The sequence below is a fragment of the Stenotrophomonas maltophilia genome (assembly GCF_003970865.1).
GTDB lineage: Bacteria > Pseudomonadota > Gammaproteobacteria > Xanthomonadales > Xanthomonadaceae > Stenotrophomonas > Stenotrophomonas maltophilia_AR.
On the sequence record NZ_RXLZ01000006.1, the window covers coordinates 57672 to 110278 of the forward strand.

Consider the following 52607-nt stretch of genomic DNA (forward strand, 5'->3'; position numbering starts at 1 on the left):
TACCGGACAGCCTCTGGATTTTCGTCTCCGATCTAGTAATTCACCCGGTCGATTAAATGGATCGGGGTCGAATGCCGTAACGGCGCCCGTATGCAGTCCACTATTGCCTATTCCGATCGTTAAGAACCCGTGATGTATAACTGAATGCGCTTTCGTCATTGGAAGGCGCACGTGCCTGCGTGCGGTACTGACGGCTCCTCCCCCGTTCGGCGTTGTCGCTTCCATGTACCGCACCACCCTGAACCTGCTTGCCGGCGCGATCGCGCTGGGCCTCACCGCCGGCGCTGCCGGCGCCGCTGAATCCGCCGACACCGGCAAGGACAGCACCACCCTCGGCGCCGTGCTGGTGACCGGCTCCAACATCAAGCGCAGCGATACCGCCGGGCCGAATCCGGTGCAGATCGTCAGCCGCGAACAGATCGAGCAGACCGGCCGCTCCACCCTCACCGACGTGCTGCGCAACCTGTCGGCCAACGCCGGCAACAGTTTCGACGAGCAGTACACCGGCAGCTTCGCCGCCGGCTCGGCCTCGATCGGCCTGCGTGGCCTGTCGCCGAAGAACACGCTGGTGCTGGTCAACGGCTACCGTGTGTCCAACTTCGGCTTCGCGCTCAACACCCAGGACACTTTCGTCGACCTCAACGCGCTACCGATCAGCGCGGTCGAACGCATCGAAGTGCTGAAGGACGGCGCCTCGGCGGTGTACGGTTCCGACGCCATTGCTGGCGTCATCAACATCATCCTGCGCAGGAACTTCCAGGGCGTGGAAGTGGGCGGCGGCTTCGGTATCGCCACCCAAGGCGGCCTGGACGAACGCAAGGCCAGCCTGCTGGCCGGCTTCGGTGACCTCGAACAGCAGGGCTGGAACGTGCTGTTCGGGCTGGACCTGCTCAAGCGCGACCGCCTCGACGGCGACGATCGCGCCTATACCCGCAGCGGCGATTTCCGCGACAAGCCCGGTGGCCGCTTGGCCGGCTGGTCCACCGCCGGTGGCAACTGGCTGTCCAACCCACGCGCGCCGCAGCCGTTCGCCAACTGCCCCGACGGCAGCCAGCTGCGCCCGTACAGCGACTTCGGCAGCACCCTGCCCGGCCAGGCCTGCGCCTTCAACGCGCAGCCGTTCAAGACCCTGCAGCCCGGCGCCGAGCGCCTGCAGGCGTCGTTGAGTGCGACCTACCGCTTCAATGACAGCGTCGAAGCCTTCGCCGACGTACTGTACAGCCACAACAAGGCCGACCAGATCTTCAGTGCGCCGCTGACCGTTGGCCCGGGCCTGCGTGCCTACAACCCGGCCACCGGCACCCTGATCGACGTGCCGGCGGTGCTGCCGGTCGGCCACCCGAACAACCCGGGCAGCACGCCGCTGCCGTTCGAGTACACCTTCTTCGACATCGGCCCGCGCCTGAAGGACAACACCCAGGTGTTCTACCGTGCACTGGCCGGCGTGCGCGGCAGTGGCGAGCGCTGGGACTGGGAAGTGGCGGCGCTGACTTCGCAGAGCGCGCAGCGCGAATACGTCGACAACTTCGTCAACCGCTACGCGTTCGAACAGATCCTGCGCGATGGCAGCTACAACTTCCTCAACCCGTCCGCCACGCCAGGCGCGCTGGATGCACTGCGCCTGCAGACCAAGCGACCGGGCTGGTACAAGCTGCACGCGTTGAACGTGAAGGCCTCGACCTCGCTGTGGGAGATGCCGGCCGGTGCGGTCGGCTTCGCCTGGGGTGCCGAGTTCCGCAAGGAATCACTGGACGCGCGCACCAGTGCGCAGGTGCTGTCGGGCACCGAACTGCGCCCGGCCATCAACGTGGTCAACGGCGAGCGCCAGGTCAGCGCCGCCTACGCCGAACTGAGCGTGCCGCTGCACCGCACGCTGGAGCTGCAGGTGGCCGGTCGCGGCGACCACTACGATGATTTCGGCAACGCGTTCTCGCCGAAGGTGGCGCTGCGCTGGCAGCCGCTGGACAGCCTGCTGCTGCGTGGTTCGTTCTCGCGTGGCTTCCGTGCACCGTCGCTGCCGGAGATCGCGCCGGGCCAGACCGTCAGCTATGGCTCGGTGATCGATCCACTGGATCCGCTGCAGCCCGGTGGCAGCCGTGGCGTGACCAACATCCGCACCGGTAACCCGGACCTGAAGGCCGAGCGCTCGCGCAACTTCAACGTGGGCGCGGTGTGGTCGCCCGATGGCGATACCAGCATCGGCCTGGACTGGTACCGCATCGAGCAGGACAACCTGGTCAAGCCGGACAGCGCGCAGTACATCGTCGATCACCCGGAGTTGTTCCCGGGCCGCGTGCAGCGTGAGAACGGGCGCATCCAGTTCATCACCAACCAGTACGCCAACCAGGGCGAGCTGACCACCTCAGGGCTGGACCTGGAAGCCAACCGCACCTTCCGCACCGAGGGCTGGGGCAACTTCACCGTGGCCGGCAGCTGGACCCATCTGCTCAGCTTCAAGCAGCCGCTGGTGGCCGGCCAGGCACCGTATGAAGGGGCCGGCAACAACCGCCACGGCGCACTGCCGCGCACCCGCGGCACCACCTCGTTGAACTGGGCAGTGGGCGACTGGAGCAGCACGCTGAGCCTGCAATACGTGAGTGGCTACGACCAGCGTGTGGCGACGGCGACCAGCAACCCGGGCCTGCGTGACCGCATCAAGCCGTATCACCAGCTGGACCTGTACGTGGCCTACGAAGGTGTTCCCAACACCACGCTGTCGCTGTCGGTGCTGAACCTGACCGACAAGGATCCGCCGTTCGACCCGGCCGGTGGCTCCAACGGCTTCGACATCAGCCAGTACAACCTGCGCGGGCAGTTCGTCTCGCTGGGGGCGCGCTACCGGTTCTGATGCGCGAACGGGGCGGCGGTGATGCGCCGCCCCGTTCGTGTTGCCGGCCAGCGGCCGGCACTACCATCAACGTGCATCACCGGCTCAGGTGCAGGAACTGCAGGTGCCGTTCGTACTGGCTGATGATGTCGTTGATGATCTGCTTGCGGCTGTAGCCCACCAGGTCGTAGTCCTGGCTGCCTTCGTACAGATGCACCTCAGCGCGGTAGTAGCGCTGGTTGCGCAGCTGCTGTGCGGCGAACGACGGAGTGAGGTAGCCGCTGAGGATCACCCGGTACAGGAAGTCCTGCTGCTCGCCGTGATTCACCGTCAGCTCCATGTCGCCGGCCTCGAAGCGCGTGGCCACGTCCCAGCCCTGCCCGCGCAGCTGTTCGGTCACCGCTTCCATCGCCGGCTTCACCGTGTCGTCCATGAAGCGGTAGACCTGGTCGCGCACCGGGAAATGCATGGCCTGGCTCAGGCGCTGGCGCCAGCCCTGGTGGTGGCGGTCGTCACCGATCAGCGGCGATGGCCGGTACTGCAGCGCGCGCTTGCGGTGCGATTCGTCACTGAAGGCGCGGGTCAGGCCCCACATCATCAGCAGCAGTACCGCCGAGAACGGCAACGAGGCCAATACCACCGCCGATTTCAGTGCATCGATGCTGCCGGCCAACAGCAGCCCGGCGGTCAGCACCGCGATCACCGTGCCCCAGAACACGCGCAGCCAACGCGGACCATCATCCTCCGGCGCACCGCCATGCGAGGACAACGTGGACAACACCACCGCCCCCGAGTCGGCCGACGTCACAAAGAAGATGAAGCTGACCAGCACCGTCACCGCGATCACCGTGCGACTCCACGGGTAGCCATCCAGCAGTGCATACAGCACCGTCGGTGGGTCATCCACCGCCAGCTGCGCCAGTTGCTGCTGACCGTGGTGCAACACCTGGTCAAGCGCGCTGTTGCCGAAGATCGACAGCCAGGCCAGGGTGAAGCCCAGCGGGATCAGCAGCACGCCGAACACGAATTCGCGGATGGTGCGGCCACGCGAGATGCGCGCGATGAACAGGCCAACGAACGGTGCCCAGCCGATCCACCAGGCCCAGTAGAACACCGTCCAGCCACCCAGCCATTCCGGTCGGCCGCCATAGGCATACACATCGAAACTCTTGCCAACCACGCTGCCCAGGTAGTCGCCCAGGTTCTGCATCAACGTGCTGAGCAGGTACTGGGTGGGGCCGGCGCACAGCATGAACAGCACCAGCGCGATCGCCAGCAGCATGTTGATGTTGGCCATCCAGCGCACGCCCTTCTCCACCCCGGACACTGCCACGGCCACCGCCGCGCCCATCATGCTGACCACCAGGATGATCTGCACCAGGTTGGAGTGCGGGATGTTGAACAGGTGCGACAGGCCGGCATTGAGGTGCAGCACGCCGAAGCCCATGTCGGCGCCGATGCCGAACACGGTGGCAACGATGCCCAGCGCGTCCACGGTGTAGCCGATCGGGCCATTGATGCGCTTGCCGATCAGCGGGTACAGCGCCGAGCGCAGGGCCAGCGGCAGGTTGTGGCGATAGGCGAAATAGGCCATCGCCATTGCCGCCAGCGCGAACACGCCCCAGCCGTGCAGGCCCCAGTGCAGGAACAGCAGCTGCATGGCCTGGCGCGCGCCGGCCTCGCCCGCGGCCGGATCGCCCTGCGGCGGCTGCAGGTAGTGGGTCAGCGGTTCGGAAACGCAGAAGAAGAAGAGGGTGATGCTGATGCCGGCGGCGAACAGCATGCCGGCCCAGGAGAGGTAGCTGAACTCCGGCTCGTCATGGTCGGCACCCAGCTTGATGCCACCGTACTTGGACAGCGCCACCCCCACCACGAACACCAGGTAGAGGGTCATCGCCAGCAGGTAGTACCAGCCGACATTGAGTGCGGCCCAGTCCTGCGCCTTGACCAGAAGGCGGCCCGCACCGAGCGGGAACAGGCTGACGAACAGCGCGAACGCCACGACAACGATCGCCGCGAAGGCGAACACAGGCCGAAGGGTGCGCACCGGGGATTGTTGCGGCTCCAGTACATCCATGGGGCGGCGTTCTCCGGTAGATCAAAGGGTTAGCCGACCGATTCTGGCTGAACCGCAGTGGACAGAGCATGAAGTTGCGGCCTGCGGTCACAGGCCCATCCTGCGATTCCGTGTTATCACGCGCGCGCTGCTGCGTACCTGCGCCTGATGGCACCGCACGGGCCACGTTGATCGCGGCCCGCGCGTTTCCATCCGATCACGACATCACATGCACCGCGCACAGCTTGTTGCCGTCCGGGTCGCGCAGGTAGGCCAGGAACAACTGGCGCCCGGCCATGCTGCGGATGCCGGCCGGATCTTCGATGGCGGTGCCACCGTGGGCGACACCGGCGTCCTGCCAACCGCGCACGGCCTCGGCGCTGTCGAGGGTGAAACCAATCGTGCCGCCGTTGGCATGGCATGCGGGCTGGCCGTCGATCGGTGCGGTGACGATGAACATGCGGCCGTCCTTGAAGTACACCAGCCGGCCCTTGTCATCGAACACTCCCGGACGTGCACCCAGAGCGGTGAACAGGGCATCGTAGAAGCGATGCGCGACGTCCATGTCGTTCGTTCCAACGGTGATGTGGCTGAACATGCGGGCACTCCATGTGGAAAGCCGCAGTGTCGGCGAGCACGCCGGGCATCGCAAATCCGGCGACCTCCCCCGCTGCGGCATGCCCAGGATTTGTCGTGCGCCGCCCGATCACTCTATAATGGGAATCATTCTCATTAATGACCCATGCCGATGGCCGTGCCCGCCGCCTCCAGCACCGCGCTGGCGGGGTTCTACCGCGAACACCATGGCTGGCTGCTGGGCTGGCTGCGCCGCCGCACCCACAACGCCGACTGCGCCGCCGACCTGACCCAGGACACCTTCCTGCGCCTGCTCAGCCGTCGCGTCGATCCATCCGAACTGCGCTTGCCGCGCGCCTATCTCAGTACCATCGCGCACGCCCTGCTGGTCAATCACTGGCAGCGCGCGGACCTGGAGCGCGCCTATCTGACCGCGCTGGCCGCACAACCGGAGCCGGTGCATCCCTCCGCAGAGGAGCGCACACAGGCGCTGCAGCTGCTGCATGCCATCGCTGACATGCTGTCCGGCCTGGCCGAGCGGCCACGGCGTGCCTTCCTGCTGGCCCGGCTGTCCGGACTGGGCTATGCGGAGATCGGCCAACAGCTTGGCGTGTCCGAGCGTATGGTCAAGAAGTACATGGCGCAGGCGATGCTGCATTGCCTGCGCCTGTCCGGCGACGCGGCGGCATGAGCGCGGCAGTGGCCGGCCCGGCGCTGGAGCAGGCGGCAGAGTGGTTCGCGCTGCGCCAACAGGGCTGGAGCGACGACGACCAGCAACACTGGCGCGCGTGGCTGCACGCCGACGCCGGTCACGCCGACGCCTGGCGCCGGGTCGAGGCGGTCTGGCAGTCGTTCGCCCCGCTGTCGGCACCGGCGGCAGCAACGGCGCTCGATGCCGCCGGCCATCGCCGCCGCCGCGCGCTTCGCAGTCTCGGCGGCGCGCTCGGCATCGGTGCGGTCTCGCTTCTCGGCCTGCACGGGCTGCAAGCGCAGCGCCACCTGCAGACGCAACGCACCGCTGCCGGGCGCACCGGTCATTGGACGCTGGCCGATGGCAGCCAGTTGTGGCTCAACGCCGGCAGCGAAGTGACCGTCGACATCGGCAACGGCAACCGCGCCCTGCATCTGCTGCGCGGCGAACTGCTGCTGCAGACCGGCCACCACCCAGCATTCACCGGGTTGCCCCTGAGCGTGCATGTACCCGGGGCGCGCCTGCAGCCAATCGGCACCCGCTTCGCGGTCGGCCGCGAAGCGCAGGACAGCCGGTTGGACGTGTTCGAGGGCCTGGTGCGGTGCCTGCCGATGTTCGGTGCGGCGCTGGATGTGCCTGCGGGAGGTGCGCTGCAGATCGGACCGATGGGGGGACTCACAACGGTCACTGCCGATCCTCTGCGCGGCGACTGGCAGGACGGACGCCTGCAGGTGCAGGACACGCAGCTGATCCGGGTGATCGACGAACTGGCCCGTCACCATCGGGGCTATCTGGGCTGTGATCCGGCACTGTCCGCATTGAATGTCACCGCGGTATTGCCGCGCCTGGACAGCCTGCAGGCCCTGAAACTGCTGGCGCGCGCCCTGCCGATCCGCGTCGAGCAGCGCTGGCCCTGGTGGACCGTTGTGCGTCCGATTTGAAATGGCGGTTCCCTTTCTGCGCGCTCGGCGGGCACTACAGGGGAACCCATTGCGGATGTCGCCGCCCCCATGAAACTACCCTGCCCTTCTCCTCGCCCGCTTGCCATCGCACTGTGCCTGGCCCTGGCCACGCCATGCCTGTTGCCGGCCGCCGCCCACGCACAGGATGCTGCCGCCGCCGTTCGCTGGCAGATCCCGGCCGGTCCGCTCGACCAGGCCTTGACCGCGTTCGGCCAGCAGTCCGGCCTGTCCATCGCTGCCGATGCGCGCCTGACCCGCGGCCGGCACAGCGGTGGCGTGCAGGCCTCGCTCAACACCGAGGCCGCGCTGGCGGAGGTATTGGCCGGCACTGGCCTTTCGTTCCAGCGTGATGCCAGCGGCGTGGTGCTGCAGGCCGCCCCCGTCACCGACGCCGGCGTGCGCCAGATCGGCACCCTGCGTGTGGCCGGCCAGGCCAGCGAAGGCGCTTCGCCGTGGGGCCTGGCCGATGCCGATGCCGTTTACCGCGACAGCGGCTCGCGCGTGCATCTGGACCACCAGCAGCTGGAACGCTTCCGCGGCCAGTCGATCGGCGATGTGCTGGCCGGCGCAGTCGGCGTGCACACCGGAGACGTACGCAATGGTGGTGCGCTGGACGTCAACATCCGCGGCCTGCAGGGCCAGAACCGGGTGCCGGTGATCATTGATGGTGGCCAGCAGGCCATCGACGTGTACCGCGGCTATGCCGGCGTGCAGCAGCGCAGCTACCTGGACCCGGACCTGATCAGCGCGATCAGCATCGAGAAAGGGCCGAGCCTGGCCGCCAATGCCGCCAGCGCGATCGGTGGCGTGGTCTACATGGAAACGCTGAAGGCCGAGGACATCCTCGACGACGGCCAGGACTGGGGGCTGCGCGTGCGTGGCGGCGTGGCCGACAACAGCATCGACCGCACCCGTACGTTCAAGCAGATCGCGCGTGGCAGCGACAACCGCAACAGCCTGCGCGACCCGCGCGACTGGAACGGCAGCGTGGCCTTCGCCCAGCGCGGCGAAGACTGGCAGCTTGTCGCAGCCTACGCACGGCGCCGCCAGGGCAACTACTTCGCCGGCAGCAACGGCGCCCACCGCTACGACGACCAGCACCTGTCCAGCGGCGGTACCGGCATGTCCAGCCAGGCCGTTTCCAAGCTGTACCACCCGGGCGATGAAGTCCTGAACACCCACACCGACAACGAATCGGCGTTGCTGAAATTCACCTGGACGCCCGACCCGGACCAGCGCCTGGAGCTGAGCCACCGCTTCTTCAACTCCAGCTTCGGCGAAATCATGCCGTCGGCGATCGGCCGCGTGGGCGAGTCCAACGAATGGGTGACCTACGTGGACAAGGCCAACACCATGTTCCAGTTCGAGCCCGGGAAGATGCGGGTCAACGCCACCTCGCTTCGCCATCGTTACCGCCCCGAGGCGCACCCGTGGCTGGACCTGAGCAGCACGCTGTGGTTCACCACCGCCACCAGCCGCATGTTCAACAGCAATATCGCCAACACGCCGCTGTTCAAGGAAATGGCCTCCGACCAGATGCCCGACACGCTGGGCGAGACCTACGGCCCGGGCCTGCAGTCGGACGTGAAGACCCGGCGCTGGGGCCTGGACAGCAGCAACACCACCCGCTTCAGCAATGATCTGGGCGACTGGACGCTGCGCTATGGCGCGTCCTTCCAGCATGAAGACACCGCACCCAACTCGCCGGTGCTGCCGGTGGACTACAACAACAACCGTTACCTGCGCTCGGGCACGCGCCGCGAGGCCAGCGTGGTGGCGTCGCTGCAATGGCAGCCGTGGGACTGGCTGTCGCTGACCGCAGGCGGCCGCTTCATCGACTACCGCACCCGCGACCGCAACCGCGTCGCCTTCGTCAGTGAATCGCGCGACCTGCGCTACACCTTCGCGCGCCTGAGCAAGGGTGGCCAGCTGCTGCCGGGCTGGTATAAGGAGTGGTACCCGGATGCACAGGGCAACTACACGTATGACTCGCTGCGCGCCACGCCCTATGGCGACAGCACTCTGGGCCAGACCTACGACTTCGACGGATTCATCCGTGACCCGCGCGGTGCCAACGGCTTCTATACCAAGCAGATTCCCACCGCCTGGGGCTACAAGCCGGCGATCCGGCGCTCGGGCCACGGCTTCGCGCCGTATGCCGAGGCGCGCTTCAACCTCGACGCGGACATGTTCTTCTACGTGAAGTACGCGCAGGGCTGGAAGATGCCCAGTCTGTTCGAATCGACGCTGGGCAACAGCACCTCGGCCCCGGTGGCCGACCTGAAGCCGGAGAAGAACCGTTCCTGGGACATCGGCTTCAGCCTGCTCAAGCAGGACCTGTGGCGTGACGGTGATCGCCTGGCATTCAAGGTCGCCTGGTTCAAGAACGATATCGACAACGCCATCACCCGCCGCTTTGATTCCAGCAACTGGGCCTTCTACGTCGACAACGTCGACAACTACACGGTGTCCGGCTACGAGCTGCAGTCCGGTTACGACGCCGGCATTGCCTACCTGGACCTGTCGGCCAGCTACTACCAGCGCGCGCGCACCTGCGATGCGGCCACCGCCAAGCGCATGCGCGAAGACCCGTATGCGAAATGGAGCAAGCTGGACACCACGCCGGACTGCGTGGACGGCGGCTTCGGCACCTCGTTCGTCAACGCGCAGAACCCGCCGAAGTACTCGATCCACAGCACGCTGGGCTTCCGCCTGTTCGACAAGCGACTGGATACCGGCATCCGCCGCACCTACAACAGCGGCCCTACCCATGAACTGGACAAGCCCTGGAACACGACCGGCTCGACCGGCCTGCAGAACATCTACCTGCCGACCGCGATCTATGACTTCTATGCGCGCTGGCAGTTCACCCCGAAGGCCGAAGTGGAACTGGTGGTCAGCAACCTGCGCAACACCTACTACATGGACACGCTGGCGATGAGCCTGATGCCGGGCCCGGGCCGCACCACGCGGCTGAACTTCACCGCACGTTTCTAACTGCGGCAGAAACAGCAACGCCCCGGGGAGATCATCCCCGGGGCGATTGCCTGCGGCGGCTCACGCTCTGGCAGGTGCCAACCTTGGTTGGCACAGCGACTCAACACCGGTAGGTGCCAACCTTGGTTGGCACAGCGACGCGTTACTTCGCGGTACTCAGCAGCAGTACCGCGACCGTCACCAATGCGATGCCGATCCAGCCGATCGGACGCAGGCGGTTGCCGAACAGCAGACGGCCGCAGGTGGCGGTACCGATCACGCCGATCGCACCCCACATCGCATACGCGGTGGCCAGGTCCATGTAGCGCACGGCCTGGCCCAGCAGGGCGAAGGCGATCCAGACCATGACGATCGCACCAACGCCCCAGCGCCAGCGACGGAAGCCCTCCGACTTGGCCACCATCATGTTGGCGGCGACGTCGATCAGCGCCGAACAGATCACGAAAAACAGTGCCAGGGTGTTCATCAGTGCGCCTCCCCGAGGGTGACGCAGACGATGCCGACCACTGCCAACACCAGGCCGGCGAGCTGCTGCAGCGACAGGCTCTCACCGAAGACGGTGAGGCCAACCACGGTCAGCAGGGTCAGGCCCAGGCCTTCCCACACTGCGTAGGCCACGCCCACGGCGATGCGGCGCACCGACTGCGCCAGGAAGAAGTAGGACAGCGCCAGCGCGCCGGCCATGATCAGGTAGCCGGTCCAGCCGCCATCGCGGGCGGCATGGGCCATGAACGAGGTGCCGACCACTTCGGCGACGATCGCCACGGTCAGGCAGGCCCAGGCGACCAGCGCGCCACGGGCGGGAACAGTACGGGACATGTGAAACTCCTTGCAGGACGGGGACCGCACCGCCTCATCAATAGATCCACGGCATGCGTGGAGGGTCCGGAACGCCCCGCAGACAGGGGCGACGGCGACCAGTATCATCGTCTTTTACGGTGGAATCAAAATGGATTCCATCGACAGGAGCGATGGATCAATGCCCTACTCCCCTGAATCCCTGCAGGCTTTCGTGGAAGCCGCGGCGCTGGGTTCGTTCTCGGCGGCGGCGCGACGCTTGCGCAAGACCCAGTCGACAGTCAGTACCGCCATTGCCCACCTGGAAACCGACCTGGGCGTGAGCCTGTTCGATCGCAGCGGGCGCTACCCGCAGCTGACCGAGGCCGGGCGACAGGTATTGGGGCACGCGCAGGAAATCCTGGCTGCCGATGCGCGCCTGCAACAGTTGAGCGTGCGCCTGGCCGCACCGGTCGAGCCTCGCCTGACCGTGGTGTTCTCCGATGTCTACCAGCTCGATCCAGAGCAACGGATCCTGCAACGCTTCGCCGAGGCGTTCCCGGAGATCGAACTGGAATGGCTGGATGCCGAGGGTGAGGACGTGCTGGAGCTGGTCGGCAGTGGTCGCGCCGCGCTGGGCCTGCTGCCCAGGCAGGAGCGCTATCCCGGTGAACTGACGGCCCGGCCGCTGGCCCACCACAGCGAACTGTCGGTGTACGTGGCGCGCGAACATCCGCTGGCCAGCGCCGGGCGTCGCGCCGCCGCACAACTGGCGCGGCATCGGCAGGTGCGCCTGAGCGCGGAAGTCGATCAGTCCCGCGTGGTCACCGGCCTGGCCTGGACCGCCACCGACTACCTGATGGTGATGGAGATGGCCGAGGACGGCATCGGCTGGGCTGAACTGCCGCGGGCGCTGGTGCAGCGCTACGACCGTGGGCGACTGGTGGAACTGGTGCTGCCCGGTTGGCCGCGGCGCATCCACAGCGACCTGCTGTGGCGCCGCGACACGCCTCCCGGACCGGCCGCACTGTGGTGGGCCGACGCGTTGGGGTGAGCCGAAAAAGGGGACGGAGGGGATTAAGTCGTTTGTGGCACAAACGACTTAATCCCCTCCGTCCCCTTTCTCAGTTGCCGGCCAGCGGCCGGCACTACCGATCAACGATGGGCGAGCGCGTAATCCAGCGCCGAGCACACCGCCGCCACCTGCGCGTCGTTGCACTGCTGCGGGGTCGCCCGCGGGCTGTCCGGGTAGACCTCGGTGGTGGTGGTGTACTTCGCGCCGGTAATCCCGGCGCACAGGCCCAGCTTCACCAGCGGGTACTCGATCACACCATGGGCCACCACCGGCGAACCGATGATCTCGCCCTTGTCGTCGGCCGGCGCGATGTGGGTGACCTTCTCCACCGCGGCGATCACCGCCTGCTGGAAGGCTGCCTGCGGGGCCTCGCTGTCATCCACCAGATAGAAGCCATCGGGAATCAGGCCCGGCTCGAACGGCTTGCCGTCACGCGCGGCCAGCGCCGGGCGGAACTCGCTTTCGTCGCTGTCGGTGGTCTCGTGCAGGTCGATGTGCAGCACGAACTGGCCCTTGTACGGCGCGATCAGTTCGATGACGGCGGTCGATTCACGGGCCGGGCCGTCGGCGCGGAAGTTGCGGTTCGGGTCGATCGCATCGAAGTTCCAGCGGTTGATGCGCTCGAAGCCCCACGGATTCACGCACGGCGCCACCAGCAGGTTGGCCTTGCCGGCATAGTCGGCGGCGTGCTTCTCGAGGAACTCCAGCGCGCCCATCACGCCGCTGGTCTCATAGCCGTGCACGCCACCGGTGACCAGGGCAGCGGGCAGCGCCGGGTTCCAATCGCAGCTGCGCAGGGCGAACAGGGTGTAGGTCTCGCCAGCGTAGTCGAGCTGGCCATAGGCCACCTTGTCGAAGCGCGGGGCCAGCGCTTCGATGCGCGGCAGCACCTCCTCGTCATAGCGACGCAGGCGCTGCTGGCGGCCACGCCACGCCTCCCGCTCCGCCGCTCCCCACGGCTGGCCAGGGGTTCCGACGGGGTAGAAAGCGGCTTGGGACATGGCGGATCTCAGCGAGTCAGGAAGCAATCGCCCACTCTACCACCGGGGCATCGGCATGAATCGGAGGCGCATTCCATTGGCGAATGGAATCAGCAATAATTCTCATTTACGACCTTCCACAACCCGCACCGATGCCCATTCACGTCCTGCAACCGGCCCGCCTGCCCTTGGCCGCCGCCCTCGCCCTGTGCCTGCTCCCGGCCACCCGCGCCCTCGCCCAGGACAGCGCCACCACGCTGGACAGCATCCAGGTTTCCGGCAGCTGGCTGGGCACCGGCCTGCATGACAGCGTCAAGAGCTTCGCCGGCGCGCGCACGGTGGTCGACCGCCAGCGCATCGAGGCCAGCGGCGCGGCCAGCATCGGCGATGCCATGCGCCGCATCCCCGGCGTGCAGGTCACCGACAACTCCGGCACGGCCGGCAGCTCGGTCTCGTTGAACATCGGCGTGCGCGGCCTGACCGGGCGCTACTCGCCGCGCTCGACCGTACTGCTGGACGGCGTACCGCTGGCGGTGGCGCCGTATGGCCAGCCACAGCTGTCGTTCGCACCGACCAGCCTGTCCAACATCGAATCGATCGACGTGGTGCGCGGCGGCGGCGCGGTGCGCTACGGCCCACAGAACGTGGGCGGCATCATCAACTTCAGCACCCGCGCCATTCCGACCGGTCCGGGCCTGCACGGCGAAGCGGGTGTGCGCTACACCGCCTACGACCATGGCGGCGGTGACAGCACCCAATACAACGCCTTCCTCGGCGGCACCGGCGACAACGGCCTGGGCGCGGCCCTGCTGTACTCCGGCCAGGACGGGCGTGGCTGGCGCCAGGGCAGCGATGACCGCTTCAACGACCTTGCGCTGAAGTTCGCCTATGCCATCGACGAACAGCAGGAACTGCGCGCCAAACTGTCCTACTACGACGTGCGTTCACTGACCCCGGGCGGCCTGACCCGCGCGCAGTACGAAGCCGATCCGTTCCAGAACACCCGCCCCACCGATTTCTGGAAGGGTCACCGCACCGGCATCGACCTGGGCTACACCAACACGCTGTCGGCCAACAGTGAATTCGAGGTGCTGGCCTATTACAACGAAAGCAGCCGTGCCAGTTCGCTGATCAATGCCGCCAATACCCAGTTGACCGTGCAGCCACGCGACTACCGCGTGCTCGGCATCGAACCGCGCTACACCCAGCGGCTGCACTGGGGCAGCACCGTGCATGACATCACCGCCGGCTACCGTTTCCTGCGCGAGCGCGGCAACGACCGCAGCTACACGGTGCTGCGCCGTACCGGTGTGGAAAGTGCCATCACCCGCTTCGACAACGCCACCGACGCCCACGCGTTCTACATCGACGACCGCGTTGCGATCGGCCAGTGGCGGATCACCCCGGGCGTGCGCATGGAGTGGATCGACATGGACCGCCGCCAGGCCGGGGGCACGGCGACCTTCAGCAGCCGCAACAACAAGGCGCTGCCCTCGCTCAACATCGCCTACCTGCTGACCCCGCAGCTGACCGTGTTCGGCAACTACACCACCTCGTTCGGGCCAGTGCAGAACATCCAGCTCAATTCGCAGACCGCCAGCAACCCGCTCAATCCGGAAGTGGCAAAGACCACCGAGCTGGGCGCACGCTGGCAGGACGGTGCACTGCGCGCGGAAGTGACCGTGTTCAAGATGCGCTTCGACAACCAGATCCTGCAGGTGCCGGGCATCACCCCGCCGACCTTCCAGAACATCGGCGCCACCGACCACAAGGGTGTGGAGAGTGCACTGGAGTATCGCTTCGCCGAGGACAGTGCGCTGGCCGGGCTGGAGCTGTACGCCAACTACACCTGGACCAAGGCGATCCAGCAGTCCGGTGACAATCGCGGCCTGGACGTGCCCTTCTACTCGCGCGACACCGACAGCGTCGGCGCCCGCTACGCGCTGGCCGGCTGGACCTTCAATGTCTCCAGCACCCACCAGAGCGGCCAGTACTCCGACGCCGCCAACACCTGGGCCGAGAGCGCCGATGCGCGCGTGGGCCGCGTGCCGGGCGTGCGCCTGTGGAATGCACAGGTGGCCTGGCAGGTGCCGGGACTGGGCGACAGCGAGATCGCGCTGGGCGTGAACAACCTGGCCGACAAGCGCTGGTACACCCGCAACGTCGATGGCAATGCCGGCCGCATGGTGGCCGCGCCGCGCACCTTCTACGTGCAGGGCCGCTACCGCTTCTGAGGCGGTAACCGCCCAATGCAGTGACGGTGGCGATCACGGTGGCGGCGTATCATGCCGCCACCATGTCACTGCCTGTTTCGCCATCGCGCCTGCATTCGGCCTTCCAGGGCCTGCGCCTGCGGCTGCGCGGCAGTGATCTGTGGTTCATCGCGCTTGCCCTGCTGGTCGGCCTGCTTGCCGGCTACCTGACCCTGCTGCAGTCCGGCATCGCTCGCTGGCTGCAGGGCACCCTGTACGGGCTGGATGAAGGCATGCGCCTCAGCTCCCTGCCCTCGCTGACCTGGACTGCGCTGCTGGTGCTGCCGTTGGGTGGCCTGCTGGTGGGCCTGGTCAGCCTGGCCGCGACCCGGCGCAAACGCCCCCTGCTCGATGCGGTGGAAGCCAATGCCCTGCATGGCGGCCGCATGTCGATGCGCGACAACCTGATCGTGCTGACCCAGACCCTGCTGTCCAATGGCTGCGGCGCCTCGGTCGGGCTGGAGGCTTCGTATACGCAGATGGGCGCCGGCAGCGGTTCGCAGCTGGGCCGGGTGATGCGCCTGCGCCGCAACGATGTGCGCATCCTGGTCGGCGCCGGTGCCGCCGGTGCCATCGCCGCCGCCTTCGGTGCGCCCCTGGCCGGTGCGTTCTACGCCTTCGAGATCGTCATCGGCGCCTACACCCCTGCCGCACTGGCGCCGGTGGCGGTGGCTGCACTGGCTGGCGCGTTCGTGGCCGACCAGGCCGGGATCGAGGCCTACCTGCTGCCCGCCGCCTCGACGATTGATGTCCGCGCCGCCGACTACGCCATCTACGGCCTGCTCGGCTGCTGCTGCGCGATGGTCGGCATCGCGGTGATGCGGCTGATCGCCTCGATCGAGGGCACGGTCAAGCGCAGCCCGTTGCCGCTGTGGGGCCGGCCGGTGGTGGGCGGCCTGCTGCTGATTCCGCTGGCCCTGGCCAGCCCGCAGGTGCTGTCGTCCGGCCATGGCGCCCTGCACCTGGACCTGACCACGCACCTGCCACTGATCTGGATCGGCGGCCTGCTGACCCTGAAGTGCCTGGCCTCGGGCATCTCGTTGGGCTTCGGCTTCCGTGGCGGCCTGTTCTTCGCCTCGCTGTTCATGGGCACCCTGGTCGGCGCCCTGTTCGCCGGCCTGTTGGCGATGGCCACCGGCGTGCCGGTGATCGACGCCACCTCCGCCGCACTGGCCGGCATGGCGGCGCTGGCCGCAGCGGTGGTCGGCGCGCCGATGACCATGGCCATGCTGGTGCTGGAAGGCACCCACGACTTCCTGCTGACCAGCGTGGTGATGAGCGCGGTGCTGGTCTCCAGCACGCTGGTACGGCAGTGGTTCGGTTACTCGTTCTCGACCTGGCGCATGCACCTGCGCGGCGAGACCATCAAGAGTGCCCGCGACGTGGGCTGGGTGCAGAACCTCAACGCCGGCCGGCTGATGCGCAAGGGCGTGGCCACCGCTCCGGCCGAACTCGATGCCGCCGCGTTCCGCCAGCGCTTCCCGCTGGGCTCGGGCAGCCGGGTGATCCTGATCGACAGCGAAGGCCACTACGCCGGCATCGTGCAGATTCCGCGCGTCTACGGCGACGGCGTGAAGCCGGAGACCACGATCGGCGAGCTGGCCGAGAACCGGGACGTATCGCTGTTGCCAGCCGCGGACGTGGTCAGCGTGATGCAGCGCTTCGACCAGACCCAGGCCGACGAACTGGCCGTGGTCACCGCCGACGGCCAGGTGCTGGGCGTGGTTTCCGAAGCCTTCGTACGCAAGCGCTACGCCGAGGAACTGGACAAGCGCCAGCGCGAACTGATGGGCGAGCGCGTCGAGGACACCGACTGATCCAGCAAAAAGGGGACGGAGGGGATTAAGTCGTTTCTGGCACCTTCGAAATCCACGCATGGCGTGGATCTACTGTCACCTCGACCGGGTAGACTCCGGCCATGCGCTTCATTGAGACCTTCCAGGCCGGTCCTTTCGCCGACACCGTGGTGAGCCTGCTGGCCGCCTTCGTGCTGGGCACGCTGATCGGCGCCGAGCGCCAGTACCGGCAACGCACCGCCGGCCTGCGCACCAACGTGCTGGTGGCCGTCGGCGCCGCCGCCTTCGTCGACCTGGGCATGCGCATCGCCGGCAGCGCCGAGGCGGTACGGGTGATCTCCTACGTGGTCTCCGGCGTCGGCTTCCTCGGCGCCGGCGTGATCATGAAGGAAGGCATGAACGTGCGCGGCCTCAACACCGCCGCCACCCTGTGGTGCTCGGCGGCGGTGGGCAGCTGCACCGGCGCGGACATGCTGGCCGAAGGCGTGCTGCTGACCGTACTGATCATCGCCGGCAACACCCTGCTGCGGCCGCTGGTGAATGCGATCAACCGCATTCCGATCAATGAGACCGCCACGGAAGCCACCTACGAAGTGCGCCTGAGCGTGGATGCCGAAGCGGTGCCGCGGGTGCGCGAGCGCCTGGTCGATGCGCTGGAAGCCGCGCAGTATCCGGTCGGTGATGTGCAGGTGGTCGAGCATGCCGATGCACCCACCGATGTGATCGCGGTGCTGGTCAGTACCGCCGTGAGTGCCGATGAGCTGGACGTGGTGCTGGCGCGGATGGAGCACGTGCCGGGCGTGCTGCATGCCACCTGGGAAGTCAGTACCCGCGATTGATTCATCCTCGCATGGCGTGGATGCGCTTCTCTCACCCGCCCGCCATGCGCTGCTGTGCCCGCAGCAGCTTGCGGAATGAACCGCACTGCCGCGCGTCCTGCGCTTCCGGGCAGGCCGCCGCGCGCTGCAGATGCCGGCGCACCCGCTGCAGCTGGGTGATCTGCCGCTGCAGCGCATCGGCCTGTGCCAGCAGCGCCTCACGGTCCAGCGAGATGCACCCACGCTGCGGCGGCAGCGATGCCCCGATCTGCTGCAGCGACAACCCGGCCGCCTGGCCAAGACCGATCAGCGCCAGCCGTTCCAGCACCTGCTCGTCGTACTGCCGGCGCAGGCCGCGACGGCCAAGGGCCTGCAGCAGCCCAAGCTGTTCGTAGTAGCGCAGGGTCGAGGCCGGCACGCCACTGCGCTTGACCACCTCGCCGATATCCAGTTCACGCACGGGCTTGACCTCAAGTGACCTTCAAGCGCCAACCTATGGGCGACTTCCCCGCAAGGCAAGACCATGACCAGTACACCCCCCGTTGATCAGAGCGCCCTGTGGAACGGCCCCGGCGGTCAGATCTGGGTTGCGCAGCAGGCCATCCTCGACGGCCTGTTCCAACCCCTGGCCGACCTGCTGGTCGACGAACTGCCCGACACCGTCACGCAACTGCTGGATGTAGGCTGCGGTACCGGTGCCAGCCTGCTGGCATCAGCCGCCGCACGCCCGTCGGCGCACTGCACCGGCCTGGACATCTCCGCGCCGATGCTGGCGCTGGCCCGCCAGCGCGCCGAGGCGGCAGGACTGGACGCAGACTTCATCGTCGCCGACGCACAGCAGCATCCGTTGCCCACCGCGCACTTCGACTGGATCCAATCTCGTTTGGGCGTGATGTTCTTCGAAGATACCGAGGCCGCCTTCGCCAACCTGCACCGCGCCGCGCGGCCAGGTGCCGGCCTGCGTTTCATCGCCTGGCGCAGCGCAGCGGAGAACCCGTTCATGACAACGGCCGAACGCGCCATTGGCGATGAACTCGATCTACCCCCACGCGCGCCAGGAGCACCCGGCCAGTTTGCCTTTGCCGATGGCCAGCGCGTGCAGCGCCTGCTGCAGGCCGCCGGTTGGAAGGATGTGGAGATGGTTGCGGTGGACCTGCCGTGCTCGATCGCCCGCGATGCGCTGCCAACCTACGTTGGCCAGCTGGGCCCTTTGGGCCTGGCGCTGCGCAACCTGCCCGAAGACCGGGCCACCTCGCTCCGGAACAAGGCAGTAGCGGCATTCACCCCGTTCATCGGGGGCGACCGTGTGCGCGTGGACGCAGCCTGCTGGCTGGTACGCGCCCTCGCCTGATACAAAAAAGGGGACGGAGGGGATTAAGTCGTTTCCGGCACAGCCGGGGCAAGAACGACTTAATCCCCTCCGTCCCCTTTTTCTCCTACAGCGCCTCGCCGGCGTCGGCCAGGCGCGATTCAATCAGCGCATACCACTGCTGCAGCACGTCAATCAGCATGTCCAGTTCGGCGTCGGTGCGCTGTGCGCGGCCACTGCGCAGGCAGGCCTGGGCTTCCTGCAACTGGGCAAGGAAGCCGGCTACGGTGTCTGCCTGCAGGATCAACCCCGGCAGGCGCCGCCCGGGAATGCGCACCACCGCATGGTTGCCGAGCTGACCGTACACGCTGAGTGTGGTTTCCGTCTTCATGGAAAGAGGCAGGAATTGAGCGTTCATCGCGTGCACCAGGGAAAACCTGAGCCGCCGGCAGGCGTGGTCAACGGGGGAGACGTAACCACGTCCTGCCGACGGTCAGGGGGGACTCGGGATACCGGGGCATGGCCCCGGTGCGGGACTCTCAGCGCGGCTGGGCCATTCCGGCGATCTGCACGCGACGGTTCGGCGCCAGGCAGGCGATCAGCTCGCGACGGTTGCGCTGCTCGCACTGCACGATCGGCTCGGCTGCGCCCCGCCCTTCGGCGCTGATGCTGGCCGCAGGCACCCCACCCTGCACCAGCGCGCTGCGCACGGCCTCGGCACGTCGCTGCGACAGGGTCTGGTTGTAGCTGGCACTGCCGATACGGTCGGTGTACCCGGTCACCCGGATCGACTGCACCTGGCTGGCTTCGCGCACCTGCGCCAGCACGCCCTGCACCGCCTGCTGGCCTTCGGCGCTGAGCACCGCGCTGTCGAAGCCGAACAGCGCGTCGGCCGACAGGCGCAGCGGCTGCTCCGGCAGCGGCGCCGGTGCGGGCGGGGCCGGCGGCCGCGGCGGGTCCAGCACCGCCGCACATGATTCAGGCTTCCAGTAGCCACCCTGGGCGATGCCCTTGCTGTCGAAGCGCACCTGGAACTGGCAGGTGAAGTATTCGGCCCCCTGCGCGGTGCGGAAGTTGAACAGGTAGTTCCACTCGCGCACGCCCCACATGCCTTCGTTGAAGTGCGGCGTGCCCAGCAAGGTATACAGCTGCCGCTTGCTCATGCCCGGCGCGAAGCGGCGCAGGTCGGCGACGTCGGGATAGATGCCTTCCTTCAACGAGGCCTTCGAGGCCTCCGGGAACTGCACGGCGGTGGTTTCGGCAGGACCGTCGGCGGCCGGCGCATGGCTGCGGCAGGCGGCCAACAGGCCCATTCCCAGGACCAGGCCCAGCACTGCGGCCATCTGGCCGGTGCGGGCGATGCGATGCTGTTTCATGTCATTCCCCCTTTGGACGTTTCCGCGATGCCGGGCCGCGCGTGCGGCCCGGCGGCGGGGATCACCACTGGATGCCGGCACCGACGGCCACACCGGCCTCGCCTCGGCTGTTGGTGGAGCCGCTGAACTTGTAGATCCAGCGCCCTCCCTCGGAGACACCGGAGATACCGACTGCCACGCCCGACTCGCCGTTGTAGCTGCCGGCGGCGACCGAGGCCATGCTGCGGCCCGCTTCGCTGGGCTGCGGCAGCGCTGCGGTGGCCATCGCCGACGCGATACCGGCCGAAGCGCGGTTGTCGGTCTTGCGCAGGTCACGCTCGAAGCCGCCCATGCGCTCGTCGGTGTAGGCCTTCGACCAATCCAGGGTCTGCGCCATGCCCGACTTCAGCTGGTCCACGTTGACCGCGTCGGTACCGGCGGTGCCGGCGGCGACGTTGCGCACCGTGGTCGGGCCGCTGTTGGTGCTGCCCAAGGTGACGCTGTTGTAGTTGGTCGCACCGTTCACCGTGGTGTCGTAGCGGATCGTGCCCTGCTGCGAGGCCTGCAGCTGGCGCACGTTGACCGCATCGGTGGCCTGCGAACCGTCGGCCACGTTGACCACCTGGCGTTCGGCACCGGCGGCACCGACCGAGACCGTGTTGGCCCGATTCGCCACCGAACCCGCACCCAGCGCCACCGAGTTGTCGGCCTGCGCCTGCGAACCATTGCCCAGCGCAGTCGAGTTGGCACCGGCGGCAGTGGAGCCTGCGCCACCTGCGGCCGAGTTGGCACCGCTGGCGGACGGATCGGCCAGGTTGTTGGTGTTGTTGGCGCGGAAGCTGCCGGCCACGTTGGTGATGTTCTGGATCTTCTGGTCGGTGTACTTCTTCGACTCGTCGATGGCGTAGTTCACGCCGTTCTTCAGCTGGCCGACATTGGTTGCGTCGTACGTATCGGAGCCGTCGGCGACATGGGTGATCTTGCGCTCGCTGCCAGTGCTGCCGATGGACACCTCACCGGCCGAGTTGCTGGCGCCGGTCTGCCCGTACGCGCCGGTATAGCCGCTCTGGGCGCCAACGCTGGCCACCGAACCGGCACCCAGCGCCACGCTGTTGCCGGCGCTGGCGCTGGCGCCGTTGCCGACCGCCACGCTGTTGGCACCGGCTGCACTGGCCTGCGGCCCGACCGCCACCGCTTCCGCACCGGCAGCCGTTGCAGCCGCTGCCGTCGAGTTCACCGCCAGGTAGGCACTGCCACCGCCACCGTTGGTGATGCGCTGGTTGAGGACCTTCAGCGAGCCGTCAACGGCAGTGAAGGCGGCGGTGACGTTGTTGTAGTCGCCGCTGGTGAAGGTGCCATCGGTGGCGATGCTGGAGATGCTGAACTTCGGCGCGGTCCACACGTTGGTGGTGCCGTTGTAGGCGGTGGTGCCACCGAAGTAGTTGGCGATGGTGCTGTTCGTGTTGAACAGCTGGTCGCCGGTGATGGCATCGCTGCTGCCGGCCAGGATGCTGCCGGCGGCGACGTTGGTGATCTTCACCGCGCCGGTGCCGGTGCCCGTCAGCGTCACGCTGTTGAGCACGTTGCCGCTGCCGTCGACGTCGTACTTCACGGCAAGCTTGTCGATCTCGCCGGTCTGGTCGGCGACGTTGGCCAGCGAGTTGCTGACCGCATCGAAGGCGGTACCGACGTCGTTGTAGCTGCCCTTGGTCACGGTGCCGTTGGCGGCGACGTTGTTGATCGAGTACGTCGGTGCGGTCAGTACGCCGCTGGCGTTGACCGCCGCGCCACCACCCAGATGAGTGGCCACGGCCTGGTTGGCAGCAAACAGCTGGGCTCCGTTGATGGCCTCACTGCTGGTGGCACTGACCTGGCCCGGGCCGAGGTTGCGCAGCGTGGTGGCGGTGCCGGTCTGGCCGAGCGTGGCACTGGCGTAGTTGACGCTGCCGTCGCCGTTGAGGTCATAGCGCAGGGCGCCCTGCTCCGAGGCCTGCAGCTGACCCAGGTTGACCGCATCGGTCGCTGCGGTACCGGCCGCCATGTTGGTGACTTGGCGTTCTGCACCGGCGGCACCGATGGACACGCTGTTGGCACGGTCGGCCAAGCTGCCGGCGCCAACCGCGATGCTGTTGGCGGCGGTTGCGCGGGCGTTGGTACCGACTGCAATCGAGTCGGCGCCGCTGGCCAGTGCCTCGGTACCGGTCGAGTTCACCCGCAGGTACTTGGTGCCACCGTTGCGGATATCGGTGATCTGCGTATTGAGGTTGACCAGCGAGCCGTCGACCGCCGCGAACGCATCGGTGGCGTTGGTATACAAGCCCTTGGCAATGGCGCCACCGGTGGAGATGGTGCTGATCTCGAACAGCGGCGCGGTGAAGGCGCCACTGGCCGGATCAAACGCTGCACGGCCGCCGAAGAAGCTGGCGATGGCCGCATTGGTCGCCGCCAGCTGGCCGCCATTGACCGCTTCCAGGCTGCCGGCCGTGACTGCACCGCCGGCCAGGTTGCCGATGGTGGTGGTGCCAGTGCCCGCCCCGAGCGTGACACGGCGATAGTTCGGGTTGCCGGCACCGTCCAGGTCATAGGTCACTGCGGCATCGGCCACGCCGTTGATCAGGCTGATCGCGCCCTTCAACTGGGCCACGTTGACCGCATCGGTATTGACACTACCCGCCGCGACGTTGGTGATCTGACGCTCGCCGCCACCGGCGGTACCCACCGACACTTCACCGGCCGAGACCTGCGGCGCAGTGAGGCCATAGGCGCTGTAGCTGGCCTGGGCACCGCGCAGCGCGGCCGAGCGGTAGCCCAGTGCGACCGAGTTGGCCTGGTTCGAGGTGGCCTCGGCACCGAGCAGGGTCTGCCCGTTGGCGGTACCCACCGCGCTGTCACCGACGATCACCGAATGGCCCATGCGCGCAGCGTAGTCGGCGGTCGGCACGCCAGTGGGGTTGCTCGGGTCATTGGTGCCTGCACCCGGGAAGGCCACGTTGGCATCGACCTTCGGCAGTTCGTGCCGTGCATTGGCACCGATCACCACTTCCTTCGAACCGTTGGCGAAGGCGCCGTCGCCCATCAGCACCTGGTAGTCCTGCGCGGCGTTGACGGCCCAGCAGGAAATGTCGGCCAGGGCGATGTCCAGGCACTTGGCGGCCCACGCCGGCGAGTCCTTCGGCAGCAGCAGGCCCAGCAGGCCACCCGGATTGCCGTTGTTGATGTTGTAGATGTAGCTGTCGGAGGTGACACCACCGATCAGGGTCAGGTGCGAGCTGCCGCCGGTGACGGCGCCACCGAGACCATTGAGGGTGCTGCCGACCGGCGACAGGTTGACCAACGGCAGGCCCAGCACATTGACCGTCGAGTAGGTCTGCATCACGTTTGCGTTGCTGAGCTTGAGGTTGCCGTTGCTCAGGTAGCCGTTGCCACCGAACAGGCTGGTGGTGGTCGGGCCGATCAGCTGCCCGACATTGCCGACCAGGCCGCCGGTGCCGATGATCAGGCCCGCGTTCGGATCGGCCGGAGCCGGCGCCTTCGGGCTGGTCGGCGGGATCGCCGAGGGCTTGGTCAGGCCGAGGCCGCCGAGCGTGCCACCGACCAGGCCGCCTACGGCACTGCCGAGATTGCCGATGGTGCCGTTGAGGTTGCCATTGAGCAGGTTGCCGACGGCGCCGCCGACATTGCCAAGCGTATCGCCCAGCAGACCACCGAGGCCGCCGGTGCTGCCACCTGTAGCGCCATTGAGTACACCGCCGACGGTGCTGCCCACCGCACCCACTGTATTGTTGAGCGTGCCGCCCACGGCGCCACCAACTGCACCCACCGTGCCGACCGCGCCGTTGAGTGCGCCGCCGACGGTGCTGCCGACCGAACCGACCGTGCCGTTGAGCGCACCACCCACGGTACCGCCGACTGCACCCACCGTGCCAACCGCACCGTTGAGTGCGCCGCCGACTGCGCTGCCGACCGAACCGACCGTGCCGTTGAGTGCGCCACCCACGGTGCCGCCGACTGCACCCACCGTGCCAACTGCACCATTGAGTGCGCCGCCGACTGCACTGCCGACAGTTCCAACAGTGCCGTTGAGCGCGCCGCCTACAACACCGCCAACCGTGCCAACTGCGCCGTTGAGCGTGCTGCCCACTGCGCCGCCCACCGTTCCAACAGTACCGTGCACGGCGCCGCCGACCGCACCGACCGTGTTGCTGACGGTGCCATCAAGCACGCCACCCACGGCGCCACCTGCCGCGCCGACAACGCCACCCACCAGGCCACCGACGCCCAGCGCGCTGTTCTGCGCTGCCACGGTCGCTTGGCCGGCCAGCTTCAGATTGCGGTCGGCCACGACTTCCTGGCCATCCGGCGCCTGCACGCGCACCTTGCCGGCAACACCGGTATCGAAAGCTGCGGTGATCGCGCGATCATGGGTCTCGCCCGGCAGCTCCTCCTTGGCCGGCAGCGTGACCGCCGCCGTCGCCTTGACCTGCCCCTGACCGTCGATCTGGTGGCCCGCCAGCTTCAGCTGCGAATCCACCTTGCCGTCAACGGACGCCTTCAGGCCGGACAGCGAGCCAGCAACAGCGGCGGCCGCCTTGGCACTGGTGTTGATCGAGGCCACCTGGGCACCGACGATGCCAACCCCGGCCTTCGCCTGCGCATCCGCAGCCACACCGAGCGGCGCATGCGCGGACGGCGCAACGTTGGCCGCCAGCGAGGCATCAATCTTCGCCGCATTGGACGCTGCGTGCCCCAACCCGACATTGGCGCGGACATCGGCGGTCAGCGCAGGAACCGCGACCTGCTTCGGCGCGGCATTTGCCGCCAGCTTCACCTGCACAGTGGCCGGAAGCACGTCGCGCACGATCGGCAGCGCGTTGGTACTCAGCTGCAGGCCAACACGCGCATCAGCGCTGATCGCCGGACTGCTCTGCGCCTGGCGCGATGCGGCGGCCAGCGCTACTTCCGCGTCGACCTTGACCGGCATCGGCTGCGCATACTTCGCGGCCAGTGCCTGCAGGTCACGTAGAGACTGATTGGATTCGGATGCTCCTGCATGCCCGCTGGCCAGCGCGCACAGCAGGGCCAGGGCCAGTGCGGTCGGCATCAGCAGGGCACTGCGCGGATCGCGGGCGGCGCTGCCGCCGCTGTCGCCGGTGGCCAGTTCCGAGGCCACAACCAGAGCATTGAGCTGGCGGTTCCATACACGCCGGTAGATGCGGTTCATGAGCATTTCCCCCGTAGGCGAACAACTGGAATGTCAGTGGACTTGCCGTTAGGCAGGTGACTGACATTTCAGCGTTTGCAACGGCGGCTGCGCACTTCATTCCGGCACGGCAATCGCGCATTCCGGCAAATCCACGGTCGGAATCGGCAGCCGGTTATGCAGAAGCGGCAACCATATCGGCAAGCGGATATGCAATTCCGGCAGGAACTGCCGGGAAACCCTTACGGGGCCTGGATCAGGCGGGCTGGCCGATCTGCGCGGGCGCGCGCATCAGGGTGTCGCGCGGCAGTTCGCCGAAGACCTTGCGGTAGTTGTCGGCGAAACGCGACAGGTCCCACAGGCCGCAACTGAGGGCGATGGCCTTGACCGAACGGCGGCTGGAATCGGCCATCGACAGGCTGCGGCAGGCCGCGCACAGGCGCAGCATCGACAGGTAACGATTGGGCGACGTACCGAACAGATCCTCGAACGCGTAGCGCAGCCCACGCTCGCTGACACCGGCCGCATCGCAGATCTCATTCATGTAGATATTGCGGCGCAGGTTGAGGCGCATGAAATTTTCCGCCCGCTGCGCGATCAGATAATGCGTGCGCCGCGCACGGCTGCAACCCGGGCGATCGGCGGAACCCGCACCCAGCAGTGCCTGCACGTGTTCGTGCAGCAGCCGCTCGGTTTGTTCCGGCTGCAGGCCTGTGCCCTGGCCCAGCTGCAGATGCAGCTGCTGGTAGTGCTGTGCCAGCGGGGCGGCCTCGCTGGCCAGGTTGAACAGTGAAAGCGCCTGTCCAGCCGGCGGCGTGCTGCGCAGGCTCAGTTCGGTCAGCTTGCGCTGCACCCGTGCCACCGGTACCAGCATCAGGGTCATGTGCGTGCCCGGGCTCAGGGTGAACTCGCTGATGCCCTCGGGCATCACGGTCAACGCCATCCCAGGTGCAAGCGGTACGCCATGGCACCAGCTCAGGGTCTCATCGGTCGCATGCAGATACCCCAGCATCGCCCAGTCCGGCGGCAGCATGAAACGTCCACGGCAATGGAATCCACAGCTGATGCTGCAGAACAACGCCTCCTCGTGCACGCGTGAAGCGAAGGCCGCCCGCGGCCCATTGCCATCGAGCAGAAGCAGTTCGACATCACATACACGAAGCACGCCGCTCAGCGTCGCCAGGTCGATCGACCGCAGGCCGCTGTCGTCGCTGTCTCCTACCCCACCATCGACCATGACAGTGTCATCCCCCCGATTATCTGTCGTGCGATACGGCCCCCACTGCCTGACAGGGCACGCACCTCTCATGGAATCTCTTCCATCACCGGGATGCGCGCCGCCAACGTGCACACCCCAAAGAAACGCGAGTACTTGAATACGAGTATGCCCGATAATTCAACGGGGTAAACATCTGCACCGCGTTGAATAAGATGGATACAGAAGTGAAAACCAGGTTGTCGCTTTTGGCACGGTTTTCGCATGCAGCTTAAAGCTCAAATCACATTATCTGCACGTCGATGAATCGTTGTGCGAGCGAACGGATTTCCGTCACAGAACCCGGCTTAAAAATTAAGGAGCGAAGGGATTCTGCCGAATTTGCATATAGGTTCCGGTTGCAGCCGGCCGCCATTCAGGCAAAGTCGATAACACGGTGATCCGGTCTTTGATAATGACCGCACCCAGGGGGACAGCATGACCATGCACGTATCGCTCGACACGTCGACCACCGGCCCCGCGCCGCGCGGTCGCGGTTGTGCGAACGGCGTCCCGCCTGGAAACGATCACCCTGCTTGAGCACAGCGGGTCCATCCCGCCGTGCCTCCTCCGCCAGGACGTGCGGAGGTCCACGGACGATCCCGGCGGAGCCGGGCCACCGCCCAACAGGTGTCCTGTAGCAGACAGGTAGAGGGAGACAAACGTCATGAACGCATCGATCCGCAAGTTCCTGAAGGAAGAAGATGGCGTTACCGCACTCGAGTACGGCCTGCTGGCGGCTGTGATTGCCGGCATCCTGATCGCGGTCGGCAATGCGCAGATCAAGTCCTTCTTCGAGACCTTGTTCACCAATCTCTCCGCACTGGCCACCAAGGCCTCCGGCAGTGCAGCACCGCCTGCCGGCGGGAACTGACCGGGACCGCGCGCAGCCGTCGGCTGCGCTTGCGGCTCATTGCAGAAGGCAGCGGCTGACCGTCCACTGACGGACGATGGGGTGTGTGATGACACTGCTGGGATTGCTGGCCATCGGTGTGTGCCTGCGGATCGCGATCAGCGATCTGTACGCCCGTCGGGTGCCCAACGCCTGGCTGCTGTCCGCATGCGCGATCACCGTTGTCGTGCTCATCGCCGGACAGTTCAACGCGCCGCGCCTGCCGTGGGCTTCCCACGTTGCCGGCGCGGCACTCGGCCTGGTCGCATTGCTGCCTTTCCATGCGGTGCGCTGGATGGGCGCCGGCGACGTCAAGTTCTTTTCGGTACTGGGATTGATGCTGGGCTGGCAGGCACTGCTGCCGATCTGGATCGCGGCCAGCCTCGCAGCAGGCGCACATGCCGCACTGGTGCTGGTGTCACGCCGGTTGGGTCCAGTACTGCCCATCGGTCTTCAAGCCCATATGCATCGGGCAAGTTCGCAATGGCATTCGCACCCGGCGCTGCGCGGGATGCAGGGCGCCCGCCAGGGACGCCAAGGCATTCCCTACGCCGCCTACCTGGCGGTATCCGCCATCGGCTGGGTCCTCATCAGCACGTACGGAGGTGTGGCATGAACATCCACCATCCACGCCGGCAACGTGGCGTGGCCAGCATCGAGTTCGCGCTGATGTTGATGCTAGGCCTGCTGCCACTGCTGCTGTTCACGTTCTCCGGCGTGATGATCATGGCGGCCCAGCAGACGCTGGCAACCGCCTCGGCCGAGGGTGCGCGTGCATCGCTGCGCTATGGCAGCGCCAACGAACGCCGTACGGCCGCCTGCGTTGCGGCACGCAGTTCGATGCAGTGGCTGCTGAACTTCTCGGGTCAGCCGGTCGACTGCAGTAATGGTGGAAGCAACGCCATTCTGGTCTCCGCGCAGGCCCCCTGCGCCGGACTGGCCAGCGCCCAGTGCATGACCGTGACAGTCAGCTACGACTACGCAAGCCATCCCTTCCTGCCCGGCACCGCCACGCTTTACAAGTGGGTGATGCGGGCTCCCATCCGCAGCGTCGCGGTCGCTCAGCTCGACCTCGGCAGCGGCAACTGACATTCGGTACAGGAGACGGTTCCATGCTCAAGTTGACCCGCATTGCTGCCGTCGCCCTGATCGGGCTGGCCGTGCTGCTGGCGGTGATCGCCTTGATGATCGGGCGCAAGCAGGCCGCGCCGGCCACGGTTGCCCCGGTCGCGCAGAGCGAAGCCCAGGCGATCACCGTGGTGGAGGCGGTGGCACGACTGCCGGCCGGCGAACCGATCTCTGCCAATGGACTGCGTCTCGCACAGCGCAGCGCCCCGGTTGCCGGCGCCGCCACCAGCATTTCCGCCGTAGTCGGAAAGGTTCCCGTGCAGGACATCGCCGAAGGCACGGCGATCAGCAGCAATGCACTCGCGCAGGGATTCTCGCTGCAGCTGCGCCCCGGGGAACGCGCACTCGCGGTCCCGGTCGACGAGCTGGTGGGTGCCGGCAACCGCATCCTGCCGGGTGATTTCGTCGACGTGTTCCTCAACCTGCGCACTGCCCAATCCAACCCCAGCGGCCCGGCCGAGGCGGCACAGACGCGTCTGCTGTTGTCGCGCCTGCGCGTGCTCAGCTATGGCCAGCAGGACATCGCCCCGGCCAACCATGACGCTGTTGCCAGCAGTGAGACCGATGCCCGCAACGATCCACGCGCCGCAGACATCACCGGAAGCAGCAGCACCCAGAGCACGGGCAGCGAGACCGCCCAGCCCGCACGCAGCGCGGTACTGGCGGTGCCGGTGGCCGATGCCAACCGGCTGCTGCTGGGTGCACAGCAGGGCAAGCTGTTCCTCGCCCTGCGCAACCCTGGCGATTCCGGCCAGCCCGATCTGGCGCTGTTCCCGCAGGCACGCGGGGTGATTGATCCACTGCGTGGCCTGGATGCGGAACAGCAGCTCGCGCTGCAGCGGCCAGAGAATCACGCCTTTGCTGGCATCGACGGCGATGCATTGGCCGGCCGCAGCAACACGCCGGCGCGCAGCACCCAGGATGCCCCGGCACGTGCACCCGCACCGCGGCGCAGCGCCCCGCGCGCATCGGGCATCGAGATCATCCGAGGTGACAGCTCCGCCCCCCGTGGTTCCCTTTGACCTGCATCGAGCGCATCCATGACCGAACGTCGCCGCAGTCCACGCCCTTCCCCCCGCCAGCGCTGGCTGGCCCTGCTGCTGGTGCTGCTGGCACCGGCGACGAGCGTGGCCGCCGACGACCTGGTGCTGCAGGCGCGTGAGCAACGCCCCTGGACTCTGCCGGGCGATCTGGAGCGGGTCGCCATTGCCGATCCGGGCGTGGCCGATATCGTGATGCTGCGCGGCCAGCGCCAGGCATTGCTGGTCGGCAAGGCGCCGGGCACCACCACGCTGCTGCTCTGGCACCGCAAGCAGGCCGAGCCACAGCGCCTGCAGGTACGGGTACAAAGCGCGGTGCAGGGTGCGGCCGATACCGGTACGAACGGGCTGGTATTCACCCAGCAGGACAATCAGGGCCTGCTGCAGGGAAGCACCGACAGTGTGCTGTCGCACATGCAGGAGCAGAAGACTGCCGCCATGGCCCTGGGCAAGGATGGCCTGCTTGCCGACGCATCCACGGTGAGCAGCGGCGGCGTGGTCCAGGTCGAGGTCAAGGTGGTCGAATTCAACAAGACCGCACTGAAGCAGATCGGCATCAGCTTCCAGAACCGCAATGGCAACTTCGCCTACGGCTTCGCCCGCCCGGGTGGCCAGCTGCCGGGCAACACCGGCATCCTGCCTGGCATGAAGGAAGGCAACTCCGGCAACGAAGCCGAATCGCCCATATCTTCGGCCTTCCGCCTGGTATTCGGCTCGACCAAGGGCCTGTGGAATGCCGACGTCGACCTGCTGCAGAGCAATGGCATGGCGCGTGTGCTGGCCGAGCCGACACTGGTTGCGCTGTCCGGGCAGAGCGCCAGTTTCCTGGCCGGCGGCGAGCTGCCGATCCTGGAACCGCAGGGGCTGGGCACCACTACGATCACCTACAAGCCCTTCGGCATCGGCCTGACGGTGACACCGACGGTACTGGCGCCGAACCGCATTGCCCTGAAAGTCGCGCCGGAAGCCAGCGACCTGGACTACAGCAACGCCATCGCGCTCAACGGCGTGCAGATTCCCTCGATCACCACCCGCCGCGCCGACACCACGGTCGAGCTGGGCGATGGCGAGAGCTTCGTGATCGGCGGCCTGGTCAGTTCCAACGTGGTTTCCAGCGTCGGCAAGATTCCGCTGCTGGGTGACCTGCCGATCATCGGCTCGTTCTTCCGCAACTTCGACTACAAGCGCCAGGACAAGGAACTGGTGATCATCGTCACACCACGCCTGGTGAAGCCGCTGGCACGCAACACCGAGCTGCCCCTGCCCGGCGACCGCGAAGCCAAGCCGCACATGCCCGAATGGGGCGCCTGGCTGCTGGGTCCGATCAGCCAGGACCCGGTGCCCGGCTTCTCACGCTGATTCCATGATGCCTGCGATACCACGCCCATGCCCTACGCCACTGCCCAGCCGCTGCATCCGCAAGGACCGCCGATGAACCTGGTCCTGTACGGAATGGATCGCGAACTGCTGCCGCGGCTGGCGGCCAAACTGCCGCCGACCACCACCCTGCACTGGCAGGACAGCAGTACGCCGACCTCCGCCCAGGACCTGCAACGCGGGCCGCAGAGCCTTGTGCTGCTCGATTTCCGCCCCGAACATGCTGCCGCCTCCAGCGTGCTGGCGCAGCAACTGCAACAGACAGAGCCGGATCTGGCATTGGTTGCCGTCGGTGCCACCAGTGCCGGCCAGGTGGAAGGTGTCGTCATCGCATTGCGGGCGGGCCTGCGTGATGTGCTGGACCTGGACAGCGACAACGTCGGCATCGAGGCCGCGCTGCGTCGCGCCCTGTCGCCACGACCGGCCGCCGCCGCGCAACACGCACACAAGGCGCGCCTGATCGTGCTGCTGGGCGTGCGCGCCGGGGTCGGCACCAGTACGCTGGCCGCACATCTTTCGGTGCTGGCTCAGCAGACCCGTGCGCTGGCACAGGGCGAGGCACTGCTGCAGGACGGCCTGCTGATGGAGCTGGCCCAGCCTTCGGGTGACCTTGCGCTGTACCTCAACCTGGACAGCCGCTTCCATTACGAAGACGCGCTGCGCAACGCCAGCCGCATCGACGCCACGCTCGCCCGCACGGCCATGGCCCGTCACGATTCCGGGCTGGTGCTGCTGGACCGCGCCAGCGGCAGCGATGCGGTGCCGCCGTCCGATCCGGGTGCCCTGCTGCAGCGCCTGCGCACTGTGTTCGCCAGCGTGCTGTGTGATGCCGGTGGCTGCCCGCTGCGTCAGCTGCCACCGCTGCTGCTGGACCAGGCCGACGAGATCTGGCTGGTCACCGATGCCTCCATCGCCACGCTGGTGTCGCTCGACCAGGCACTGAAGCACCTTGCCGGGCAGCGCGAACGCGAGAAGCGCCTGCAGCTGGTGATCAACCGCCACGATGACAGCAGCGGCATGAGCCCGGAGCAGATCGCGCGCCGCTTCGAGGTGCCCCTGCTGGCCACGCTTCCCGAGCGACCGCGCGTGCGCCTGGCTGCCAGCCAGGGCCACCTGCTGCTGCAGGATGCGCCGCGCGACCCCTACCTGCGTGCCCTCGCCCCGCTGGTTTCGCGCCTGGACCCGGCTGCCTGCCCGGTCCAGGCGCAGGGCCTGCGGGAAAGACTCTCCCTTGCCCTGGGTGGATCGCAATGGAAGACAAGGTAACCCCGTTCCCGCATGCCGTTGCCCGGCCGGTGCTGCCCGAAAGCGCGCCGGGCCACCAGCCGTTCGCGCAGACCGAGCAGTACCAGAAGGTGCTGTCGGCCGCACATGAGCATCTGCTCAACAGCATCGAGGACGAGCGGATCGACATCGATTCCTGGGCCCCCGACACCATCGCCCGCTGGGTGCAGGTGCAGACGGTGGGCTTCATCCAGGAGTGGCGCATCCCGATCAACGAAGAGGAAATGCAGGTGGTCGCCGAGGGCCTGGTCAAGGAGCTGACCGGCTTCGGCCCGCTGGACGACCTGCTGCACGACCCGTCCATCGAAGACATCCTGATCAACGGTTTCAAGGATGTGCACGTGTCCCAGGGCGGCCAGCTCAAGCGGGCCACCCAGCGCTTCACCGACGATACGCATCTGCTGCGCATCCTGCGCCGCATCCTCGCCCCGCTTGGGCGCCGGCTGGATGATTCCAATCCGATGGTCGATGCGCGCCTGCCCAACGGCGGCCGCCTCAACGCGATCATCTCGCCACTGGCGGTGGACGGACCGATGGTGTCCATCCGCAAGTTCCGCAAGGATCCGTTCACGCCCGATGAACTGCTGGCCAAGGGCACCTTCGATGCGCCGATGCAGGCCTTGCTGAAGGCGATGGTGCTGGGCCGCTGCAACATCCTGGTGTCCGGCGGCACCAGCTCGGGCAAGACCTCGCTGCTGAACGCCCTGGCCAGCTACGTTCCCGCGAACGAGCGCGTGATCACTGTCGAGGACACCGCCGAACTCTCGCTCAACCACCCGCATGTGGTTCGTCTGGAAAGCCGTATCGGTGGCGCCGAAGGCCACGGTGCGGTCAGCATCCGCGATCTGGTCCGCAACAGCCTGCGCATGCGCCCCGACCGCATCGTGGTCGGCGAGGTGCGCGGCGCCGAGGTGCTGGAAATGCTGCAGGCGATGAACACCGGCCACGACGGCTCGATGGCGACCATCCATGCCAACTCACCGCGCGACTGCCTGTACCGGATCGAGATGCTGGCCGGCTTTGCCGGCTTCCAGGGCAGCGAGGACAGCCTGCGCCGGCAGATCGCCAGTGCCATCGACTTCATCGTGCAGATCTCGCGCCTGGGCAGCGGCCGCCGCGTGCTGGTCTCGATCACCGAGATCACCGGTGTCAGCGACAACCTGATCACCACCCAGGAAATGTTCCGCCACGAACTGCAGATCGACGGCAACGGCAAGGAAACCGACCGCTGGATCGGGCTGGGCTTCCACCCGCACTCGCACAAGCTGGAGCCGTTCCGCCAGCAGCTGCGTGAATCGCTCTACGGAGACTTCTGAGCATGGGCACCGGCGCGCTGCTGGGCGTGTTGAGCATCATCGCGGTGCTGCTGGCGCTGGCGGCGTGGCTGTGGGGCACCGCCAGCAGCCGTGAACAACGACAGGTTTCATTGCGCCACGCCGAGCAGCAGCTTTCGCGTGGAAGCGCCACGGGCGGAGCACCCGCCGGGCCGTCCGTCACCGCTGCCAACGATCCGGCGCGGCCTGCCGGCGGCGGGCGCCGCGTGCTGCCGCTGGATGGCCTGCTGCAGCGCGCCGGCCTGCAGACCGGCTGGAAAATTCCAATCATGCTGCTGGTGCCGGGGCTGGTACTGTCGGTGGTCGCGATGCTGCGGCTGGGCACCGCGTGGATGTTTCCGCTGACCCTGCTGCTGTACCTGCTTGGCTGCTGGCTGTGGGTGATGCGGCGGACCACGAAGCTGCGTGCGCAACTGCTGCATCAGCTGCCGGACTTCCTCGACAACCTGGTGCGGCTGACTGCACTGGGCAACAGCCTGCAGGCCGCGTTCCAGGTTGCATCGATGCAGACCAGCGCGCCGTTGCGCGGGCTGCTGGACACCACGGTGCGCTTTGCGCGCAGCGGCATGGAGCTGGACCGTGCACTCGCACAGGCCTCGCATCCCTATCGCATGGATGTACTGAAGGTACTGTCGGTGGTGATCGGTGTCAGCGTGCGCATCGGCGGCCGCTCCGACCAGATCCTGCAGCGCATGGGCGATTTCATGCGCGATCTGGAACAGGCCCAGCAGGAGCTTGCAGCGACGACCTCGGAGACGCGGATGTCAGCGTGGGTGCTGGGCCTGTTGCCACCGGCCTGCGCGGTATTGATGGCGATCACCAGCCCGGACTTCTTCCAGCCGGTGCTGCACGACCCGCTTGGCCACAAGATCCTGCTGCTTGCACTGGGCATGGAGCTTGTCGGTGGCTTCCTGCTGTATCGCCTGGCCAAGTCGCTATGAATCACCCTCGCCCCACCGGAGACAACCGATGAGCGCCAGCGCCTGGTTCGCCCTCTCCCTGCTCGTGCTGGCTGCCGGTATCGCCCTGCTCGGTATCGGCGGCTGGGTACGCAGCCATCGTGAGCAGCGTACAACGGCCACCTTGAAGACCGCCCTGCAGCCGCGCGAGGAGTCCCGTGACACCGAACCTGCACGGCACGATTCACTGGGCTGGCTCGAACGCTTCGGCCGTGCCCTCAGCGGCGGTCGCCTGGAAACGGCATTGCTGGCCAATGAAGACCGTCTGCTGTTGGATCTGGCCGGGTGGAACACCCGCCGTGGTACGGCCATCTACCTCGGCCTGCGCCTGCTGCTGGCCGTGCTGGTACTGGCACTGGTGCTGACATTCAGCAGCGTCACGGGGCTGGCCAGGATCATGGTGATCATCGGCGCCCTGGCCGCTGGCCTGCTGCTGCCCAAGTTCATTCTCTCGTCCTGGGTGAAGCGGCGCCGGCGCGCGGTCGACAACGAGCTGCCGCTGCTGATCGACCTGCTGCGCCTGCTGCAGGGCGTGGGCTTCAGCATGGACCAGAGCCTGCAGACACTCGGCGACAAGCTGCGCGATGCATTGCCGGTCCTCGGCGGCGAGCTGCAGGAGGCCAACGTCGCCTATACCCATGGCCGCACGCGCGCGCAGTCGCTGCGCCGGCTGAGCGAGGTCTATGCCGACGATGACCTGACCAGCCTGATGCAGCTGATCCTGCAGGTGCACGCCCATGGCGGCGCGGTACAGGAGCCGCTGCGGCAGTTCAGCATCCGCCTGCGCGAACAGCGTCGCAACACGCTGAAGGAAAAGGTCGGCAAGCTCTCGGTGAAGATGACCGTGGTGATGATGCTGACCCTGCTGCCAGCGCTGATGCTGGTCCTTGCCGGCCCGGCGCTGGTCGCGCTGGCCACCACCATGTCCAAGATGGGGTCCCCCTGATGCCTGCCCTGCGCACTTCCTGCCTGATTGTTGCCCTGGCCGCCGTTGCCGGCGCCAGCGGCTGTGCATCGACCACGCCGAAGTACCTGCGCGCGCCCAGCCTGGCCGCGCCCGAACCGGCGCCGCAGGACAGCCGCAATGCCTACCTGGAACTGATCGAGCGCATGCAGCAGCAAGGCGCATGGTATGCCTCGCTCGCCCACGTCGACGCCTTCCGCCAGCGCTACGGTGATCCGCCGGCATTGCGCCTGCTGCAGGCCGACGCGCTGCGCGAGACCGGCCAGGCCGATGCGGCGATCACCCTGTACCGCGATCTTTCCAGTGGCCCCCAGGCCGCCGCGGCCGCCCATGGCCTGGGCCTGATTGCCGCGCGCCGCGACGACGACGCCGGCAGTGAGCAGGCCCTGGCGCGGGCGACCGAACTGCAGCCCTTGAATACAAGCTATCTCGGCGACCTCGGCTATGCGCGGCTGCGCGCCGGACAGTTCGAGCGCGCACGCGAACCCTTGGCCAAGGCGCTGGAGCTGTCGCCGGGCAATGCCAAGGCCACCGCCAACCTCGCCCTGTGGGCGGTGCTGCGTGGCGACACCGCCACCGCCGAACGCCTCGCCCAGCAGGCCAACCTCAACGAGGACACCCGGCTCAGCATCCAGCAGCAGGCGGCACAGATCCGTGCCCGCCTGCAGCAGCGCCAGGCCGCAGCGGCAGCTGCCGCAGTCGTGCCGGCCCCTGCACGTGCTCCCGCCAGTAACCCTCCCGGCGCCACGCGACTGGCGGCGGAACCACGCCGCGACAGCCGCGATGAGCGCGATCCGCAGCGCCTGCCGCCCTCGATGCTGGAACGCTTCAGCGCCTCCGACCACCCGAACGGGAACACACCATGACCGCGACGCCCCTGACCCGACGCCTGCTGCCCGTTCTGATCTGCCTGTTACCGGCCGCCGCCGCGCAGGCGCAGCAACAGCCGCTGACCGGGCAGATGCTTGGCGGCAGCACGCCGGCTGCGCCGGCTTCGCAACCGCTGCAGTCCGAATCACTGGCCACCGTGGACCTGGCGACCCCGCCGGCACCGGTGCCGCAGGCCGCGCCTGCGGCGGTGGCCATCACCGAGGGCAGTGCTGCAGCCGCGCGACCCAGCCGCAGCCAGATCGGCGATACCACGCGCAACCTGTTCCGCCTGCAGGCATCGGGACAACAGGCCGGGCAGCACCTGCCGATCCTTGGCGACCAGGCGACGCTGAGCTACACCCGCTACATGAAGAGCTTCGAACACGAGATCCCGGACTTCTTTGAAACCGATGTCGCCAAGTCCAAGGGATCATCCTCATCCGGACGCTGAGGTAGGCCATGAAACGCCCACGCCAGTTCAGTTTCAGCCGCCCGCGGGGCGGCATGTCGATCACCATGATGCTGGTCATGCTGGCGTTGCTGGCAATGCTGGGCCTGATCGAGATCGGTTACCTGTTCTGGGCCAAGCGCGATGCGCAGAAAGTCGCTGATCTGGCCGCACTGGCTGGAGCGCAACGGCTGGAGCTGTGCACCTCGGACAACAGCGACAACAGTGCTGCGCGGCAGAGCGCACTCACCCAGAACAAGTTCGCAGGAAGCCTGGAAATCCGTTGCGGAAACTGGAACGTGACCCGGGCCACCGAGGGGCACTTCAGTCCGGTCGTCGATGCAGCGAATCAACGCAACGCCGTCCGTGTCATCACCCGCCGCGCGGTGCTTCCCTTCTTCGGGCAGAACAGCAGCCTGCCGACCGTGACCGCGCAGGCCGTGGCGCGCCGTGCAGAGCCTACGGCGGTTTTCAGTGTCGGCTCGCAACTGCTGCGCATCAACGGCAACACGCCACTGGGAAATGTCCTGAAACTGGTGGGTGCCGACCTCGACAAGACCACCCTGCTCGGCTACGACGGCCTTGCACAGGCGCATATCACCCCGAATGGACTGCTGCAGGCACTGGGCATTCCGATCGACGTCAACATGGGCGTGGCGGAGTTCAACAATCTGCTGGCCGGCCGCACGGTCAAGCTGGGCAAGATCCTTCAGGCGACCGTTGACCTGCTGAGCCAGCAGGGCGTTGCCCACGTGGACCTGAGTGCACTGGAGAATGCCCTGGTCGTGAAGGGCATCGACCTCAAGCAGCTGGAGGTGAAACTCGGCTCCGATGACAGCGGCGGCGGCTTGTTCGCACGCGTGGTCGCGCCGGATGGAACGATTTCCAGCGCGCTGCAGGCCGATGTCAATGTGCTGGACCTGATCGGCACCAGCATCAGCATCGCCAATGGCGGCCGTGCGGTCTCGGTCAATGAACTCAACCTGCTGGGCCTGGTCAATGCGAAAGCCGCCGTGGTGGAACCGCCATCGATCGCCATCGGTGGCATTGGCTCGCGCGCCTACAACGCGCAGATCCGCGTCTTTCTCGACATCGACACCAACAACATTCCCGTTGCAGGCGGCGTGCTTTCACTGCTGGGCATCCGCCTGAAGCTGCCGGTCCATGCAGACGTGACCAATGCAATGGCGACCCTGACCAGCCTGCAATGTGGCAGCACGCCTCCCACGGCAACGATCAAGGTCGAGTCCTCCGTGCTTCGCGCCTGCGTCGGCAAGGTGGCCGACAGCGAGCGGTTCTCCAAGCAGAATGTCTGTGGCGACACCCTGCAGAAGGAACAGATGCTGACACTGCTCGGTGCTCCGTTGATCAATGACAGCATCAAGGTCAATACGCTTACCGACACTCAAAGCCTCACCCTCCCTGCCGGCGCGACCGGTTCAACCCAGGTCAACTCCCTGGAGGTGGGCACCGCCGTGTCCGAACTGGTCAGCGAGCTGCTGCGCGTACTCTCCGGCGTGCTCGATCCGCGCGACGATGGCATGAGCCAGGGCTCGACCGCAGCGCAGTTGGCCGATCGCTACCTGAAAGCAGCCAACGTTGGTCGCAATCGCTACGACGTCGATGCATCCATCAAGCTGCTCGAACTTGGCGACCAGACGCGGGGGTTGAAGCCTTTGGGCACGTGGGATGTACCCAAGGGTGTTCCAAAACCCTGCCTGGTGGGCCTGCTCACATGCTGGGAGGATGGCTCGGTCTGGAAAGGCTATCGCACAGCTGTGACTGGCGAAGGGCTGGGCGTGCTGCCGGCACTGCTGGGTAGCCTGCTCGGCGGACTGACCGTCAACCGGTGTGCAAGCCTGCTGATTTCCTTGAGCGACCAGGCCTACAACAACTGCATGACGCAGAACCTCGCGTCTTACCTGCAGACCGCCCACGACGGCTTTCTGGACCAGTTCGCCGGCGACGGCGTCACCGCCCCCGGCAATGGCCCGGTCAGTTGTTCGGGTCTGCTGTGCTTCCTGCTGAAGCCCGCCCTGGACGTCCTGAAGCCGCTGCTCAACAGCGTCGGCTCCCTGCTGCGCTCGCTGCTGGCGCAGGTGCTGGGCCTGGAACTGGGCCGTACGGATGTGCATGTCCAGTCCATCCAGTGCACGCCCGCACAGCTGGTCTACTGACCCGTGACGGGCGCCCTTGGCGGCGCCCGCGCACATGCTAGACTCCCGGCGGGGAACCACCTTCATCTCAACCCACACTCATCCGTGGATGGTCTAGACATGCGAGAAACTTCAGGGGGCGCGGTCTTCGCCCGGCACGCGCGCGGCGCGGCACTGCTGGCCGTGGCCATGATGCTGGTGGCACCGGCGGCGATGGCTGCCCGTGGCGACCGCGAAGCAGCCGCAGAGCCGGCCGCACGTACCGCACCGGTGGTGCGCAACACCGTTGACGAGCTCAAGCAGCTGATGGATGCCCGCCAGCTGACCGAGCTGCGCACCACCTACAACGGCAACTACGGCGCCAGCCTGCTGTTCAATGCCAACACCCTGACCTACTACGTGGCCCTGTTCCAGGAGAAGAACTTCTGGCGGGTGATCAAGACCGATGCCGTCGACAACGCCGAGCGTGTCTACCGCACCTTCGCGCAGCAGTCAGAGCAGCTGGCCCAGGTCTACATCGACACCACCCGCCTGGAAGCCGGCAAGCGCTATACCGAGCGCCTGGTGGCCTACAACGAGGAACGCCTGCGCACACTGCAGCAGGAAATGGAACAGCAGCAGGCACAGTCGGCCCAGGTCAGCGCTGCCCTGCAGCAGGCCCAGCAGCAGGCGGTCAGCCTGAGCAGCGACGTGCAGAGCACCAACAGCCAGCTGGATTCCCTGCAACGCCGCATCCAGATACTGCAGGCCGAACAGGGCAACCCGGAACTGAGCCTGCCAAAGCCGGACAGCGTGCCCTCGCCGGCACCGGCGGCGGCCAGCGACGGTCGCTGAGGTCCAGCACCTTGCATCCTGTCCAACGGCGCCCACGGGCGCCGTTGTCGTTTCCGGCACCATTCCGTTTCAACGGCACGCCTCGTGCACGGCATCGTCCAGTTGCCGGCGCTGCACGAAGTCCATGTGCTTGCCATTGGCCAGCACCTTCCCGCGTTGCTGCCGCGCACGCTCACAGGCGGCGGGATCCGCGCTGATCGGTATCAATGCAGCCCGCGCACGCCCCTGCTGCACCACACGCGGACGACTTGAGGCCGGGCTCGCTGCCTTGGCCGCGGTCGCACCTGTTGAGGGCGGCTCCGCTGGCACCTCCCAGCGCCATTCGGCACGCCCCTGGCACGGCGTCTGCTGGTAGACCGGATGCGCCCCGTCCACGCATTTGTAGACGTTGGTCTGAGCGTTGGCCCCCGTGGCCAGCAGCAGGCACAACAACACGCTCCAATACGCATTCGGCATTGCAGGCTCCTCGGCAGGGCTGCCGCCATCCTCAATGCCGGAATGGCTTCGTGCCAGAGCGATACGCGTCACATCCGGCGTAATCCAGCACAGCCGTGCAAGTCGCCGGTCTGGCGCTGCGCTGTACTGCCGGCGACACCGGCATCCACGCCGGTGCCTTCCCTCCCTTCCGCCAAGGAAACCGCAATGAGCAACTTCGTCACCGTCGCCGACGGCGCCCGCATCTTCTACAAGGATTGGGGTACCGGCCAGCCGATCGTGTTCGCCCACGGCTGGCCGCTGTCGTCCGACGCCTGGGACCCGCAGATGCTGTTCATGGGCCAGAACGGCTTCCGCGTGATCGCTCACGACCGTCGCAGCCACGGCCGTTCGAGCCAGACCTGGGATGGCAACAACATGGACACCTACGCCGATGACCTGGCCGCAGTAATCGAGGCGCTGGACCTGAAGGACGCGATCCTGGTCGGCCATTCCACCGGCGGCGGCGAAGTGGCCCACTACATCGGCCGCCACGGCAGCGAGCGCGTGTCCAAGGTGGTGCTGGTCGGCGCCGTGCCGCCGCTGATGCTGAAGACCGATGCCAACCCGGCGGGGACCCCGCTGGAGGTCTTCGATGGCATCCGCAAGGGCACCGGCGGCGACCGCTCGCAGTTCTTCAAGGACCTGACCACACCGTTCTTCGGTGCGAACCGCAACGGCAACACCGTTACCCAGGGCATGCGTGATGCGTTCTGGCTGCAGGGCATGCTCGGTGGTGTCAAGGGCCAGTACGACTGCGTGCACGAGTTCTCGGAAGTGGACTACACCGAGGACCTGAAGAAGATCGACGTCCCGGCGCTGGTGGTGCACGGTGATGACGACCAGATCGTGCCGTTCGATGCCTCAGCCAGGCTGTCCTCGCAGATCATCAAGGACGCCGAGTTGAAGGTGTACCCGGGTGCACCGCACGGCCTGACCGTCACCCACGCTGACCAGTTCAACGCCGACCTGCTGGCGTTCGCGCGCAAGTGATTCACCGCGGCGGCGCCGTAACGGCGCCGCCGCTCCTTCGGTAGTGCCGGCCGCTGGCCGGCAACCCGATCATCCATCGTGATCACGCGCAGCCGGCCAGCGGCCGGCTCTACCACCGGCGGGTCAGATGTCGGTGTGGTGATGCGGGACCCCGGCCTTCGGCAGCGGGTCATGCCCACCCACGAAGTGGCGCACCACAGGCGCACGCTCACCGCGATGCAGCTCCCGCAGCACTTCCTGGATCGCCTTGTCATCGGCGGTGATGCGTTCGTGTTGGCGCAGGTGCTCCAGCCATGACGGGGTCACGAAATACTCCAGGTGGATGCCTGGGCTGGCCACGTCCTCGACCACGCCCCAGACCACCGCGCCATCGCGGCGGCGGATCGTGCCCAGCGCCCGCATCTGCGCCTGGAACGCGGCACGATCAGCATCGTCGATGCGGTACTCGATGGTGATCAGCACCGGGCCGCGATCGTTCGACACCGGCACCGACAGCTCCGGCGCCGGCCAGTGCCCGGCCGGTTGCAGGTTCAGATCCTCGGTGCCAGCAATGCGAACGCGCCACACCAGCAGCCCCCCTATCACCGCGCCTGCGGCAGCCACCAGCAACGCCAGCTCCGGCGAGGTGCGCTGTGCCAGCGCGCCCCAGCTCAGGCCACCAGCCGCCATGCCGGCAGAGAACACCATGATGTAAAGCGCCAGTGCACGCGCGCGTACCCACGCTGGCACTGCAGTCTGCGCCGCAATCTGCAGCGACGACAGCACGGTGATCCAGGCAAACCCGTTGATCAGCATCACCAATGGCAGCACGTACCAGCTGCGGGTCAGCGCCAGCCCGACCAGGCTCAGAGCCAGCGACAGCGTGGCCAGCAGCACCAGCAGGTCGCGATCCAACTGCGCGCGCAGCTTCGGCAGCAGCAAGGCCCCGCCCACTGCACCGATACCGATGCAGCCCAGCAGCATGCCGTACTGCCCCGCACCACCCTGCATCTGGCCGCGTACCACCACCGGCAGCAGTGCATTCATCGCCGCAGCAAAGAAGAAGAAGCCCACCGACTTGATCAGCACGGCCTGCAGCCGCCCGGCGCGGCTCGCATAGCGCAGGCCCGCCTTCAGCCCTGCACCAAAGCCTTCCGGCGGCAGGCTGGACTGCTTCGGGTCGCGCTTCCAACCCCACACCACGAACAGCATTGCTGCGAACGTGATCGCATTGAAGCCGAACGCCCAGACCGCACCGAGCTGGGCGACGATCACGCCACCGATGGCCGGGCCGATCGAGCGCGCGATGTTGATGCCGATCGAGTTCAGCGCCACCGCCGAAGCCAGCATCGGCTGCGGCACCAGCTCGGACACGATCGCGGCCTGCGCCGGCATCGCCATCGCTGCACCGCAGCCCATGCAGAAGGTCAGCAGCACCAGCAGCTGCGGGGTCAGCAGGTCCATCGCGGTCAGCGTCGCCATCACGGCGGCGACCAGCAGCATCCAGCCCTGGGTCGCCAACAGGTACCTGCGGCGATCGACGATGTCGGCCAGCGTGCCGGCGGCCAGTGCCAGCAGCACGATCGGTACGGTGGTGGCCGATTGCACCAGCGCCACCATCAACGGTGAGCCGGTACGTTCTGCCATCACCCAGGCAGCGGCGACATCATTGACCCAGGTGCCGATGTTGCTGGCCAGGATTGCCAGCCAGATTGAACGGAACATCTGGACTTTCAGCGGGGACCAGGCACCTGCGGCCTGTGCGGGGGGTTGTGACGCGGTTGCGTTCACCATTGCCATGCTCCAACGATCGAGGCGAACAGCGTGTCCTGGCCGCCGGCCTGCTTCAGTGCAGGACCGGCATCCACCCAGGCCAGCTGCAGCTGCCATTGCCAGTGTTCGCTGGCCTGCCAGCGGCTTTCGGATTTGTACTGATTACCAATGCGGCGCGCGCCACCGGCGCTGCCCGGCAATGCCACCAGCGGTGCCGGCGTGGTGTAGACCGCATCGGCACGCCGATGCTTCCACGCCATCTGTACGCCCAGCTCCGTCGTCACCGCGTCGTGCAGGCGCAGGGTCAGGGTGGGCTGGATGTCCATCAGGTTGGCCGGGGCCAGCAGGCTGGCCTCACTGAAATAGGCCGATTTCGGGAACAGTGCATTGAAGGTTCCCAGGCGGCCGTCATGCGGATTGCCATCGCCACTGGCGATGTCCGCCTTCAGCCCCAACCGCGGTTGCAACGGCAGGTCCGTCCAGCGCCAACCCGTATCGGTGGCCAGCGTCCAGGCGCGGATATCGAGCGTGCCGACGGCCGTTCGCAGTTCACCGCCCTGCGCCACCAGCTCGCTGTTCCAGTCCAGTGCACCGGCCTGGCCGAACCAGCGCGCACCCACGGTCTGCCGCCGCTCGGTGCCGGAACCTGCCGCGAAGCGTGCGCCTTCGCGGCGGTAGTCCAGCAGATACAGATCCCACTGTCCCGCGCTCTGCCCGCGTGCCGTGGTGGCATAGGCACCCCACAGGTGGGCACCGTGTTCGCCGCGATCATCAAAGGCACCCGGCCGGTTCTCCACCGGTCGCAGTGCCATCAGATCAAGCGTGCCGAGGCGGCCCTTCCAGCCCAGGCGCGCACCGTCGAAGGCCAGGCGGATGTTCGGCCCATTGCGCACCGACAACAGCCGTGAGCTTCCGTAGCCGGCTTCCTGCCGACCGAGTTGCAGGTGGAAGCCGCTGCGCTGCCAGCGCCAGTACACCTGCTGCACATCCAACGCGCTGCGGTCGGTGCGGCCCGGGCCGCCGGCCTTGCCATTCTCGGCATGCGCGCCCAGCTGCAGCTTTGCCTGCCAGCTGTCCTCCACGTAGGTGGCCGAGGCCAACGCACGCAGCAGGCCATAGCCATCTTCACTGCCAGCAATACCGAACCGGGTCGGGTCGTAGTACAGGCCACGCAGGCGCAGCGAGGCATCCCACTGCAATTGGCCGTCACCGGCGTCAGTGCAGCGGCCACCCTCGCAGGCCAGCGCCAGCGATGGCACGGCCAGCAGCGCCAGGCTCAGAACGCGAAGCACGAGCATCCCATCGCGCCCCAGAACGCGGTCAGGTCATCGGTGGGCGCCGCATGCTGCGCGGCGTGACCGTGAGCGCCATGCGTACTGCAGGCCACACCGTGATGGTGGCGATGGGCGGCGGCCAACCCGGTGGCGGCACCGCCGACGTGGTAGCCACCGAACCGGTTGACCGGCGACCAGTCCGGCATCGCCGGCGGCAGCTGCGGCGCGAGCCCTGCATAGTCGGCATCTGCATGCACGATGCGCCCGCCGACCACGGTCAGCACGCTGGTGATGTCGGCGATCTGCGCGTCATCCACACGGAAGAAGTCGGCCGAGAGCAGGATGAAGTCGGCCAGCTGACCGGCTTTCAGCGTGCCCTTCACCGCTTCGTCGCCGGAGAACCAGGCGCTGCCCTGTGTCCACAGGCGCAGCGCCTGCTCGCGCTCGAGCAGGTTCTCATCGCCATACAGGGCCAGCCCGCCCACGGTGCGCCCGGTCACCAGCCAGGACAACGCCACCCACGGGTTGTAGCTGGCCACGCGGGTGGCATCGGTACCGGCACCCACCGGCACGCCTTCGGCCAGCATGCGCTTGACCGGAGGCGTGTGCCGCGCCGCCTGCACGCCATAGCGCTCGACGAAGGCCTCGCCCTGGTAGGCCATGCGGTGCTGCACGGCGATGCCGCCGCCCAGCGCACGGATGCGCTCGATGTTGCGTGGCGTGATGGTCTCGGCGTGGTCGATGAACCAGTGCAGGCCATCGAACGGCACCTCGCGGTTGACCTGTTCGTACACATCCAGGATGCGGGTGATGCTCTCGTCGTAGGTGGCGTGGATGCGGAACGGCCAGCGCTTCTCGACCAGCAGCTTCACCACGTCGTGCAGTTCGGGCTCAAGCTCCGGCGGCAGTTCCGGACGTGGCTCGTTGAACAGCTCGAAATCAGCCGCGGAGAACACCAGCATCTCGCCGGCACCGTTGTGGCGCAGCAGGTCATCGCCCTGGCGCGGCTGCAGGATCTCGCTCCAGCCACGGAAGTCATCCACCTCCTTGCCCTTGTTCTGGGTGAACAGGTTGTAGGCAATGCGCACTGTCAGCTGGTCATCGCGGTGCAGCTGCTCGATGACCTGGTAGTCCTCGGGATAGTTCTGGAAGCCACCGCCGGCATCGATCACCGAGGTGATGCCGAGACGGTTCAGTTCACGCATGAAGTGACGCGTCGAGTTCGCCTGGTACTCGATCGGCAGGCGCGGGCCCTTGGCCAGCGTGGCATACAGGATCAGCGCATTCGGCTTGGCCAGCAGCAGCCCGGTCGGGTTGCCCAGCGAATCGCGTACGATCTGCCCGCCCGGCGGGTCCGGCGTGTCCTTGGTGTAGCCGCAGGCGCGCAGCGCGGCACGGTTCAGCAGCGCGCGGTCGTACAGGTGCAGCAGGAACACCGGCGTATCCGGCGCGATGTCGTTGAGCTCCTGCAGCGTCGGCAGGCGCTTCTCATTGAACTGTGCGGCGGTGAAGCCACCGACCACGCGTACCCACTGCGGTGCGGGCGTGCGGTCGACCTGGGCCTTCAGCATGTCCAGCGCGTCACCCAGCGAACGCAGTCCGTCCCAGCGCAGCTCCAGGTTGTAGTTCAGGCCACCACGGATCAGGTGGGTATGGCTGTCGTTGAGGCCGGGCAGCAGGCGCCGGCCCTGGGCGTCGATCAAGGTCGCTTCATTGCCCCAGCCACGCATGATCTCCTCGTCGCTGCCGACGGCAACGATGCGTCCTTCCTGCACGGCAAGCGCCTGCGCATGCGGCTGCTGCGGGTCGAGGGTGGTGATGCGGGCGTTGCGGATGACCAGCGTGCTCATGCGACGCTCCTTGGAAGTGGAATCGAGTGCGGCAGCGGCGCGACCGGCTAGGCCGAGCGCTACGGCAGCGCCACTGGCCAGCACCACGTTGCGGCGGCCGTGATCGAGTGGATCGTGACTCATGCGAGGTCTCCCGGAAGGCGGTGGACGTCCAGTGCCCAGGTGCCGGGCCCGGCCAGCGCGATGGCCAGCAGTACCGTGGTCCACATCAACGGGTACTCACTGCCGCCGCGCATCCAGAACCAGCCCTTGGGCAGGGCCAACAGGACGGTGAAACCGATGAAGGCGGCCGCTGCAAGCGCGGCGATGCGGGTCTGCCATCCCAGCAGCACGGCCAGCCCGGACAGCACCTGCAGCAGGGCCAGCAACAGCGGCAACGGTGCCACCGCTGGCAGCCCGAAGCTGCGCAGCTCGGTAGCGAAACCAGACAGCCCCGGCCCACCGAACCAGCCGAACAGCTTGCCCAGCGCGTGCGGCAGCAGGAAGCCTCCTGCCGCCACGCGCAGCATCAGCAGGGCCAGGTCGAGGCCATGGCCAGCCAGCATGCTCAGTGCCCGCCTTCCTGCGCGCCGAACATGCTCTTGGCGTACTGGATGCCGATGCCGTAGCCGCCGGCATGGTCGCGAGCGATGCCGGTGGTCAGATCGTAGGTTTCACCGCGTGCCCAGTCGCGCTGCAGCTCAAGCAGGTACTGCACGCTGGTCATCGGCACCGCACCGGCCTGCACCATGCGGGTGATCGCACGCTCGTGCGCCTCTTCGCTGACATCGCCACAGGCATCGGTGATCACATACACCTCGAAGCCCTGCGCCAACGCCGACAGCGCCGGCCCGACGATGCAGACGCTGGTCCACAAGCCAGCAACAACCAGACGACGCTTGCCGATGCGGTTGATCTCATCGATCACCGGCTGGTCTTCCCAGGTGTTCATCGAGGTGCGGTCGAACACCGTCTGGCCCGGGAAGATCTGCGGCAGTTCGGGGAACATCGGGCCGGAGAACGACGTTTCGGCGACGGTGGTCAGCACCACCGGCACGTTGAAGCCCTTGGCGCCCTTGCTGATCAGCGACACGTTGTTGCGCAGCGCGGAGATGTCGATGGTGTGGGTGGCAAATGCCATCTGCGACTGGAAGTCGATCAGCACCAGGGCGTGGTCGGTCGGCGACAGCAGCGCCGGGGCGGGAGTAGCGGTGGCAAGGCTCATGGGTGAACTCCGTTGGAAACACGATCAAGGGGAAGCAACAGGGCGGCATCGCCGGCGACGTACTGGCCGGGGCTGCAGCCGGTCTCCGCGCGGAAGCTGCGGACGAAGTGGCTCTGGTCGAAGAAGCCCAACTGCTGGGCCAGGCAGGCCATCGGCAGCTGCGCACCCGGCAGCAACTGGCGCGCACGCTCGATGCGGCGCCGGCGCACATAGCGCAGCGGGCTGGCGCCGGTACCGGTGCGGAACAGGCGCACCAGATGGAAGCGGCTGACGCAGGCGGCTGCCGCCAGTTCGGTCACCCGCAGCGGCTGCGACAGGTGCGCATCGACATAGCGCAGGGCGCGCTGCAACGCGGCAGCCTGCTGCGGTGCCAGTGATGCGGCGGGCGGATCAGGCGGAAAGACGGTGACCATGCGGGACGCCGCGAGGGGGTGCCCCATGGTGCGGGGCACCTGCGCCATGCCCTACCCCCGTCGGTCGAGGCCAGCACCTACCCGAATGGGGGAGGCCGACGCCCGAGCAGGCGACGACCAAACAACCGCGCATCCAGTGAATAGGCGCCGGGGCCCAGCATCAACAGCGCCAATGGCTGCACCACCAGCGGCCACGGCGCCTGCTGCGCGAACATGCCCACGGCCGCCAGCAGCACTGCCAGTGGCGTCAACACGCCCAGCATGAGCATGGCCGCCGCCAGCAGGCACAGCGCCGACCACCCACCCGCATGCGTGCCGGGCGTGCACAGCGCGGCGGCCAGGCACAGCCGCAGCCACAGCAGGCCGATGCCCGGACCGCGGTCGGGGAACATCACGAACAGGCGCTGCATGGCGGGGCTCCAGGGGACATGCCGGCGTGATAGCCGAGGTCGGCGCACGCCGCCTACCCCGTTCGGGTCACCCCGGGCTGCCCCGCACCTGCCAGAATGCGCGGCATGCGTGGCCGCCCCTTCCCGTTCCTGTGTCGCTTGCCGACGCTGCTGACGTGCCTGCTGTTGTTGACCGCCCTGCCCGCCCTTGCCGTGCAGCGCCCGCCGGTGAGCGGCGGGTTGCCCGATTTCGAGCACACTGCCTGGCGGGTCGGCCAGGGCGCGCCCGGCGATATCTGGGACATTGCCCAGGACCGCGACGGCCTGTTGTGGCTGGCCACCGGCTCGGGCCTGTACCGCTTCGATGGCCGTCGTTTCGAACGGCAGGCGGCGCCCGTCGGCAGCCAGTTCCCGTCCACCAACATGGTCACGCTGGCACAGGGCCGCGATGGCGCCCTGTGGATCGGCTACTTCCAGGCCGGCATCAGCCGGTTCGCGCAGGGGCAGCTGCACAGCTATGGCCGCGAACAGGGAGTGCCGGTCGGTGTGGTCCCGCACTTCAGCCAGGATCGCGAGGGCCTGCTGTGGGCGGCGATCAATGGCGGGCTGCGCCGCTTTGACGGACAACGCTGGCAGCCACTGCCGGCCAGCGCCGGGCTGCCGGAGCGCCGAGTGCAGTGGCTGCTGCACGACAGCCGGGACACATTCTGGGTCCTGGCCGATCTGAAGGTGTGGATGCGCGCTGCCGGCCACGCAACCTTCCAGGACACCGGCATCGCCGTCTCGCAGATGGCGACGCTGGCCGAAAGCCCGCAGGGTGAAGTGTGGCTGGCCGACCGGGTGCGCGGCACCTTACCCCTGGCCAACGCGCAGGGCCCGTTGGCGGCCAGCGAACGTGAAGCGCGGCGTCTTCCGGAACTGGTTGCCGCGCGCCTGCAGTTCACTGCCGATGGCGCACTGTGGGCCACGATGAGCCCGCACGGCGGCGTCGCCCGCATCACCTTCGACGGCACCCGGGCCGTGCGCATGGAGCGCTTCGATTCGCCGCACGGACTGACCGCCACCTCGGCGGTGCCGATCATCGTCGATCGCGAAGGCAATCTCTGGGTCGGTACCAATCTCGGCCTCAACCGCTTCCGCGCGCGCAGCGTGCACACCCTGCTGGTCGGCCCGAGCGATCCCTACCGCTCGCTGGTGCGGGCCGGCGATGGCCGCGTGTATGGCTATGGCGAAGACCTCAAGCCCTACGATCTGCGGCGCACGCTGCTGGATGGCAGCGCCACGCAGTTGCAGTCCGCCGCACGCCAGGCACCCACGCCGATCTGGCAGTTCGACTGGGTCAATCTTGCGCGCACGGTCGCCGGCCACACCTCGTTGATCCCACTGCCGGCCCCGTTCACCGGGCAACCATTGCATGCGCTGTTGTTCCCTGACGACGCGCAGGCCTGGGTGTGCGCCGGCGAACGCGGGGTGCTGCACTACCAGCACGGCCAGTGGCAGCGCGAGGTCCGCCTGCCCGAACAGGCCTGCTCGTCGCTGGCGCTGGATGCCCAAGGCCAGCTGCTGCTTGGCTATGCCGACGGCCGCCTGCGCCGGATGAGTGCGAACCGCATCGAGAGCTTCGATGCCGCTCAGGGTCTGTCCGTCGGACCGGTCACGGCGATACTGCATCATCAGGACCTGTTGCTGGTTGCCGGTGAAGCCGGCCTGGCTGCGCGCGTTGGCAATGGTCGTTTCGTTCCGGTGCGTACCGACATGGCCGGCGTCCTGGAAGGCATCACCGGCATGGTCGCCGATCCGAACGGACACCTCTGGTTCAATGGCAGCCGTGGCCTGGTGCGGATGGAAAGCGGGCAGCTGCGCCGCGCTTTGCGCAGCGGACTACCGGTCACGCCACGCCTGTTCGACGCGATCGACGGCATGCCTGGCATTGCCCTGCAGAGTGGACCAATCGCAACCGCGACGCTGGCCGACGACGGCCTGCTATGGCTGGCCACCAACCAGGGCCTGGCCTGGCTGGACACCACCCGCTCCCATGTCAATTCGATGGCCCCCAGCGTGCGCATCGGCGACGTGCTGTATGGCAGCAAGCACGAGCCGCTACGCGATGGACTGCGCCTTCCCGCCGGTACCAGCCAGCTGCAGATCGACTACGTAGCGCTGTCGCTGGCACGCCCGGAGCGCAACCGCTACCGCTATCGCCTCTCCGGCGTCGACGATGGCTGGCAGGACGCAGGCAGCAGCACCCGCGCGTATTACACCAACCTGGCGCCGGGCAACTACCGGTTCGAAGTGGAAGCCGCCAACGAAGACGGTATCTGGAGCACCGCACCGGCCAGCCGCAGCTTCCGCATCGCCCCCACCTTCATGCAGACCGTGTGGTTCAAGCTGCTGTGCGCAGCCGCGATACTCGCGCTGCTGGTGCTGGCGGTGCGCATCCGCAGCGGGCAGCTGGCTGCGCTGTTCCGTGCCCGCCTGCAGGAACGCAATGGCGAACGCGAACGCATCGCACGCGACCTGCACGACACCCTGCTGCAGGGCAGCCAGGGCCTGATCCTGCGCCTGCACGCAATCAGCCAGTCACCCCAGACCCCGGAGCCCGTACGCGGCCAGCTTGAGTCAGCGATGCAATTGGCCGAGCGCAACCTGGCCGAGGGACGCGAGCGGGTCAATGCCCTGCGTGAGGGACCGTTTGCTGGCCGCGACCTCGCTTCGGCACTGGCCGATGTGCACGCCGAGTACGCGGGGCACGGCACCAATCCGCTGCGCCTGACCGTGGAAGGTGCAACGCCACCGTTGCAGGCCGACGCGGCCGAAGAGGTGTTCCTGATCGGGCGTGAGGCGATCCGCAATGCGTTGCGCCATGCCAACGCCAGCGCCATCGAAGTGGAGCTGTCGTACGGCACGCATTGCTTCCTGCTGCACGTGCGCGACGACGGCGTCGGCATCGCCGACGAGAATGCCGGCAACGGCCATTGGGGCCTGCAGGGCATGCGCGAACGCGCGCAGCGCCTCGGTGCGGAACTGCAGCTGTGGACCCGTGCCGGGCTGGGCACCGAAGTCGCGCTGGCGGTTCCCGCCCGGCGCCTGTATCACCGCCGGCCATCGCGTTGGCGCTGGCCTTGGAGTAGAACGAGCCATGACTGAATCCCCTGCCCCGATCGGCGTACTGGTGGTCGATGATCACCCGCTGCTGCGTGACGGCCTGGCGGCGCTGCTGGGTGCCCATTCCGACCTGCGCCTGCTCGGCGAGGCCGCCGATGGCGAGGAAGCCATCACGCGCTATCAGCAGCTGCAACCTGACGTGGTGCTGATGGACCTGCAGATGCCACGCCTGGATGGTGTGGAAGCCATCGTGCGGATCCGCGCGATGGATCCGCGCGCGCGCATCATCGTGCTGACCACCTACCGCGGTGACGTACGTGCGGTGAGGGCGCTGCAGGCCGGCGCCAGTGCGTACCTGTTGAAGGACATGCTGCGCCATGAGCTGGTCGATACGATCCGCATGGTCGCCGGCGGCCGGCGCGCACCGATCCCCCCGGCGGTGGCGGCGAGCATTGCCGCACATGTGGTGGAAGACCGCTTGTCGCCGCGCGAGACCGAAGTGCTGCGGCACGTGGCCGGTGGCCTGTCGAACAAGCGCATCGGCGAGCGCATGCAGATTTCCGAGCAGACGGTGAAGGCGCACATGAAAAGCCTGATGGACAAGCTGGGCGTGGGTGATCGCACGCATGCGGTGACCCAGGCGCTGCGGCGCGGCATCATCAGCCTGGACGACAGCGGTCACGATTAAGGGGTTGTTCGGCAGGGCTTGCAGCCCTGCACCGGCGGTAGTGCCGGCCGCTGGCCGGCAACCTCAACAGCAAAAGCAATAGCAAAGGCGTGGATTCCGTGGGATGGCGGGGTGGGTCCGGTTGCGGGGGACGCTGCAAGTACGTCCCTGTAAGCTTGGCAGCCGCATCCATGCGGCTGACACCCCGCACTCCGACACCGCCCCACCTTCGACAGATTCCGGCGGCTGTTGGTAGGTGTCGACCTTGGTCGAC

At 67.3% G+C, this 52607-nt stretch carries 44 protein-coding genes (1 of these 44 only partly in view); 26 read left to right on the plus strand and 18 right to left on the minus strand.

Annotated elements, in window-relative coordinates; all coding sequences use genetic code 11:
• Nucleotides 1-56 carry the 3' end of a hypothetical protein gene (locus EKL94_RS03330; RefSeq protein ID WP_088430467.1) on the plus strand. Its footprint begins 271 nt before the window's first position, so 56 of the gene's 327 nt are visible here — the last part of the coding sequence; its start codon lies beyond the left edge, outside the window; the stop codon is at nt 54-56.
• Nucleotides 57-223: 167 nt separating this feature from the next.
• Nucleotides 224-2848, plus strand: coding sequence for a TonB-dependent receptor (locus tag EKL94_RS03335; protein ID WP_126927972.1), 2625 nt, complete (start codon nt 224-226; stop codon nt 2846-2848).
• Nucleotides 2849-2924: 76 nt separating this feature from the next.
• Here EKL94_RS03335 and betT read toward each other — a convergent pair whose 3' ends face one another.
• Complete coding sequence (gene betT / locus EKL94_RS03340; RefSeq protein WP_126927973.1) at nt 2925-4904, minus strand: choline BCCT transporter BetT; 1980 nt, start codon at nt 4902-4904, stop codon at nt 2925-2927.
• Between the two features lie 196 nt (nt 4905-5100).
• Nucleotides 5101-5481, minus strand: coding sequence for a VOC family protein (locus tag EKL94_RS03345; RefSeq protein WP_099523683.1), 381 nt, complete (start codon nt 5479-5481; stop codon nt 5101-5103).
• A gap of 150 nt (nt 5482-5631) precedes the next feature.
• Between EKL94_RS03345 and EKL94_RS03350 the strand changes: the two genes are divergently transcribed.
• The 3 genes from EKL94_RS03350 to EKL94_RS03360 all read left to right on the plus strand — a co-directional run bounded on the left by EKL94_RS03350 (nt 5632) and on the right by EKL94_RS03360 (nt 10109).
• A complete protein-coding gene (locus EKL94_RS03350; protein ID WP_005409975.1) occupies nt 5632-6150 on the plus strand; it encodes a sigma-70 family RNA polymerase sigma factor in 519 nt (172 codons plus the stop codon).
• Nucleotides 6147-7091, plus strand: a complete 945-nt coding sequence (locus EKL94_RS03355; protein ID WP_126927974.1) for a FecR family protein — start codon at nt 6147-6149, stop codon at nt 7089-7091. The genes EKL94_RS03350 and EKL94_RS03355 overlap by 4 nt, the downstream gene beginning before the upstream one ends.
• A 69-nt stretch (nt 7092-7160) precedes the next feature.
• Nucleotides 7161-10109: a TonB-dependent receptor gene (locus EKL94_RS03360; RefSeq protein ID WP_126927975.1), complete on the plus strand. Its 2949-nt coding sequence runs from the start codon at nt 7161-7163 to the stop codon at nt 10107-10109.
• Between the two features lie 142 nt (nt 10110-10251).
• On the opposite strand, the gene EKL94_RS03365 is transcribed toward EKL94_RS03360, so the two are convergent.
• Both EKL94_RS03365 and EKL94_RS03370 read right to left on the minus strand, forming a co-directional pair.
• Entirely contained in the window at nt 10252-10575 is a 324-nt protein-coding gene (locus tag EKL94_RS03365; RefSeq protein WP_012480533.1) for a DMT family transporter, read from the minus strand.
• A complete protein-coding gene (locus EKL94_RS03370; RefSeq protein ID WP_010485170.1) occupies nt 10575-10928 on the minus strand; it encodes an SMR family transporter in 354 nt (117 codons plus the stop codon). Before EKL94_RS03370 ends, EKL94_RS03365 begins: the two co-directional genes overlap by 1 nt.
• Before the next feature lie 160 nt (nt 10929-11088).
• On the opposite strand from EKL94_RS03370, the gene EKL94_RS03375 reads away from it, so the two are divergent.
• Nucleotides 11089-11940 carry a LysR family transcriptional regulator gene (locus EKL94_RS03375; RefSeq protein ID WP_024957419.1) on the plus strand — a complete coding sequence of 284 codons (852 nt, stop codon included), beginning with the start codon at nt 11089-11091 and terminating at the stop codon, nt 11938-11940.
• Nucleotides 11941-12041: 101 nt separating this feature from the next.
• On the opposite strand, the gene EKL94_RS03380 is transcribed toward EKL94_RS03375, so the two are convergent.
• A complete protein-coding gene (locus EKL94_RS03380) occupies nt 12042-12962 on the minus strand; it encodes a M14 family metallopeptidase (protein WP_126927976.1) in 921 nt (306 codons plus the stop codon).
• Between the two features lie 131 nt (nt 12963-13093).
• Here EKL94_RS03380 and EKL94_RS03385 point away from each other — a divergent pair, with 131 nt between their 5' ends.
• The 3 genes from EKL94_RS03385 to EKL94_RS03395 all read left to right on the plus strand — a co-directional run bounded on the left by EKL94_RS03385 (nt 13094) and on the right by EKL94_RS03395 (nt 17828).
• Nucleotides 13094-15175: a TonB-dependent receptor family protein gene (locus tag EKL94_RS03385; RefSeq protein WP_126927977.1), complete on the plus strand. Its 2082-nt coding sequence runs from the start codon at nt 13094-13096 to the stop codon at nt 15173-15175.
• Nucleotides 15176-15237: 62 nt separating this feature from the next.
• Nucleotides 15238-17010: a chloride channel protein gene (locus tag EKL94_RS03390; RefSeq protein WP_260473369.1), complete on the plus strand. Its 1773-nt coding sequence runs from the start codon at nt 15238-15240 to the stop codon at nt 17008-17010.
• A gap of 101 nt (nt 17011-17111) precedes the next feature.
• On the plus strand, nt 17112-17828 hold the full coding sequence (locus EKL94_RS03395; protein ID WP_024957423.1) for an MgtC/SapB family protein: 717 nt from the start codon (nt 17112-17114) through the stop codon (nt 17826-17828).
• Nucleotides 17829-17859: 31 nt separating this feature from the next.
• On the opposite strand, the gene EKL94_RS03400 is transcribed toward EKL94_RS03395, so the two are convergent.
• Nucleotides 17860-18267, minus strand: coding sequence for a MerR family transcriptional regulator (locus EKL94_RS03400; protein WP_126927979.1), 408 nt, complete (start codon nt 18265-18267; stop codon nt 17860-17862).
• A 63-nt stretch (nt 18268-18330) separates the two neighbouring features.
• On the opposite strand from EKL94_RS03400, the gene EKL94_RS03405 reads away from it, so the two are divergent.
• Nucleotides 18331-19158: a class I SAM-dependent methyltransferase gene (locus EKL94_RS03405; protein ID WP_126927980.1), complete on the plus strand. Its 828-nt coding sequence runs from the start codon at nt 18331-18333 to the stop codon at nt 19156-19158.
• Between the two features lie 85 nt (nt 19159-19243).
• Here EKL94_RS03405 and EKL94_RS03410 read toward each other — a convergent pair whose 3' ends face one another.
• The 4 genes from EKL94_RS03410 to EKL94_RS03425 all read right to left on the minus strand — a co-directional run bounded on the left by EKL94_RS03410 (nt 19244) and on the right by EKL94_RS03425 (nt 26908).
• Entirely contained in the window at nt 19244-19534 is a 291-nt protein-coding gene (locus EKL94_RS03410; protein WP_019659952.1) for a DUF6959 family protein, read from the minus strand.
• Nucleotides 19535-19655: 121 nt separating this feature from the next.
• Entirely contained in the window at nt 19656-20492 is an 837-nt protein-coding gene (locus tag EKL94_RS03415) for an OmpA family protein (RefSeq protein ID WP_126927981.1), read from the minus strand.
• Nucleotides 20493-20553: 61 nt separating this feature from the next.
• The gene (locus EKL94_RS03420) at nt 20554-25692 is read right to left on the minus strand and encodes an ESPR-type extended signal peptide-containing protein (protein WP_126927982.1); all 5139 of its coding nucleotides are present in this window, start codon (nt 25690-25692) and stop codon (nt 20554-20556) included.
• A gap of 235 nt (nt 25693-25927) precedes the next feature.
• Nucleotides 25928-26908, minus strand: a complete 981-nt coding sequence (locus EKL94_RS03425) for an AraC family transcriptional regulator (protein ID WP_126927983.1) — start codon at nt 26906-26908, stop codon at nt 25928-25930.
• A gap of 685 nt (nt 26909-27593) precedes the next feature.
• Between EKL94_RS03425 and EKL94_RS03430 the strand changes: the two genes are divergently transcribed.
• The 13 genes from EKL94_RS03430 to EKL94_RS03490 all read left to right on the plus strand — a co-directional run bounded on the left by EKL94_RS03430 (nt 27594) and on the right by EKL94_RS03490 (nt 40212).
• Complete coding sequence (locus tag EKL94_RS03430) at nt 27594-27800, plus strand: Flp family type IVb pilin (protein WP_126927984.1); 207 nt, start codon at nt 27594-27596, stop codon at nt 27798-27800.
• Between the two features lie 88 nt (nt 27801-27888).
• Nucleotides 27889-28434 (plus strand): A24 family peptidase, encoded by a 546-nt coding sequence (locus tag EKL94_RS03435; protein ID WP_126927985.1) that lies wholly within the window; start codon nt 27889-27891, stop codon nt 28432-28434.
• Nucleotides 28431-28907 (plus strand): TadE/TadG family type IV pilus assembly protein, encoded by a 477-nt coding sequence (locus EKL94_RS03440; RefSeq protein WP_126927986.1) that lies wholly within the window; start codon nt 28431-28433, stop codon nt 28905-28907. The genes EKL94_RS03435 and EKL94_RS03440 overlap by 4 nt, the downstream gene beginning before the upstream one ends.
• A 23-nt stretch (nt 28908-28930) precedes the next feature.
• Nucleotides 28931-29968, plus strand: a complete 1038-nt coding sequence (gene cpaB, locus EKL94_RS03445) for a Flp pilus assembly protein CpaB (RefSeq protein ID WP_126927987.1) — start codon at nt 28931-28933, stop codon at nt 29966-29968.
• An 18-nt stretch (nt 29969-29986) separates the two neighbouring features.
• On the plus strand, nt 29987-31345 hold the full coding sequence (locus tag EKL94_RS03450; protein ID WP_126927988.1) for a type II and III secretion system protein family protein: 1359 nt from the start codon (nt 29987-29989) through the stop codon (nt 31343-31345).
• Between the two features lie 27 nt (nt 31346-31372).
• Nucleotides 31373-32629: a CpaE/TadZ family protein gene (locus tag EKL94_RS03455; RefSeq protein ID WP_010485134.1), complete on the plus strand. Its 1257-nt coding sequence runs from the start codon at nt 31373-31375 to the stop codon at nt 32627-32629.
• Nucleotides 32614-33963, plus strand: coding sequence for a TadA family conjugal transfer-associated ATPase (locus EKL94_RS03460; protein ID WP_126927989.1), 1350 nt, complete (start codon nt 32614-32616; stop codon nt 33961-33963). The genes EKL94_RS03455 and EKL94_RS03460 overlap by 16 nt, the downstream gene beginning before the upstream one ends.
• A 2-nt stretch (nt 33964-33965) precedes the next feature.
• Nucleotides 33966-34922, plus strand: a complete 957-nt coding sequence (locus EKL94_RS03465) for a type II secretion system F family protein (protein WP_126927990.1) — start codon at nt 33966-33968, stop codon at nt 34920-34922.
• 28 nt (nt 34923-34950) lie between these two features.
• A complete protein-coding gene (locus EKL94_RS03470; RefSeq protein WP_126927991.1) occupies nt 34951-35886 on the plus strand; it encodes a type II secretion system F family protein in 936 nt (311 codons plus the stop codon).
• Nucleotides 35886-36770, plus strand: coding sequence for a tetratricopeptide repeat protein (locus tag EKL94_RS03475; RefSeq protein ID WP_126927992.1), 885 nt, complete (start codon nt 35886-35888; stop codon nt 36768-36770). Before EKL94_RS03470 ends, EKL94_RS03475 begins: the two co-directional genes overlap by 1 nt.
• Complete coding sequence (locus EKL94_RS03480; protein ID WP_126927993.1) at nt 36767-37225, plus strand: DUF3613 domain-containing protein; 459 nt, start codon at nt 36767-36769, stop codon at nt 37223-37225. Before EKL94_RS03475 ends, EKL94_RS03480 begins: the two co-directional genes overlap by 4 nt.
• Nucleotides 37226-37233: 8 nt before the next feature.
• Nucleotides 37234-39399 (plus strand): TadG family pilus assembly protein, encoded by a 2166-nt coding sequence (locus EKL94_RS03485; RefSeq protein WP_126927994.1) that lies wholly within the window; start codon nt 37234-37236, stop codon nt 39397-39399.
• 99 nt (nt 39400-39498) lie between these two features.
• Entirely contained in the window at nt 39499-40212 is a 714-nt protein-coding gene (locus tag EKL94_RS03490; protein WP_043402505.1) for a DUF2968 domain-containing protein, read from the plus strand.
• Between the two features lie 69 nt (nt 40213-40281).
• Here EKL94_RS03490 and EKL94_RS03495 read toward each other — a convergent pair whose 3' ends face one another.
• Nucleotides 40282-40668, minus strand: a complete 387-nt coding sequence (locus EKL94_RS03495) for a DUF4124 domain-containing protein (protein WP_126927995.1) — start codon at nt 40666-40668, stop codon at nt 40282-40284.
• A gap of 186 nt (nt 40669-40854) precedes the next feature.
• Between EKL94_RS03495 and EKL94_RS03500 the strand changes: the two genes are divergently transcribed.
• Entirely contained in the window at nt 40855-41679 is an 825-nt protein-coding gene (locus tag EKL94_RS03500) for an alpha/beta fold hydrolase (protein ID WP_126927996.1), read from the plus strand.
• Between the two features lie 123 nt (nt 41680-41802).
• On the opposite strand, the gene EKL94_RS03505 is transcribed toward EKL94_RS03500, so the two are convergent.
• From EKL94_RS03505 to EKL94_RS03535, 7 genes are all read right to left on the minus strand, one after another.
• On the minus strand, nt 41803-43452 hold the full coding sequence (locus EKL94_RS03505) for an MFS transporter (protein WP_126927997.1): 1650 nt from the start codon (nt 43450-43452) through the stop codon (nt 41803-41805).
• The gene (locus EKL94_RS03510) at nt 43446-44729 is read right to left on the minus strand and encodes an alginate export family protein (RefSeq protein WP_126927998.1); all 1284 of its coding nucleotides are present in this window, start codon (nt 44727-44729) and stop codon (nt 43446-43448) included. The genes EKL94_RS03505 and EKL94_RS03510 overlap by 7 nt, the downstream gene beginning before the upstream one ends.
• A complete protein-coding gene (locus tag EKL94_RS03515) occupies nt 44708-46555 on the minus strand; it encodes an amidohydrolase (RefSeq protein ID WP_185829983.1) in 1848 nt (615 codons plus the stop codon). Before EKL94_RS03515 ends, EKL94_RS03510 begins: the two co-directional genes overlap by 22 nt.
• A gap of 119 nt (nt 46556-46674) precedes the next feature.
• The gene (locus EKL94_RS03520; protein WP_126928000.1) at nt 46675-47100 is read right to left on the minus strand and encodes a DoxX family protein; all 426 of its coding nucleotides are present in this window, start codon (nt 47098-47100) and stop codon (nt 46675-46677) included.
• A 2-nt stretch (nt 47101-47102) separates the two neighbouring features.
• Nucleotides 47103-47759, minus strand: coding sequence for a hydrolase (locus EKL94_RS03525; RefSeq protein WP_024956239.1), 657 nt, complete (start codon nt 47757-47759; stop codon nt 47103-47105).
• Nucleotides 47756-48199, minus strand: a complete 444-nt coding sequence (locus tag EKL94_RS03530) for a helix-turn-helix transcriptional regulator (protein ID WP_126928001.1) — start codon at nt 48197-48199, stop codon at nt 47756-47758. Before EKL94_RS03530 ends, EKL94_RS03525 begins: the two co-directional genes overlap by 4 nt.
• Nucleotides 48200-48249: 50 nt before the next feature.
• On the minus strand, nt 48250-48582 hold the full coding sequence (locus EKL94_RS03535; RefSeq protein WP_126928002.1) for a hypothetical protein: 333 nt from the start codon (nt 48580-48582) through the stop codon (nt 48250-48252).
• Between the two features lie 96 nt (nt 48583-48678).
• On the opposite strand from EKL94_RS03535, the gene EKL94_RS03540 reads away from it, so the two are divergent.
• Together EKL94_RS03540 and EKL94_RS03545 are read left to right on the plus strand one after the other, a co-directional pair.
• Entirely contained in the window at nt 48679-51708 is a 3030-nt protein-coding gene (locus tag EKL94_RS03540) for a sensor histidine kinase (protein WP_126928003.1), read from the plus strand.
• Nucleotides 51701-52354 carry a response regulator gene (locus EKL94_RS03545; protein ID WP_126928004.1) on the plus strand — a complete coding sequence of 218 codons (654 nt, stop codon included), beginning with the start codon at nt 51701-51703 and terminating at the stop codon, nt 52352-52354. The genes EKL94_RS03540 and EKL94_RS03545 overlap by 8 nt, the downstream gene beginning before the upstream one ends.
• Nucleotides 52355-52607 lie beyond the last annotated feature (253 nt).

Coding starts and splice junctions, on each gene's coding strand:
- EKL94_RS03335 (WP_126927972.1), top strand. CDS start 224: ATGTACCGCACCACCCTGAACCTGCTTGCCGGCGCGATCGCGCTGGGC.
- betT (WP_126927973.1), bottom strand. CDS start 4,904: ATGGATGTACTGGAGCCGCAACAATCCCCGGTGCGCACCCTTCGGCCT.
- EKL94_RS03345 (WP_099523683.1), bottom strand. CDS start 5,481: ATGTTCAGCCACATCACCGTTGGAACGAACGACATGGACGTCGCGCAT.
- EKL94_RS03350 (WP_005409975.1), top strand. CDS start 5,632: ATGGCCGTGCCCGCCGCCTCCAGCACCGCGCTGGCGGGGTTCTACCGC.
- EKL94_RS03355 (WP_126927974.1), top strand. CDS start 6,147: ATGAGCGCGGCAGTGGCCGGCCCGGCGCTGGAGCAGGCGGCAGAGTGG.
- EKL94_RS03360 (WP_126927975.1), top strand. CDS start 7,161: ATGAAACTACCCTGCCCTTCTCCTCGCCCGCTTGCCATCGCACTGTGC.
- EKL94_RS03365 (WP_012480533.1), bottom strand. CDS start 10,575: ATGAACACCCTGGCACTGTTTTTCGTGATCTGTTCGGCGCTGATCGAC.
- EKL94_RS03370 (WP_010485170.1), bottom strand. CDS start 10,928: ATGTCCCGTACTGTTCCCGCCCGTGGCGCGCTGGTCGCCTGGGCCTGC.
- EKL94_RS03375 (WP_024957419.1), top strand. CDS start 11,089: ATGCCCTACTCCCCTGAATCCCTGCAGGCTTTCGTGGAAGCCGCGGCG.
- EKL94_RS03380 (WP_126927976.1), bottom strand. CDS start 12,962: ATGTCCCAAGCCGCTTTCTACCCCGTCGGAACCCCTGGCCAGCCGTGG.
- EKL94_RS03385 (WP_126927977.1), top strand. CDS start 13,094: ATGCCCATTCACGTCCTGCAACCGGCCCGCCTGCCCTTGGCCGCCGCC.
- EKL94_RS03390 (WP_260473369.1), top strand. CDS start 15,238: ATGTCACTGCCTGTTTCGCCATCGCGCCTGCATTCGGCCTTCCAGGGC.
- EKL94_RS03395 (WP_024957423.1), top strand. CDS start 17,112: ATGCGCTTCATTGAGACCTTCCAGGCCGGTCCTTTCGCCGACACCGTG.
- EKL94_RS03405 (WP_126927980.1), top strand. CDS start 18,331: ATGACCAGTACACCCCCCGTTGATCAGAGCGCCCTGTGGAACGGCCCC.
- EKL94_RS03410 (WP_019659952.1), bottom strand. CDS start 19,534: ATGAACGCTCAATTCCTGCCTCTTTCCATGAAGACGGAAACCACACTC.
- EKL94_RS03415 (WP_126927981.1), bottom strand. CDS start 20,492: ATGAAACAGCATCGCATCGCCCGCACCGGCCAGATGGCCGCAGTGCTG.
- EKL94_RS03420 (WP_126927982.1), bottom strand. CDS start 25,692: ATGAACCGCATCTACCGGCGTGTATGGAACCGCCAGCTCAATGCTCTG.
- EKL94_RS03425 (WP_126927983.1), bottom strand. CDS start 26,908: ATGGTCGATGGTGGGGTAGGAGACAGCGACGACAGCGGCCTGCGGTCG.
- EKL94_RS03430 (WP_126927984.1), top strand. CDS start 27,594: ATGAACGCATCGATCCGCAAGTTCCTGAAGGAAGAAGATGGCGTTACC.
- EKL94_RS03435 (WP_126927985.1), top strand. CDS start 27,889: ATGACACTGCTGGGATTGCTGGCCATCGGTGTGTGCCTGCGGATCGCG.
- EKL94_RS03440 (WP_126927986.1), top strand. CDS start 28,431: ATGAACATCCACCATCCACGCCGGCAACGTGGCGTGGCCAGCATCGAG.
- cpaB (WP_126927987.1), top strand. CDS start 28,931: ATGCTCAAGTTGACCCGCATTGCTGCCGTCGCCCTGATCGGGCTGGCC.
- EKL94_RS03450 (WP_126927988.1), top strand. CDS start 29,987: ATGACCGAACGTCGCCGCAGTCCACGCCCTTCCCCCCGCCAGCGCTGG.
- EKL94_RS03455 (WP_010485134.1), top strand. CDS start 31,373: ATGCCCTACGCCACTGCCCAGCCGCTGCATCCGCAAGGACCGCCGATG.
- EKL94_RS03460 (WP_126927989.1), top strand. CDS start 32,614: ATGGAAGACAAGGTAACCCCGTTCCCGCATGCCGTTGCCCGGCCGGTG.
- EKL94_RS03465 (WP_126927990.1), top strand. CDS start 33,966: ATGGGCACCGGCGCGCTGCTGGGCGTGTTGAGCATCATCGCGGTGCTG.
- EKL94_RS03470 (WP_126927991.1), top strand. CDS start 34,951: ATGAGCGCCAGCGCCTGGTTCGCCCTCTCCCTGCTCGTGCTGGCTGCC.
- EKL94_RS03475 (WP_126927992.1), top strand. CDS start 35,886: ATGCCTGCCCTGCGCACTTCCTGCCTGATTGTTGCCCTGGCCGCCGTT.
- EKL94_RS03480 (WP_126927993.1), top strand. CDS start 36,767: ATGACCGCGACGCCCCTGACCCGACGCCTGCTGCCCGTTCTGATCTGC.
- EKL94_RS03485 (WP_126927994.1), top strand. CDS start 37,234: ATGAAACGCCCACGCCAGTTCAGTTTCAGCCGCCCGCGGGGCGGCATG.
- EKL94_RS03490 (WP_043402505.1), top strand. CDS start 39,499: ATGCGAGAAACTTCAGGGGGCGCGGTCTTCGCCCGGCACGCGCGCGGC.
- EKL94_RS03495 (WP_126927995.1), bottom strand. CDS start 40,668: ATGCCGAATGCGTATTGGAGCGTGTTGTTGTGCCTGCTGCTGGCCACG.
- EKL94_RS03500 (WP_126927996.1), top strand. CDS start 40,855: ATGAGCAACTTCGTCACCGTCGCCGACGGCGCCCGCATCTTCTACAAG.
- EKL94_RS03505 (WP_126927997.1), bottom strand. CDS start 43,452: ATGGTGAACGCAACCGCGTCACAACCCCCCGCACAGGCCGCAGGTGCC.
- EKL94_RS03510 (WP_126927998.1), bottom strand. CDS start 44,729: ATGCTCGTGCTTCGCGTTCTGAGCCTGGCGCTGCTGGCCGTGCCATCG.
- EKL94_RS03515 (WP_185829983.1), bottom strand. CDS start 46,555: ATGAGCACGCTGGTCATCCGCAACGCCCGCATCACCACCCTCGACCCG.
- EKL94_RS03520 (WP_126928000.1), bottom strand. CDS start 47,100: ATGCTGGCTGGCCATGGCCTCGACCTGGCCCTGCTGATGCTGCGCGTG.
- EKL94_RS03525 (WP_024956239.1), bottom strand. CDS start 47,759: ATGAGCCTTGCCACCGCTACTCCCGCCCCGGCGCTGCTGTCGCCGACC.
- EKL94_RS03530 (WP_126928001.1), bottom strand. CDS start 48,199: ATGGGGCACCCCCTCGCGGCGTCCCGCATGGTCACCGTCTTTCCGCCT.
- EKL94_RS03535 (WP_126928002.1), bottom strand. CDS start 48,582: ATGCAGCGCCTGTTCGTGATGTTCCCCGACCGCGGTCCGGGCATCGGC.
- EKL94_RS03540 (WP_126928003.1), top strand. CDS start 48,679: ATGCGCGGCATGCGTGGCCGCCCCTTCCCGTTCCTGTGTCGCTTGCCG.
- EKL94_RS03545 (WP_126928004.1), top strand. CDS start 51,701: ATGACTGAATCCCCTGCCCCGATCGGCGTACTGGTGGTCGATGATCAC.